Below are 49289 nucleotides of genomic sequence, written 5' to 3'. Positions count from 1 at the left end.
GGTCCGGGGCGCCGTTCGGGAAGTTCCTGCGCTGCTCTTCTTCGAAATCAGACCATGGATACCGCACACCCTCACCGGCAATCATCACGTTCTCAGCACCCATCAGTTCCTCAAACTGCGGAATATACGAGGTGGGAAGACCAACGCCATACCCCACCACTACAGGAAACTCTTCATAGATATTTCCACGTAGCCTGGAATAATGATGAACTATACGTTCGATTAGCTGAAGCATGAACTCAGCCCCATACCCCTGATGCAAATCCGGATGGGTAGAGAAGATATCTTCAAAATTCTTATAAAAAACAAAAAGGCCTTTGCGTATATTAATACCGTAGATATCAGTGATATTATCTTTGACCCCCATAGCATTAATATATCCATGCTCAGGAACTTTAAAGTTGAGTTCACGTAGAAGCCTTGTGCCGCAATCCTCAATATCCTCTACATTCGCACAGTCTACTTCAGCGATATACCACCCCTGGTCCTGCAAACGAGGCTTCATGATTTTCTCCCAGTACCCGCTCTCCTGAGTGAACACCGGAACAATGAACTCATCCTTATATTTTTTTTCGTAAGTCATCATGATCTCCTTTAGAAAATTCGCACAAAGGTCTTATAGTGATCAGGAGTGTAATACATACTCCCATCAGAACCGACAATCAAACGCTCTTCACCAGCAGCATTTATCTGGTTAGGAACACGTGACCGCCTCCTAACCTTGTACTTTGTATAATCTATCTCATTCCCAGCGTAATCATGCGTGGGAAGGATACGAGCTTCCTTATTATCAAAAGGCAGAGGATCCGGCACATTCCCAAAACCCTCAGGCTTATGATCCTTATTTTTCCAGTATACTTTCCCATCTTCATAAAGAGATTTAGCGGTTGGAACCACATCATCAGGGATTGTCCCAGTATACTCATCCAGATCAGTCACCATAAATTTATGAGAACCAACCTGAGCCTCAACCGTATTACCATGTCGGGTAACATTCCTAAAACCAGTCATCGCTGTATCTAGATTAGGCTCACTAACTTCAGGACGCCACAGGGCAAATTCAGGCCTACCTTTCGATAAGTCAGCAGAAGATCCTTGTCCTTTACGCGTTTTAAAGTACTCTTCTCGCAGCTCGCGAGCCTTATCAACCCCGTACACGTTGTACGTTCCAGGCTCTTCAGAAGGCACATACCGAGAGCTGTCCTTAGTATTCTTCACAAGAGTCTTTTTGAAGTCATCACCAGCGAGATATGTGGCCGTCTGATCACCATTTTGCAGCTTAGAACCCGGAGGATGCTCCACCCAAGATGCATGTTTACCATCTGTAGCAGGTTTCTCTAATGATGGAGAATCACTAGCCGCACCTTTCGCCGGAGGCAGGTTCTCAACCTTCGGTCCCTCCACAGGTTTCAGCTGCACATTGGGTTCGTGTACTGTTCCTGATGTCCTGTGGTCGAGAGATCCGGTATGGGTAGGTTTGGGTCCGTTGGGTATGTCTATCTGATGTGGGCTATTGTGCGGCGTGGGATGCACTTTGGGCACTACGTGCTCGATGCCCAGCAGGCTGGTGCGCGTCCATGTGGCAATGCGGTCTTGGATTCCGTTGATGCGGGTTTTGACGGCATTAACGGTGTTTTGGGTTTTAATGACAACAGGGGACGTCTTAACCCGATCAACCGTTCTGGAGATAACGGGGACTTTCATCGCCTGGTTGCCGGTGGCGCGTGCTACGGGCGGCCCGGCTTTGAAGAGCATCCCTATGAGTGCGGCTGTGAGTGCTTCTTTCCCGCCTTCCTGAAGGGCGTAAGCCTGCACTTTATCCCAGTCGATATTGCCGTCGGGGGTGTGGAAATCCATGCCATCAGCGGCACCGTTGGCGGCACCAGAAATAAAACCAACACCGCCGGCCAAGAGGATACTTGTCGGCGCTATGAACAGGGAACCAATAACACCTACAAGAGCCAGAAGGCGCAGACTCTGCTGCATGAAACGTTCGCCTTCTTGGCTCTGATACTTACGGTAATCTGCAACCGTCATGGGGCGCTCACCCCGAGGGTCCACATACTCCAGCGGATTATTGCCTGCATATGCGTAAACGTCAGCAAACCAGGATGAACCAGCTATTGCGGCCTTCGGGTCTGTTGAGAGGAAACGACGTGAAGGGCTGTCATAGACGCGAGCGCCTAGCATATCTAGACCGGCTACGCGTAGCGACCCTGCACCCGTGAACTCGAAACCGGTGGGCATCCCGGGCACCGGGGTAGCGCTTGCAGAGGGCACGCCCCAGTCTGTCGGCAGTCCGGGTGTGCTACCTAATGCCGAATCGAGGGCGTTGCCGGTCAATCCGGGGACGTTGAGGGTATGCCAAGGTGTCACTCCGCCGGGTATGCCCGCCTGTGAAAAGCCGCCGTCAGAGCTGGGCGCGCTCGTTGCCCCAGCACCCAGAAGATGCGGAATATCCGACCTGGCATCCCACATGAGAGGCACTGTAATGCCCTCACCATCAGAAACAGCGGATACCTCACCCACCGCGTCAGAAATCAGTGAAGTGCGTGAAATACCTACACGTGAGGAAACAGAGTCTGTTACCGATGTCAGGCCGCCGTAGGCACCCCAGCTATATTCGCGAGAGTATGAGGCACCGGTGAGCTTATCGGTCGTGACTTCACCACTACGTTCGCCTGCCAGATTGTAGGTGTATTCCGTGATGTTGTGAGCGGCAAGCTCCCCAGCGTCGCCTCGTGCACCTGCGTATGCGCGAGCTTCAACGGTGACTAACTGGTTCGCTTCGTTATGGGTGAAGATACGCTCACCCTCCAGAACACGAGAGTCTGCAGCCGAGCGTTCAGATCCGTTAGAAGTATCGAGAGCAAAGACGCGCTCGCGCATCATGACTCCGGCTTTGTACTCCCACTCCCACACGTGGGATGCTGAACGGGCGCCCACAAGCTGCCCGGCATCGTCATAGGAGTACAGCACAAGACCATCCTGTGAAGTATCAGATCCCGTTGAATCCAGCCCAATCACACGGCCGTTATGGTCACGGATCACTTGTGTGCGTTCAAGAACCTTTGATTCTTCAAGCCCTCGGACATCGGCGAGTACCTGTTCCCGCACATAGTCTGAGATTAGCCCGGTAGTGCGCTCGTGCGTCCAGGAAGACACCATATCTCCCACCCGAATCCGCGTGAGACGTCCCAGAGGATCGTAGGAGAATACTGAAGAGATAACGTCGTGAGCGGGCTGTCCCGTGGCGTGTGTTGTTACAGCTACCGTTCGACCGGCGCCATCTACGGTGCGTGTAGATTTTGCGTAAGGGGTTACTGACGTGATCAGATAACCATCGGCATCATACGAGTACGTCAGCGTATATGCGCCGGTTTTGATAAAGGCATTCAAAGCGTGAAGACGCTCGTGTATATCATCGTCTGCATGAGCGTTGCTTTGCTCGTCCGATCTTAGGAATCCTGAACGGCTGCGAGAAATCAGACGGTCGGAGGAATCATAGACAAAACGATGCTCAAGGTACGGCTTTTCGGTACCCGCAAAGGCGGAAGAATCGCGGTCCCTGAGTGCAGAAGCTGAGGCGTAGTCACGCACCGTCACGGTTCGATGACCAACAGATGATACTCCGGGGGAGTACGAATACTCCGCCGCGCACACACCATTGACGCTCAAAGACGCAAGCAGACCGCCACCCTGATAGTCGTAGGAGTATGCACGGGTTCGCTCACCATTATTTTCAGACAGCAGACGACCTGCGGCATCGTAGGTGTATGTAGATGTTATCTCTGCCGTAGAACCCGCGCCCTTAACGGTGCGGATAAGCTGACCTGCGGCGTCATAAATATACGTGGTGACCTGGCCGGTCGCATCCAGGGTGCGCACCATCTGCCCAGCAGCGTCATACTCGAAATGGGTGCGATACCCTAAGGCATCTACAGCAGTCACTAGCTGACCGGCTGCATCATAGATGAATCTGCGGTTACCAGCGCTGTTATCACTCATGCGGATCAGGCGTGAGCACCGGTTGTATGCATACGTTGCCGTGCGAGCCCCATGCTGCACCCGTACGATCCGGCCAAGGGCATCGTACGTCGTATGTTCAGTTGTGCCGTCAGGATAGGTTCGGGCAATAATTCGAGATGCGGCGTCGTAGGTTAGCGTTGTGTACGCCCAAGCGGTAGGTTCTTCCCACTCCACGTTCTCGCCCACCGTCGGCTTCTGCTTGGGCACGCTTAGCCCCACGCCCATGCGCCGCAGCCGCCCGGCTTGATCATAGTCGAATATTTGGGTGCGTCCCGCCGCAGATACCTCGCGTATCAGCCGGTTTGCCGCATCGTAGGTGCGGCGGGTGAGTCCGCCATGAGCATCAAGAGTTTCAACAGGATTGCCTGCGGCGTCATAGGTTGTAAACTCGGTAACAGTTTCGCTGTTTCTTGGGGACGCACTCGGTGACTTTGAGTTTTGAGATGCACGTCTAACCGGCTGCGAAGAGGCGAAATTTTGGGTATTGTTCTCGCCCTCAATAATCACCCGTCCCAGATAATCGACGTGACGGAATGAAGATCCGAGTATTCCGCCGGAGGACGTAGTTTCTTTGCCCGTTCTACGGTCTACAGTGCGGTGCGTAACAACACCGGTAGCATCCGTAATCTGGCTGATTTCGCCAGCCAAGTCGTAGTCAAACTCACTCCGGGCACCCAGAGGATCTGTCACCGCAATAAGTTGTGACAGGCCATCGTATTCATAGTTGGTTACGGCACCGAGGGCATTAATAGTCTTGACCATGTTGCCCCAGGCATCAAATACTGCGCGGTTGGTACGACCCAGTGGATCGGTGACAGCGGTGATTTGGTTGCCGTTATTGTACTCAAAGTGTGTGACATGACCGTAAGGATCTGTCAAAGAAACGGGCAGCTGACCTATAGGCCGCGATGTATCGCGTACACGGTGAGTGTCGCTTTGGCGTACAAAAGCAGGAACATCCAGCTCTTCGGGAGCAAGTTCAGGGTACGTGAGGGACCAGCGTGAACCGGCAGCATCCGTAACCGAGGCGAGTTGCCCGGCGGAGTTCCAATGCGTAGCGGTTACGTGACCTAGAGCATCCTTAACCTGCACTATTCGACCGTGTTTGTCGTACTCTAGATGGACTGTATCGCCAACGCCGTTTGTTATGCTGATCAGTTCTTGACGTGCGTTATAGGTGTATGTGGTACGTACACCGGTGGGGTCAGTAACGCTTAGAAGGTTGCCGTACTCATCCCAGCTATATTCTGTAGTATGCCCATTCCCATCGGTCATAGTGATGGGGTTTGGGTTTGCACCTGTTGATTCGTAGGTATATGACACTACCACGGGATCACCGGGGTTGAGCCGATCACGGAAATCACATACAGAGGTCGTGAGCAGGCGGTTATGTTCGTCCCAGGTGTACTTAGACAGTGCGCCCTCGGGGGTAAGTTGTTTCGCTAAACGACTGTGAGAGTCGTAGGAACGGCTTATCGTAGAACCATCGCGTTCAGTAACGCTGATGCGGTTGCCGAACTTATCGTAGCGCATGACTTGGCGGCTGCCATCAGCAGCCGTCATAGAGCTAAGACGTCCGTGTTCATCCGAGCGCCAAATATTAGAGCTGTCGCCGGTTATCGCGTCAGCAACAATCGTCATAATGCCCGGAGCATAGACGAAAGACACTTCACGGGAATGTTCAGTCAGCTGGTGGACCACACGTCCTTGGCCGTCATAGGTATTAGTGACTTCACGGTGGCCGTTCACGTCCCACACTTCTTCAATAAGGCGCTTAGCGTTATGGGTGTAACGACGAATACCGTCGGGACGGTTAACCGCTGCTAGCAGATCATCATCGTCATAAATGTAGGTGACGGTATCAAGTATCTGCACATCATGATCTATAAGGTAGGTGCTGGCAGATTCAGGGCGAATACGGTTATAACGGGGTGAGTTGCCGTAGCGTATCTGAAGACCTCGACCTGAGGCCGGGTGAACAATGTCAGTCAGCTCTAACGCACCCGTTGCGGAATCCGATGAGTAAAGAGGCAGTGTTAAGGTTGCATAATGCCCCTCCATCACGCCTGTCCAGGCACCAGAAGGATCGTAGAAGTATCGAACGTGCTTGGAGTTGTAAACAACCCAATAATATGCGGGTGCAGTAGGTGCGCTGACCTTGCGCCCAGCGTTCTCTGCCGTCTTGATTGCTTTTGTCGTCGCTGTGGAAACATAGCTGTAAAGCTCGTCGCCGGGAACAGTTTTGCTAAGCCAATATGATTCGGAAGGAACACGACCAAAACCGTCGCCCATACGAGGGAATGCAAGAGTCCGACCATCAGGCGTGTGCCATACAGCGCCCGTGTTACTCAACGTAAGTTGAGTATCAAGCGTAGAAGACCAACCGAGACCAAAGATGCCCGAAGGGGCTTCTTCGGGATAGGTAACGGCAACGCTGTTGTACATACGTTCAAGCTTGATGAGCGATGCCGCAGGAGCATGCTCGAAGGAGAGATCACACTCATGCTCAATGAAATTCCCTGTGGCAACATTTACGGGATCAAGCGCATATCCCGCTGAGTATACCGCGCCGGTTATTGTCGCACGAGAAACGTCAATACTCGGACGATCTGTAGAAATTTTCTGTTCCTTCAGATAATTCCGGATATACCCCGTATTAAGGTACTGCGGATAATCCAAAAAATCTGCTTCAGAATAAATAGGGCCTAACATTCCTTGAGAACCAGCCGTCGCGAAAGCTTCCGCAACAGTGAGAATCCAACGAACATCAGATTGGTTGGCATCAACCCATTTTGCGATCGAGTTAAAAAGGCTTACGGCATCAAAAACACCCCATGATGTATGCTCAGCGAAAGAGCTGTAGCATTTGGTGATATTGGAGTAAAGCTCAGCAATTCTTTGATCTGACTTAGAGTTCTTTTGCGCAAATGTCACGAGGTTGCCGGGAATAGCCGAGGTAGTCTCGGTAGCATCCTGGGCGGCGTCCCGAGCTCTCTTTTCGGCGCGATGCGTACGGTTGCGCCCAATAACCTCTGCATTTCTGCCCGTATTACGGGATTTGATAATCGGGGCGCGTTCGTCGAACTTGGGACCTTCGTTATCTAGATTAGGCTGTGGTTGGGGAGGGTAATGAGCAGCGGGATCTTTCTGAAAACTTATAAATGTATTTCGATTATCATTTTCAATGTTATCTCTGATCTTCCGTTTTTCTTCCTCCCAGTTTGCCATAGCCTCACGGAATTTTTTACGATTCTCATTTTCTTGGTGTGCAGCATCAATATACTTCTGCAGGTCGGTAGCGGCATCGCCCAGGGCTGTAATCAGGTTTTTACATTCAGAGATGGAATATTTACAGTTCTGATCAAAAACTCGTGCGAAATGTCCTTTAAACTCACGTTGGGCTATGCCAATATACCGCTGCCGTTCCGGAAGCTGTATTTCTAACTTCCTTTTTAAATATCTGAATATACTGAGCAGAATATCGGCATGATTAAAATCGAACTCAACATCACGCTCTAGAACGTGCATGTTGTCGTATTCGCCCATAGTTTATGTATCTTCCGTGATGCGTGGCTGGAAACTATGCTGAACCTAAGTGAAAGGTTGAAGCTCAACTTATGTTACCAGATGTGAACCCCCGATATGAGCACATCCTGTAGGGGTCTGAGGCGTTGCATGAGCCTGTCTAGTCATCTGGAATACTTGAGCCCCTCGAAAGTTTTCGAGGGGGCTCAAAACTCGCGCACTTCCATGCGCATGAACCGCGAAAGTTCTGGTGCTAATCAATAACCGGGCGGATGGTCTCAACCGAGACGATACCACCGTGCTCGGCGGTTGAGACCTGCAGGATTACCGCATCCCCTGGCTCCATATAGGGGTCTTCGGTGGGAAGAATTTTCGCCGAACCCTTCATGAGGTGGCCTTTAAGAGCTTTAAAAACCAGCGGAAAAACGGGGCGATGCGTGCATAGCAGCGAAGGAACTTCCTTTACGAACAGCGATTCGGTCACTTTTGCCGTGCGTTTAGGATGCCCTGCCGCGCCGCTCTCTGAGAGGGACTTCTTCTCTTTGATCGCGATTGCATGGTCGTTCGCATAGGGCGCCACGGTCTGCATGCACCGCAGCCATGGAGACGAAAGCAAACGGGTGGGGGAGTATGCCTCCAGAAGGTGGCTATGCGCAAGCGCCTGGCGTTTACCGGTTCCCGCGAGCGGACGCTCGTCGTCGGCGGCAGTCCAGTTAGACCGTGGTTTTGCCTTGGCGTGCCGCATAATGACGACCGGGCGAGTGTGCAGAGTACCGGCTTTATGGTGAGCAACGAGCGCATCCAAAGGCTCGTGATCGGTGCTGTTGCTCAAGAGCTTGCGTGCCTCTTTGGGGGTTACCCAGCGGATTTCATCAACTTCGCCTTCGTCAGCGCGGGGATGCTCACCCACAGGCAACTGTGCGGCCCAGTAGAACACATCCTTGGGGCGCCCCGAGACCATATAGTTGGTGACCGCCAGCGGCACGCCGAGGGTTATTCTGAGGGTGACTTCTTCGCCTACCTCACGAACGGCGGTTTCAACGAGCGATTCGCCCGCATCCTGTTTGCCTTTGGGCCAAGACCAGTCGTTATAGCGGGGCCGGTGAATCATGAGCACTTCAAGTTTTTCCCCGTGCAAGCGCCAGACGAGGGCACCTGCGGCAACGACAGGCGCTGTGTTTTCGCGGGTGCGGGTGATGGCGAGTGAATTATCGTATACGTGGGCGGAATAGTACGTTGATTCGGTGGTCACGGGATCCTCTACGAGCTGGTAGTGATGATGCGGTGTACTCCCATTCTAGGGGAAAAATCTTCAGAGGCGTCACCGTCCCGTAACCTTGTGTTCACCTTCGTAGTAAAAATCCGAATGTTACGTGGCTTGGCGCCCTGCGGAGCGCAATTATGGGCATATAGTGTGGCTTTCAGACCGAAAATTCACTATAGTGCTACTTTTCGGCCTGAAAGCCACCTGCATACAGAAGTTACGGAAGGGGAAAACCGCTAAATCTTGTCGTGGTTCTTCCGGGAGCGCGAGCGCAGGTAATAGGACTGCACATCGCGCAGCGGGTTGCCGTCGGCATCGGTATCGAAACGCTTCCACGTGCCGTCACCCGAGAGATGCCAGGTGCGGGATTCATCGCTCATGTAGACCGTGAACATGTCGAGCAGGTACTTGATATGGCGGGGGTCTTTGACCCTTACGAGCGCCTCGATGCGGCGGTCGAGGTTGCGGTGCATCATATCGGCAGACCCGATATAGACGATGGGCTCGCCCGCGTTCTCGAACGCGAAGATACGCGAGTGCTCTAGAAAGCGCCCAAGCACCGAACGCACCCGGATATTCTCGCTGAGGCCAGGCACACCGGGGCGCAGGGCGCAAATACCGCGCACGACCACATCGACGGGAACTCCCGCCTGCGAGGCACGGTAGAGGGAATCGATAATCGCCTCGTCCACCATGGAGTTGCACTTGATCTGGATGCGCGCTTCCTTACCAGCCTTATGGTTCTCAATTTCGCGGTTGATGCACTCGATGAGCCCGCTGCGCAGCGAACGCGGGGCGACGAGCAGCGATTTGTAGGTGGTTTTCGGTGCGTACCCGGAGAGCTGGTTGAACAGGCGCGAGACGTCCTCACAAATTTGCTCGTCACAGGTGATAATGCCGAGGTCTTCGTAGAACCGTGCGGTGGAGGGATGGTAGTTGCCGGTGCCGATGTGTGCGTAACGGCGCAGCTGGTTGCCTTCGCGGCGCACTACCAAGGAGAGCTTGCAGTGGGTTTTCAGTCCGACCAGACCGTAGACCACATGCACGCCTGCGCGTTCGAGTTTGCGCGCCCAGGAGATATTGGCTTCTTCGTCGAACCGGGCCTTAATTTCAACGAGGGCGACAACCTGTTTGCCTGCTTCGGCGGCTTCGATCAGCGCATCGACAATGGGGGAGTCGCCGCTGGTGCGGTAGAGGGTCTGCTTGATAGCCTGTACCTTCGGGTCGGCCGCCGCTTGCGCAAGAAACGCCTGCACACTGGTGGCGAAGGAATCGTAGGGGTGGTGCAAAAGTACATCGTGATCGCGGGTTGCGGCAAACACGTCCGCCTCTTTGGCGGTTTCGGCGGCGTTGAGCCAGCGGGAGGTATGCGCAATATGCTTGGGGTAGTGCAACGCGGGACGGTTGGCGCGCACGATCGCGCCCATACCACGCAAATCCAGAGGCGCGGGGAGCTTGTATACTTCGGAGTCGTCGATATTGAGCTCAGAAATGAGCAGGTCGAGGATCGTGGGGTTGATCGTATCTTCAACCTCAAGACGCACGGGCGGACCGAAACGGCGGCGCAGCAGCTCCTTTTCGAGGGCCTGCAGCAGGTTCTCGGCATCGTCCTCTTCAACCTCAAGGTCTTCGTTACGGGTTACGCGGAAGACATGGTGCTCAACAACCTCCATGCCGGGGAAGAGCGTGTCAAGGTGCTCGGCAATAATGACCTCTAGCGGAATATAGCGGGATTCCTTGCCGGTCGTGTTGGCGGCGCGGGGACCATCCACCGAAATCATGCGGTCAAGCTGATCGGGCACCTTCACACGCGCGAAAAGTTCCTTGCCGGTCTGCGGGTTACGCACCAGCACCGCAAGATTCAGTGAAAGCCCCGAAATATAGGGGAAGGGGTGCGCCGGGTCTACCGCGAGCGGGGTGAGAATCGGGAAAATATCGCGCAGGAATTCTTGGCGCAAACGGGTTTTAGCGTCTGCATCCAAGTCATCCCAGCCCACAATATGAATGTTCTGTTTTTTCAGCTCGGGAAGTATCTGCTCATGGAAAACCTGGGCGTGGCGTTTCTGCAGGCTGTGAGCGGCGGTCGAGATCGCCTCCATCTGTTCGTCAGGGCTCAACCCTGCGGCGGAAGGTACCGCGAGTCCGGTAGCGATGCGGCGTTTGAGCCCCGCCACGCGCACCATAAAGAACTCGTCAAGGTTCGAGGCCACGATAGACAGAAAATTCAGGCGCTCCAGCAGGTACAGATCAGGGTCTTCGGCAAGCTCCAGCACCCGGGAATTAAAATCGAGCCAGCTGCTTTCACGGTCGAGAAAACGCTCGGCACCAAAATCGCCTTCGATATTGGGTAGATCGAGTTTTTCTCCCGCCTCAATGCGGTCGGCACGGGTATCGGCACGCTCAATCTTCGAGATATCGTTTCCGATGTGAATCAACCCGGTCATCGGTGCCGGTTCGGTATTCTTTTTAGTATGCGGGTGGGGTGCCACAGGCTATTCCTTACTATGTTGAGGGACTAAGTTTACGATGCGCCGCTCGTCATCGAGCACAACGCAGAAAGAACGTTCGGTACGGGTATGAGCCGGTAAAGAACCCGCGCCCCACCCCGAATAAACGCTAGATGCTGCCGGTCGAGATAACCGCTGTGGTAACAGCGGAGAGCACGCTCGCATCCACACCGTTAGACGAACTCTTGCCGGACCCGCGTTCGGGGGCGTACATGCGATCCACGGTCGCAACTGCGAACCCTAACGATTCATAGAGCTTCAACGCAGGGGCGTTATCGGCGTCCACATACAGTTCGATCGCGTGCAGAGGCTCACCGTTTTCGTCGGATGCAAGCGCCAAATACGCCAGGGCACGCAGGGTCACGGTGCGCCCCAGACCGCTACCCTGGGCGTTTGGACTGACCCCCACCACATAAATCTCACCCGCAGGCACCAGATCATCGAGCGGCTGCCCCGGCTCGGTCTGAGCGGTGGGAATTTTTGTCCACGTAAACGCCGCAATATTATGCGGGTCTTCCCGCTCAGAGATGAGAAAGAACCCCTCCGGGCGGAACCAGTCGCTGCCGGTGCGCTCGCGTAAGTCCGCGAGAGTCAGGCGACCTTGTTCGGGGTGCTCGGCGAAGGCTTCCGCGTTAACGCGAAGCCAGGAGTTTTCGTCGGCGGGGGTGAAGGTGCGCAGCTCAAGCGAGTCGGGCAGGGCGCGCGCATCTGAGAGCTCGGCAAGATTCTCACGGGTTTGCTCGTCAAGCGGAAGTACCATTTTGTACAGCACGCGTACCGGGGTGAAACCTGCGGCTTCGGCGAGCTCATTGGTGGGACTCTCAATACCGGTGTCGGTTGCGCTTCCGTGTACCCAGAGATTGTAGTTGGCGGCCTCGCTTCCTAAATCCTCAATAACGCGAGTGAAGAAGGCAGAACCGAGCCCCTGCCCGCGCATCTGCGGGTGAACGGCTGCCTCAAGTACACCGGGCTCGTCGGAGTCTTCGGGGGAGGGAACGGCAACGAGTACAGCCTGTAACTCGCGATTATCAGCGGCCGGAGTGAATGCGAAAACTTGCGGTTTAACCAGACTCTCACCGCGCACCGCTTTCGAGAGCTCCACCAGAGTTTGCTCGGAGAAAGCCGGGGTGCCGTCGTGCTTCTGTACGGCGCGTGCGAACTGCGTGAAATGCTCTAGAAACTCAGCATTGAGGGGCATATTTTCGTAGTGCCCAGAGTCGAGGGTGAAGTTTTCGGGTGATGCCGCCATTCTCGCCTTCTTTCACATTGCCTACTGTTTAACTCTACCGGGTGAAAGCCTGCGTTTGAACCGGTTTGATGCAATAAGCACAATCTTCGAAGCACCAGAAAAAGAAAAGTATTTCGCCGCGCCGTTAGTCTTCTGCAGAAGGATCATGATGCGTATTCTGCGCGTGGAACGAATATCCCACGTTGCGCACCGTGGTAATCATCTGTTCGTGCTCAGAACCGAGCTTTGAACGCAGTCGGCGAACGTGTACATCGACCGTGCGCGTACCGCCATAGTACGAATCGTAGCCCCAGACCTCCGAGAGTAGCTGCGCCCGCGAAAATACTCGCCCGGGATGCTGAGCCACAAACTTCAAAAGCTCAAATTCCTTGAAGGTCAGGTTGAGTGCCGCTCCGTTCAGATGCGCCGAATAGGTTTGTGCATCAATGACCAGATTGCCGATGCGGATAATCTGCTGGCTGCGATCGTCCGTATCTTTGAGCTCGGGCGCCGTAACCAACAGGCGCAGGCGAGCATCCATTTCGGAGGGCGAAGCCTGGTCCAGCACAATATCGTCCACCTGCCACGAGGCGGAAACAGCCGCCATTCCGCCCTCGGTCAGGACAATCATGAGCGGGATAGTGATCCCCGCAGTCTTCAGAAGTTGGGCGGTATTGCGTGCTTTGAGCAGATTTTGGCGCGCATCCAGAATAACAATATCGTGTTCCGTGCCGATAGTACTCAGGGGCGAATCGAGGGGAAGCTCAATCACACGGTGGCTGAGCAGGCTGAGGGCAGGAATGAGTTCTTGCGCTCGTGGCGCATCGCTCAGTAACGCAATGCGGTACATACACCCTCCTGAATCTGCAATCCTTACTCGCACGGTTTTGTACTATTTTACTCATGCCTTTGTGTGCTCTTCGGGCACAGTACCTTCAACGGAGCTAAAACACGCAGCAGCGGTGCGCGTTAAAGTTATTTTTACCCAGGAGAAAGCGCCGTGATCCGTGCTTTAGTTCAGCTATCTATGGTATTTTTAAGGCATGGACAACATCTTGTACTTAGAGATCTTCTTCATCTGCTTGATGGCTCTCATCTCGGTATGCATCGCCGTTGGTGCATACGCAGTACTTAAGGGTCTCTTCGCAGGGCAGAAGTAGAGCGTAAAATTTTTTGAGCCGAGGAAGGCTCACGGTGCCCCCGGTTAACGCTGAGGCACCCCGGGCGGGGTGCGCAGACAGTGCCGGGGGCTTTTGTATACCCGGCTCTCGTGCATCCCAGCCTATAGCGAAATAGCCCACGTTTTGAACTGCTGGCCACACAAAACCCCTAGAATAGGGGAATGGCAATTGAAATTCCAACCAACCTAACCCCCGAGCTCGTTCCCTTTGCATGGCTTCTGGGTACCTGGGAAGGTACCGGAACCATGTGGTACGAAGGACAAGAGAATACCCCCTTCGGGCAGATTATTAACTTCACCCAAGACGGTCTGCCCTACCTTGAATACCGCGCCGAGTCTTTCCTGCTCGACGATAACGGGCAAAAGCTGCGTCCTATCACTATCGAGACCGGTTTTTGGCAGATCGACCGTCCCCTCACGGATGCCGACGGCGGGTTCGGGCTGGTACCCAAAGATATCGTCCCCGCTTTTGCCGATGCGGAATCGGTTGAAACTCTGCGCAACGAAGATGATGGGTTCAATCTGATCGCCACCATCGCGCACCCCGGCGGAATCAGTGAAAACTACGTAGGCATGATTAAGGGACCGGTTGTGCGCATGCAGACCGGTAACCTGCTGCGCGACGAAATATCGCACGACTACGCCGGATCCGTGCGTCTGTGGGGCCTTGTAAACGGCAACCTCATGTGGGACTGGGAGATCGCCGATCAGGAAGGCAACCTGCATAAGCACGCCTCGGCGGAACTGCGCAAGACCTCTTCCATGAGCGGTGATTCGCTGGGCACAGGCATGTTCGGTTCCCTTGATGACGGCGCAGAAGAAGGATCCGCCGAAAACTAGGACTACACAGCGCAAAATAAAGCCCGCATACCCGCCGTTCCGCTGCGGTGTGCGGGTTTTGCAGACCGTCTGGCCGCCACTCACGATAAAAACAGCACGAGAGGAACATCATGGGCACTACCGAAAATACCGCCGCCGATGCGCCCGAATACACCCCCACACTCAGCCCACTCATGCAGGTACACGGTGCCTTCGCCGCAGACGGCCCGGATGCGGGCATCGCGGCGCATTACGGCAATCCCCTCGCCGAACAGCGTGCTTTAGTCCGCGATCGTGGAGCCACAACGGGGGACCCCGTAGTTGTGGACCGTTCCTCTCTTGGTGTCGTGAGGGTCTCGGGGCCCGACCACGCCAGCTGGCTCACCTCCCTCGCATCCCAGATTTTGACCGACATGAACCCGGGGGACAGCCGAGAATTTTTACTACTCTCCCCGCAGGGACGCATCGAATATGCACCAGCCGCTGTCGAGGACGGGCAGGCGCTCTGGCTCATCGTCGAAGGTGCACAGGCGGAGCCGCTGACCGACTATCTGAACCGCATGAAGTTCATGCTTCGCGTTGATATTGAGAATATGAGCGGAGAGTACGCCGTTATCGAGACTGCCCGAAACCCGCGCGGGGAACAGGGCGCTATCCATCCGGTCTTTGCGGATGCGCTGATCTGGCGCGACCCGTGGACGGCACTCGTCGAAGGCGGCTACCATTACAGCGCAACGCCTGATGCGCATCCCGGCACCAACTACGAACGGTACCTGAGTATTATTCCCCGCGAAAAGCTCACCACCCTCACGGAAGGCGCCCAGCTGGCGGGCGTCTGGGCGGCGGAGGCGCTGCGCATCGAAGCCTGGCGCCCGCGCGCAGGCACCGAAATCGACAATAAAACCATTCCGCAAGAGCTGGACTACACCCGCACCGCCGTGCACTTCGAGAAGGGATGCTACAAGGGACAGGAAACCGTCGCGCGTGTGCACAACCTGGGACACCCGCCGCGCCGCCTCGTCTTTCTCGACCTTGACGGCTCTGAGCACACCCTGCCCGCAGCGGGCAGCGAACTCTTCGTAGAGGGCAAGCCCCGTGCGGTGGGGCGCATCACCTCGGTGGCGCTGCACCATGAGGCGGGTCCCATAGCGCTCGCCGTCATCAAGCGGGCCGTGGACCCTGCGGCACCTCTGCGTGCGGTAGATACCAGTGAGGCTTCAAGCGATGAATCCTCAACCACTGCGACCGAATATGCCGCAGCACAGACCCTCATCGTCTCTCCCGAGGCCGGCGAAATCGCCCGCAAATCCCTTGCGGGGCAAGACTTCCTCAAGCGCTAACGAACCTTCGAGCGTATAAAAACGCGGGTGCCCGGCCAGAAACACTCTGACCGGGCACCCGTTGCGTTCTGCCTGTGATAGGCGGACTGCCGCCGAACCCTTAGCGGCCGAAGAGAACCGCAGCCTCGTCCCAACGCTCTCGCGGTACCGACTTGAGACCGTCCAGAGCCTCCTCAAGGGGAACGTACTTGATTTCGGTGCCCTGAACCGAGACCATCATGCCCCACTTCTTTTCGTGCACCATATCGACGGCGCCCATACCCAGACGGGTTGCCAGCACGCGGTCGTAGCCGGTGGGTGCGCCGCCGCGCTGAATGTGGCCTAGAATAGTGTTGCGGGTTTCGATACCGGTGCGTTCCTCAATCTCCTGGGTGAGGTATTCACCGATACCGCCCAGGCGGGGGCGACCGTCCTTTTCCGTGCCCTTATTGGCTAGAACTTCGTCAAAGCCTTCGGGAATAAAGCCCTCGGCAACCACGACAAGCGGGGAACGGCCACGGTCGTGCACTTCTTTCACCCAGTGGCAGATCTCGTCCATTGAAACCTTGACTTCGGGAATCAGAATAGCGTGCGCGCCTGCAGCCATGCCGGAGTGCAGTGCGATCCAGCCTACGTGGCGGCCCATCACTTCGGCGACCATGCAGCGGTGATGTGATTCGCCGGTGGTACGAATGCGGTCCATAGCCTCGGTCGCAATAGAAACAGCGGTGTCAAAACCGAAAGTGTAGTCGGTGGCGCGCAGATCGTTATCAATGGTCTTGGGGACACCGATGACGGGCAGACCCGCATCCGCCAGACGCTTAGCACCGGCAAGAGTGCCTTCACCGCCGATAGCAATAATGGCGTCAATCCCGTGACGTTCCATCATAATTTCGATATTTTCGGGTCCGCCGTTAGGTCCATCAAAGGGGTTGGTGCGCGAGGTGCCGATAATAGTGCCGCCGCGGGACGCCAAACCGCGTACTTTCTGCCGCGGAAGGTCCATGAAGTCGCCTTCGACTACGCCACGCCACCCGTCACGAAAACCGACGAATTCGTAGCCGTACTTCTTGACACCGTTGAGAACTGCGCCGCGGATAACGGCGTTGAGACCGGGGCAGTCGCCTCCGGAGGTAAGCAGACCGATTTTCATGATGGCTCCTTATGTCTGCGCGTGTTGGGTGTTCTGCGCGTGGGTAAAAATATGGTCTCCGCCAGCGTCGTGCAATGGATGCGCGAGCTCGGGAGACCGTCCTCTTAGATACTATTTTAGCCGCGTTTGGGTTATGTGGGTAGCTGTGGAATTACTTGTGTTTTGCCACGAAACGGCATTAAAGTTCAGGTTTTAAATACTCAAAGCGCGGAAAAGCGTCTTATCGGGAGAGAACCATATGTGCGGTGGTAGCTCAATGCTGCCGAGAAAGTGTGTGGTATCTGGGGTGTAACCCAGAAAAGCAAGACATTAGGCAAGAAAGCCATTTCTCTGTTCGCTCCATGGGATAACCAAAGCTCGGGTAATAATCTCGATCATGAGAAAACGTTCAGTAAAAGCCTTGAGCTCCTCACCCCGAACCTACAATGCATATGCGAAGCACCCGTCGGACTTTGCGTACACGTCAGAACGGGTGCCTTATGCATGAGATGTATGCGGTGCGATCAGAAGTGCTTAACTACTCTCTTGAGGACCGCAAAAACGCCTAGGTTTAGCGTGCGGAACCGAGTAGCTTCTGCAGACGAGAGATACCCTCCATTAGGTCTTCATCGCTCAGCGCGTAGGAGAGGCGCAGATAACCGCTAGGGCCGAAGGCCTCACCGGGAACCACCGCAACCTCCGCCTCTTCAAGGATGAGCTCGGCGAGTTCGGCAGAGGTTTGGGGGTGTTTGCCCGCAATTTCTTTGCCGAGAAGCCCGCGCACATCCGGGTAGGCGTAGAAGGCGCCCTTGGGGCTAGGGCAGTGAACCCCATCGATCGCGTTTAGCCCGTCTACAATCTTGGTGCGGCGGCGGTTGAACGCGGCATGCATTTCCTCAACGTCATTCTGCGATCCGGTGAGAGCCTCCAGAGCCGCACGCTGTGCGATATTGTTCACGTTCGAGGTCAGGTGTGACTGAAGGTTAGAAGCCGCCTTAACCACATCTTCGGGCCCAATAAGCCAGCCCACGCGCCAGCCGGTCATAGCGTAGGTTTTCGCCACACCGTTGAGAATAACGCATGTATCGGCAAGTTCGGGAACAACCTTGAGTATAGAAACGGAATCAATGCCGTCGTAGGTCAGGTGTTCGTAAATTTCATCGGTCAGCACAAAAACGCCTTTTTCAAGCGCCCACTGACCGATCGCACGAGTCTCCTCCTCGGTGTACACCGCGCCGGTGGGGTTAGAAGGCGAGACAAAGATGAGCGCTTTCGTAGCTGGGGTGTATGCCGCCTCCAGCTGTTCGACGGTGACCTTATAGTCCTGGTCGCTTCCGGCAAAAACCTCGATCGGATTGCCGCCTGCCAAACGGATGCACTCGGGGTAGGTTGTCCAGTACGGGGCAGGGAGCAGAACATCGTCGCCGTCATCGATCACGGTAGCGAAGGCTTCATAGACCGCCTGCTTACCACCGTTTGTAATAAGTACCTGAGAAGGATCGACCTTAACGCCGGAATCACGCAGGGTTTTATCCGCGATAGCCTGTTTGAGCTCGGGCAGACCCGATGCGGGGGAGTAGCGGAAGTTTTTAGGATCATTGAGGGCTTCGCGGGCAGCATCAACAATATGTGCGGGCGTAGGAAAATCGGGTTCACCGGCACCGAAACCAATTACGGGACGTCCGGCTGCCTTGAGTGCTTTAGCTTTGGAATCGACGATAAGGGTTGCTGAGGGTGCAATTGCGCCGATACGGCTGGATATGCGCGCCATATGTGAATGTACTCGCTTTCATAGTTATTCCGCCGTGCGCCTTCGAGAGGGCTCTACGCGGCAGGCGGAATCGTGAAGTATCTCTCCTAAAGTGAAACTCGGCGGTGCGTGTGTGAGGCACGTCGAGCCCTTCTTATAAGCATAGAGAACATTGAGGGGGTGGAGAAAGTGTATATGCAAGATTTTTAAGTGCGAAGCCCGAAAAGCGCAAAATATTGCCTCCATTACTGTGTAGAAAGTTGCCAAAGACGCGAGGCTTAGGATAGAGTTATGTCAGCACCCCATGAGGGTGTTTTAGTTTGCCTCCTCGTGGGCCCACGGCTACGAGGCATTCGAGGATGTAAACAAGTGGAGTAATCCACGACCGACGAAGTTTATGCTTCGAAGGGCGGTGGCTCAATTGGTAGAGCAGCGGTCTCCAAAACCGCAGGTTGCAGGTTCGAGTCCTGTCCGCCCTGCTAGTGCCTCGATGAAGTGTTCTGGCATCGTATAGGATGCGCAACTAGACGTAGAAAGGGGCAGCGAAAATGGCTAAAACTGCCACTGTGAAGACCACAGATACAGATATTTCTGATGACGTTCAACCTGGCGTCTTTGGTCGTATGTTCCGTTTCCTCCGCGAAGTTATCTCGGAGTTGAAAAAGGTTACCACCCCCACTCGCAAAGAACTCGCCATTTACTTCTTTGGCGTTCTTTTCTTTGTTGTTTTTATGATTTTGTTCATTTCGGGGCTTGACTGGGTTTTCGGTCAGGGATCCTTCTGGGTGTTCGGTAACGGAACTCTGTCACCTAATCAAGGCGGGCGATAGTCTTCATAAGGCGCATCCGCGCTTATACCCGTACTATTTATTGAGCCCCCGGTGTGGGGTTAGATTCACGATGTAAAGAAAGTAGGAGCGACGTGTCCGAGCAGGAACAGGTACCCGAACTTGAAGAGACTGAGTCAGTCGAGGCTGCGGTTGATACCGAGTCTGTTGAGGCAGAAACCGCCGATGCGCCCGTCGCTGCCGAGAACGCACCCGATGAGAGCACTGTAAGCCCTCTCGAAGAGTTCAAAGCGAAGCTGCGCCGCCAGATTGGCGACTGGTACGTGGTGCACACCTACTCGGGTTACGAGAACAAGGTGAAAACCGGTATCGAGACCCGCATCCAGAACCTTGAGGCCGAGGACGAAATTTTCGAGGTTCAGGTTCCGATGGAGACCGTCGTCGAATACAAGAACACGGTCAAGAAGACTATTCGCCGTGTGCGTGTTCCCGGTTATGTGCTGGTGCGTATGGATCTGACCGACCACTCGTGGGGCGTGGTGCGCCACACTCCCGGCGTAACCGGTTTCGTAGGTCAGGATGCATACAACCCGGTGCCGCTGCGCATGGATGAAGTTTTCGACATGCTCCTGCCCGTGTTCGAGGAAGAGCAGCAGAGCAAGGGACTGCCGACCCCGCAGCCCGTAGTGGAATCCGATTACACGGTGGGCGAGAATGTGCGCGTGAAGTCCGGCCCGTTCGAGGGCATGGATGCTACTATCTCCGAGATCAAGCCGGAGTCGCAGCAGGTCGTAACCCTGATTTCGGTCTTCGAGCGCGATACTCCGGTAACCCTGGAATTCAACCAGATCGAAAAGATCTGATCTTTTGTTTTTCACTATATGAAAGGCTCTTTATATTGAATAAAGAGCCTTTCATTATGTTTAAGAGAACTCTAAAAATTTAGGATACTCACCGAATAAACGTTATATATTAGCATGATAAATTCCTTGCATCTGGAAGGGTGAAATGGCAGGGTGGGTAGTGTCTGCCATAGAGAATACTCCCGCCTTGAAAATCGCTTCGCCATGTGAGCGGACAGAGATAAGGAGAAATAGATGAGTTATGAGCTTTTGACGAACCGTAAAACCGAGAATCGTCATAAAAATTACCGCCAGGTCAACGATATTTTCTTCCTTGTTGTTCACTGGTGGGATGATAAAAAAGGATTGTCTTTTGATAGCAATGTGAATTTTTTGTGCAAAAATAACAACAAAGTTTCCGCACATTATGTTTCGGAGGGCGGTCGCGTAGCGCAGATCGCAGAAAACGAGGATGTAGCGCTTCATGCAGGTAACTGGAATATGAACGTTGCCTCAATCGGAGTCGAGAATCGCCCTGAGGCCGACTCCGATGACTTTGCAACCCTTGCCGAACTTATCGTAGATATTGAAACCAAGATTGGGCATACGCTCTATATCATCGGGCATCGGGATGTTGTCAGCAGGCTATGCCCCGGTGTGTACTATCCCCGCATTCCAGAGCTGATTAATCGTGTAAATACCATCAAATCTCAGCGCGGAAATGCTCCCGCTCCTTTGACCGAAGAACAACGTGCAGATATGCTTTCTCGACTGCAGAACATTAAAAATAACCCCGGGTAGCTGTTATCGTGAGCAGTAGTGGAAGCCCCATTTTTCCACGCTCACCGTGCTTTAGTCGTAACATCATGCTCATAGATACGAAGGTGTACCGTTGTCCGCAAAAACGGTACACCTTCGAGTTCTGTGATAACCAAGAGTTTTCCTGAACCTGCGTGCACTCCAAGCTAACCAGGTCAGGTGCGCACATCGCCTCTGCACCCTAGAGAGCGAGCCGTCGGCTAAAAGGGTCGTCGCAAGAAAATCCAGTGGATTAAAAGCGGCTTTAACGCTAGAATATTCGTTTGTGTATGCGCATGCTCACGCTTTCATGCGCCCGCACGGGTGACCGCGCCACGGTCACCGTCTGCTGGCGTACGCTCCTGTACGTCAGTTTCCCAGCTAAGAAAAGGACCTAACATTGGCTCCCAAGAAGAAGGTCACCGGCCTTATTAAGCTGCAGATCCAGGCAGGCGCCGCTAACCCGGCTCCGCCCGTCGGCCCGGCACTGGGCTCGCACGGCGTGAACATCATGGAGTTCTGCAAGGCATACAACGCTGCTACCGAATCGCAGCGCGGTAACGTGATCCCCGTTGAAATTACCGTATACGAGGATCGTTCCTTCACATTTATCACGAAGACCCCTCCGGCTGCTGAGCTTATCAAGAAGGCTGCTGGCGTTGCTAAGGGCTCGGCTGTTCCCCACACCACGAAGGTTGGTTCTATTACCGAGGCTCAGGCACGTGAAATTGCTGAGACCAAGATGCCCGACCTGAACGCGAACGACCTAGACGCCGCAACTAAGATCGTTGCCGGTACCGCTCGTTCCATGGGTATTACCGTCGAGTAATTAAGCCGTTTTCGGCACCGCGGTTTTCCGCATTTTAACTTGTAAATGCCCACGTTTGAGCGTGGGATGTGGCAGAGTCGAGCGCGGCTCACGAGACCACAACTGCATAAGGAGATAAGCAGATGGCAAAGCGCAGCAAGGCGTACAAGGCGGCTGAAGCCAAGATTGAAGAGGGTAAACTCTACACCCCCGCTGAGGCAGTAGCCTTGGCGAAGGAGACTTCCTCCGCTAAAACTGATGCAACCGTTGAGGTGGCTCTGCGCCTCTCGGTTGACCCCCGTAAAGCCGATCAGATGGTTCGCGGCACCGTGAACCTGCCCCATGGCACCGGTAAGACCGCTCGCGTGGTTGTTATCGCGGCTGGCGATAAGGCAGCCGCAGCTGAGGCAGCGGGTGCTGACTTCGTGGGTTCGGACGAACTGATCGCTAAGATCGCTGGCGGCTGGACCGACTTCGATGCGGCAGTTGCAACCCCCGATATGATGGGTAAAGTTGGTCGCCTGGGTAAGGTTCTGGGTCCCCGTAACCTCATGCCGAACCCCAAGACCGGCACCGTGACCATGGATGTTGCGAAGGCTGTTGCAGACATCAAGGGTGGCAAGATCGACTTCCGCGTTGACCGCAACTCGAACCTGCACTTCATCATCGGCAAGGCATCCTTCTCTGCTCAGCAGCTGGAAGAGAACTTCAACGCCGCTCTGGAAGAGATCAACCGTTTGAAGCCTTCCTCGGCTAAAGGACGCTACATCTCGAAGGCTACCGTTGCGACCACCTTCGGCCCCGGCATTCCGGTTGATCCCGCATCCGTAGTTTCGGCTGCAGCCTAAGGCTGGGATTCTAGGAAGCCTGCGGGTTTCTCAGACGTGAAAGACCCGCCACCCATGCGTACTGTATGCACGGGCGGCGGGTTTTCTTTATTCTGGCACCGTATCCCTCAAGATTTGTAGAAGAACCACCCAGCTTGAAGCAGGCTTAGAGCAACACGCTTCCGTTCCACATTTCCGCTCCCATGTTATTTCCCAGCGGTTCTGCCGACATATCTATTCTGCATAAAACCGTCGGGAATAAACGGAGCTTCTTTCCTCTTATGTTTCGTGGCGTTAAAACGCTGACACACGATCTTCGCATCGCTCTCGGAGGGGCGAGCGCCGCCGTATACTGTGCATATACCCCGGGAGGATTACATGAGTACCGCCGCCGCGCATCCCGTACCTTTGGGTACGCCTACCACCACAAAACCGTTCCCTATTCCGACGAGCTATTTTTCGGTAGCGCTGGGAACGAGTGCGCTGGGGCTGTCGTGGCGGTACGGTGCCACCGCAAATTTGGTACCGTCCTGGGTGGGGGAGAGTATACTGGCGCTCGCCTCGGCAACCTGGCTGGCACTGATCGCAGCATTTGCCATCAAACTTATAACCCGTCGCGATGCGCTCCAGAGCGAACTTCGCGACCTCGTGATGTGCTGCTTTTTGGCGCTGGTTCCGGTCACCACCATTGAGGTCGGGATATCCGCGTACCCCTATGCGGCACCGCTCGGGTATGCTTTGATTCTTATCGGTGTGCTGGGGCAGCTGGCATTTTCGATGTACCGCACCGCCGGACTCTGGCGTGGAACGCATACGGTTGCGGCGACAACTCCGGTCATTTACCTGCCAACGGTGGCCGCGAACTTTGCCTCCGCGTCCGGGTTAGGAGCGCTGGGGCACCGCGACTGGGCGATGCTGTTCTTCGGTATGGGTCTTCTCTCGTGGTTTAGCGTGGAGGCTGCAATCCTGAGCCGCCTGCGCACCGAACCTGCATTGGATCCTGCAGTACGCGGCATTATAGGGGTTCAGCTGGCCCCTCCGTTTGTGGGCGGTAATGCCTATCTGGCAGCTAATGGCGGGCACGTGGACTGGGTTTTCCTAGTGCTCACGGGTTACGGGGTGCTTCAGCTGCTGTTCCTGCTTCGCTTAGTGCCGTGGGTTCTCAAGGCCGGGTACACCATGAGCCTGTGGGGATTCTCCTTCGGATTGGGCGCTATGGCGGGCGCCGGAATGCATCTGGTCGCGGTTTCTCAGCTCGTGCAGCTTGGCTGGGCGCTGTGGATTCTTGGCACCGCACTGATCGCGGTGCTTTGGCTCGGGACGCTGATGCTGGCGATACGCGGCAGGCTTTTAGTGCGGTAGTTTCATCGAACACAGATCCTCAGGTCCTCAGGAACGTGCGGGCTGTAGCACTGCTTTTCGGGTAGAACGCCGGGAGGTCATAATAGAAGCATGACAACTCAAGGTTCAACACCTCAACCTTCCTCAACGACGACTCACGGCGGGCTTCAGATTCGTGGTGTCGCGAAGAGTTTTGGGACGGATACTCACGTTCTGCGTGAGATCGACCTTGAGGTGGAGCCGGGCGAGATGGTGTCGCTGGTGGGCGCATCCGGAACCGGTAAATCTACGCTTTTGCGCATTATTGCGGGGCTTGAGGAAGCCAACGCCGGGCGTATTACCTATGCGGGTCAGCCGTTGAGCGCCGGGCAGGTAGGGTTCGTTTTTCAGCACCCGATTCTGTACCCGCATCTGTCGGTTCGTAAGAATATTCTTTTTCCAACTACCCTGCGCGGCTACCGCCAAAAGGTCGATAAAAATTACTATACGGATCTTATGGATGCGCTCCAGATTGGCGAGCTTCAGCGCCGCAAACCCCAGGAACTCTCAGGCGGGCAGGCGCAGCGTGTGGGTATTGCGCGCGCCCTCATTCGCAAAGCACCTGTGGTTCTTTTCGATGAGCCGCTGGCGAGTGTTGATGAAGAACTGAGCGCAAGTATTCGGGCGGATATTGCGCGTCTGCACGCCGAATACAGGTTCACGGGGCTGTACGTGACGCATGATCAGAATGAGGCGCTGCAGTTTGGGCAGCGCGTGGCGGTCATGGATGCCGGGTACCTGGTGCAGGTCGATACCCCCGAGCATTTGCTGGCAAATCCGCACACGCTGCAGGCGGCGCGGTTGACAGCATCGCCAGCCCTGAACGAACTGACTCTCACGGAGGGGCAGCATCTTCCGGAAGGGGCTTCACTCTATGTGCGTGCAACCTCGCTGCGGCGCGTGGAGGTCAAAGCTGAGAATCCCGTGGAGAATACGATACCGGTGCAGGTTCAGGGGGTACTCCCGCAGGTGGGCGGTACACTCTACCGTGCTGTAACGCAGGCAGAGGTGACTTTATATGCCGCGTCGCATGACGGTTCAGCGCGAGTTCCTCTGCAGGTTTCCGGTGGGCAGCCCCTCGAATTTTTTGAGCCGGATGCGCTCGCCCTGCCCGTCCTTGCATCGGGGGAACGGGTACAGGTTCAGGTTCCTCCGCATCACTGTTTTATCTTTGCCGACGGCATGCGGCACTATCTGTAAAGCACAAGGTCCTAGAACTTCACCGGCCTCATGGACATAATGAGCTAAAGCGACCAGAACAGGCCTGGTCAGAAAATTGTTTTTATGGACGACAGTCCAAAGAATGATTTTTCGCATAGGTATGCTTTCTGGGAAGGAAGAACTTGCTTTTGCCGATTTAACCTGTCATGATGATTAGACCAAAGACCGCCGGTCTAGAGCTATGTGCTGTGCAAATTTCGGTATCTTGCCGTAAGAGAACACAGCCTAATCTCTGATAAGAGCAGATTTCCTGTCGGGAAATCGCCGCCCGCGCAGGTGCCCGATGTGACAGTTTCATCCTACGTGGATGCATTTTCATGCTGTCTGCCTCGTACGCCTGTGCGTCGGGGCATTTTTTATTGCCCCAAATACTGCACTTATTCGGCGACCTTACAAGAATCGGAAGAAGGAACTACCATGGCGACTCAGGAAAAGATCGCTGCAGTATCCGAGCTGAAGGAACTCTTCGAAGCCTCGAACGCAGTCATCCTGACCGAATACCGCGGTCTCACGGTGGCACAGCTCAAGGAGCTGCGCCGCGCACTCGGTGCTGAGACCGAATACGCCGTGGTGAAGAACACGCTTGCTGCTATTGCAGCAAAGGAAGTTGGCATCAACTCGTTTGAGGGCCAGCTTCAGGGTCCTTCCGCGCTGGCATTCATCAAGGGTGACCTCGTTGATGCCGCTAAGGGACTGCGTGACTTTGCCAAGGCAAACCCCCAGCTTATCGTGAAGACCGGTTACTACGAGGGTGAAACCCTGACCGAGGACGATGTGAAGCGCTACGCTGACCTCGAATCTCGCGAGGTTCTGCTGTCCAAGGTTGCCGGTGGTGCAAAGGCTGCTATTGCCCGCGTTGCCCAGGCTGTGGATGCACTGCGCGTCAAGCTGGAAGAGCAGGAAGGCGCAGCCCCCGCTGCAGCCGAGGAGGCTTCGGAGGAAGCATAAGCTCCCCGCACCTCATCGCGTGAAAACGTACCAAAACTTCAACCCGCCCGCCCGGGCAGGGTACTAATAAACCAGACCGCGGGCAAGACCCGCACCTGATAGTGAAGGAGCCACACATGGCTAAGCTGTCCATCGAAGAACTCATTGCAGCTTTCAAGGAACTGTCCCTCGTAGAGGTTTCTGAGTTCGTTAAGGCATTTGAGGAAGAGTTCGACGTTACCGCTGCAGCTCCCGTTGCAGTTGTAGCAGGCGGCGCTGGCGGCGGCGACGCTGCTGAAGAGAAGTCCGAATTCGACGTTATCCTCGAATCCGCTGGCGACAAGAAGATTGCCGTGATTAAGGAAGTTCGTGCCCTGACCTCCCTCGGACTGAAGGAAGCAAAGGACCTCGTTGACGGCGCACCCAAGCCCATCCTCGAAGGCGCTTCCAAGGAAGACGCTGAGAAGGCTAAGGAGCAGCTTGAGGGCGCAGGCGCAACCGTTACCCTCAAGTAATCGATTTCTTCTCGATTCTTATTACGCTGGGCGGCGCATCCACTACGGATGCGCCGCCCAGCGGCTTTTAATCCTTAAACACGAAACGTGTTGTTCTTACAATATGCAGGAAGGAATCTAACCCCGGAAAACCTTTAAGCTGTACGCCAGCTGTGGCGATGCTGAGTCTGCCTGTACATCAGACGATAAAAGGCACATGACCCTAGGGAGGGCGCTCATGGGCTGGTATGATAACGCTTGAACCCCCACTCAGAGGTATATTGCCAACAGTCGGGGGAGCAGAGCACAGATATCTGAGAGTTGGAAAGATCGAGACCATGAGCCCGAAGAAAACCAAGACCTCAAAGAAGGCATCGAAAGCGCGCCCCGAACGAGACCTAGCCCTTGAGGCACAAGACGTTCTGGATACCTTCGGCGCTGCTGTTCGATCTGACCGCGACTATCCGGCGCTGCATTTAGCGCCTCCGGTAGGAAGACTGAATGACCCCAACGGACTGGTCTATGACGGGCATAATTACCACGCCTTCTACCAGTACTCGCCGCTTCACCCTGAACGCAAAGTGTACTGGCGCCACGCCGTGAGCACCAACCTCGTAGACTGGAAAGACGTAGGGACCGCGCTGGTTCCGAATACCCGCTACGACTCCCACGGATGCTACTCGGGTTCGGGTATTCGCGTGAAGGGCGGTTTCGAGTTCTTCTACACGGGCAACGTCAAAGACTCCAAGAATAAGCGTGAAGCCTACCAGATTCTTGCCACCGCGGGTAAAGATGCGAGCCCCGTTCGCCAGCTTCCGCCGCTTATTTCTGGTCCTCACGATGGTTACACTGCTCATTATCGTGACCCTCACGTATTTGAGCGCGACGGAAAATGGTGGATGGTCATCGGCGCGCAGCGCAAAGATAAGACCGGTGCCGTGGTTGTGTACGCCTCGAAAGATCGCCGCGACTGGAAATTCAAGGGCGAGCTGGGCATCAAGGCTAAAGAGCTTGAGAAATGCTACATGTTCGAGTGTCCCTCTCTGCTGCAGCTGCGTGACGAAGTCACCGGCGAGATACGGGATGTGCTCATCTTCAGCCCGCAGGGTTTAAAACCGATGGGGGAGAAGTACCTCAACATCTACCAGAGCGGTTATATTGTGGGTAAGTTCAACCCGAAAACCCTCAAATTCAAGGTAGAAACCCCCTTTACCGAGCTGGATGCGGGCTTCGAATTCTACGCCCCGCAGACTATCTCGGGCACCGGAATCTCAGCGGCTCAGGACGCGCCCCACGACGAAACTGTGATGATCGCCTGGTTCGGCAATGCCGAGCAGGACGACCAGCCGTCCTGGTCGAAACGCTGGGTGCATATGATGACCTTCCCCCGCGAACTGCATCTGCGCGACGGTAAGCTCTATCAGCATCCTGTGCCCCAGCTTGACGACGCCATGCCGCTTCAGCCAATCGAGCCAGACGAGAAAGGCAAGCTCAAAGAACTTAAGGATGCGCGCGTCTTCCGTCTGCGCGGCCGCCTGAACGTTGCCGATGAGCGCGTGAAAATTAAGATTAAGGATACGCACGGCGTGGCGCTGAGTATCGTACTGGATCAGGATTTCGTGCAGATGGATCGTGGCGGAACCCGCTACACCGAGGGAGGCAGCCTGCGCCGCCGTACCCTCAAACGCGCTAAGACCCGCCAGTTCGAGCTGCTCGTCGATGGCTCGGCCGCCGAACTCTTCGTGGGCGGTAAGCTTGCGGCTTCGCTGGGTGCAGAGGTATTTAGCGCCCGCACCTTCTTCAAGGGTGAGAAACGCCGTGTTCGTCTGACCGGCGGGAAGGTTCTTTCGCTGGAGTATGCTCGGAAAAACTAGCCCCATTAGGGAGTTTCATAAGTAAAAAAATATATTGTGCAGGAGCCTGGGATTTCATGGTCCCAGGCTCCTATCTTTGGGTATACTGCATGCTAACATGTCAAGCGATTGACATATCACGAAACGGTGATTTTTCACCGCCTTTAACACAGACAGCACCTCGGGGTGCCAATCCAAAGGAGAGTAGCGTGGACCACAAATCAGTGGCAGAGCGCGTGCTGCAGGATGTCGGAGGCGTGGACAACATCCGCGCGGCGGCTCCTTTTGGACTGCTAGCACTTTATCCCTAAGGTTGCTAAGGGTGATACCGTCAAACGCGGCGATGTTCTCGCCGAGTTCGATATTCCCGCCATCAAGGATGCCGGGTATGTGCTGGTGACCCCGCTGGTCATCACCAACGCGAAGAAACTCACCACCGCCGTACGTGATGCACAGACTTCGGGTGCCTCGGTTGCTGCCGGTGAAAACCTGCTTCAAGTTGGCCTCAAAGAGAAAACTTCGGCATAGATTTCACTGAGCGAGACATAAATTTACGCTTAGAGGTGCATAAAGTGCGTGGCACCCCATCACGAAAATCTCTGATGGGGTGCCACGTTTTTCGTTGTGGTGACAATGGTTTCGCAGAATTCCGCGTTACATTGAATGGGGTGTGACGCTGTAGGGAAATGTGTCGTACCTCCTTGTTCGTTTCTGGTGAGTTAGATAACGTTATATATGTCAGTTTTTTCTGCATAAAAATGCAGAGATTGAGAGGGGATTGAGAACCCATCCCAGCCGATAGCCAGTACCCAACCACATGAAAGGTGATCATCATGAATACCACCCCGTACACCGTCCGCCAAGCTCGTCCAGAAGAAATATCGCAGGTTCTTGACACGCTCACCGAGGCGTTCCTGAACGACCCCTATATGTACAAGGTCTTGGGCGAAAAACCGCAGGAAGATAAACTGCGCGCACGTTTTGAAGTCCAGCTCGAAGGCACTTATCTGCCTCGCGGATGTGTAGACGTCGCCGTTGATCTCGACGGAAAGATTATGGGTACTGCCCTGTGGCTTTCCCCCGAAAATCAGCAGACCGATGTCAAACAAGAGCTTCGAGATAACGCGAAGTTCATGAGGATCTTGGGACCACGTACTATGCGGCATGTGATGGCTGAGAATCGTGAACTGCACAAGTACCGTCCGAAGTTTAAGCACTGGTATCTGCACACGATTGCGGTACGAAAGGCAGCTCAGGGTCTTGGGGTTGGAACGGAGCTCCTGCGCCACGCGATTGACCGTTTTGACGGTACCGCCGCATATTTGGAGGCATCCACCCCACGCAGTGCCGCTCTGTACGAGCGTCTTGGGTTCATTCCTATGGGCACCTTCGCCTCGGGAGACCCCTATATGGGCATGCTGTACCCCATGAATCTTGAAACCGCTCAGGATGACGAGCACAGCGTATCTGTCCGTGAAGAAGACTCTCACGACGAGGGACATTTCATGATGCGGGAGCTCGCCGGCTCCTCCTCATAGAACGTACCCAATTCATCGCCGCGTGTCTTGAGCACTCGCAATTCTGACGTTGCGAGGGTTCAAGACACGTATTTTTATCTGAAATATTTGAGAGGAAATACCTTAAAGCTTGAGCGGTCGTTTGGGCATATTAGACACGTGATACGGCGTATGCACAACGCTCAATCTCGTGCAGGTCGCACCGTGCCGCCCAACCGCAGGGTTACCGGCAGAATATCCTCACCGCCCCTAGCATCTGCGGGTTCTGCATCTTCCTCGGTCTCGGCTGCGATCGCCTCCGTTAAACGCCGAACGGCACGCTCGGCAAGAGCATCAATCGGCTGCACCACGCTCGCAAGTTCGGGCAGAAGCGTGTGAACCGTATCCGTGCCGTCAAAACCTATAACCTGAAATTCCTCGGGCACTTGCACCCGGCGGCTCTGAGCCCAAGCCAAGGTGAGCGACGCATAGGTATCATTCGATGCGAAAACCGCCTCAACGGGTTGGGCGCCGCGATGCGCATCAAGGTATTCGTACAGCATTTTGCGCTGATGCTCCGCTGACTCGTGAAATCCAAGCTCCAGAAAATCCGGTGATAGCCCGGCGGCGGTGAGTGCATCCGCATAACCTCTCTGCCGCAAATTCTGTTCACTTAGGGTCGAGGTAATGTGCAGTATACGCCGCGCCCCAGTGCCGATCAGATGCTCGGTCGCTTGCCGTGCGCCCGCATAATTATCGGAACGAATATTGGGGTAAGGACCGGTTTCGGGGCGATCAATAGCCACCAGCGGCGCCTGTACCTGAGGAAGCTGCGCGACGGCCTGCGAATGAGAGCCGGTAATAATTCCGTCCACCTGATGGGCAAAAAGCATATCTAAATAACGGTGCTCAAGCTCTGGCTGCTCATCGCTATTGCACAGAATCACCCGGTAACCCGCGTTCGCCAAACGCGACTCCAAACGGTACACCATTTCCCCATAAAAAGGATGCGCCACGGTCGGAAAAATAAGCCCGATAATATGCGAACGCCGTTCCTGAAGCGAACGGGCAATGGCATTAGGGCGATAACCTAGCTCGCGGATAGCCGTAAAAACCTTATCACGAGTCTTCTGGCTCAAATAGCCGCGGTTATTCAACACTCGCGAGACTGTCGTGGGCGAAACCCCGGCACGGGCGGCAACATCGCCGAGTTTGGGCTGTGCCATAGCGCGTCCTTTCGCGTGTCAGATAATCTCCCAACACTATACAGCCTCCCGGATGCACCGAGAACCCTGTGCGAGCACGTGTTTACAGTACGGAATATCTTCCCTCGTGCGGCAAGTTTTTTACTGAGCGGGGATCGGGGTACTGAGGTAACGCGGCCCGTACAGCAGAACGATGTGCGGGCTAGAAAACAGGCACGAGAATTGCGTGCGTGCCCGCCCGCTGGCCGGTCGCATCCACGAGAGCGAAGTGGGTCGCCTGAGCCAGCCCTGAAAGCATATGAGAGGCTAGAGCGTCCAGAGGATACGCCTTACCCTCAGAAACCCGCACCGGCATGAGACGATGCTGAGAACGTTTGCGCAGAGGCGGAATATCTGTAGCGAGTTCGGCCCGATCAAGCGCCGGAATCGGCAGACCGCGCAGCCCCGCCAGGATTATGGGAAGATACGAATATAACGCCGTATACGCCGCTAACGGGTTACCGGGAAGACCCAGCACCAAACGCTCTTGTCCCGCATTCATACCCTCAGCGGGCGCGGGAATCTTTGCCGCCAACGCTGGATGCCCCGGTCGCACCTGCACCGACTCGAAAATATACTCGGCACCAATATCGGTAAGCGTCTGCCGCACCATGTCTACCCCGGACGTGCTCGACCCGCCCGTAAAAATCAGGATGCGCGCGGTCGAAGTCGTCACAAAGGTGTGGAATTCTTCGGCAATATCCGCAAGTCGTGCGGAAGGACGCACCTCGCACCCGGCGGCGGCGAGAGAGACTTCCAGAAAACCTCCGAACGCATCCCGAACCTGGCCAGGAGAGGGCATACCAAAGGTAATAACCTCGTTCCCCGTGAAGGCACACCGAACCGGAACGTTCTTAAGCACGGGAAGCTCGTCAAAACCATTGACTCCCAAGAATGCCGCGCGCTGCGCCGTCATAAGATCGCCGCGAGAGCTTAGAATCGCTCCGGGAGAAAGCTCCGCGCCCGCATACCGGATATCTGTTCCGGGCTTCGGGGCAGTGTAACCCTCCGCCATGTCAAGATAGTGAATTCCCGAACCGAGTGCACCAGCACCCTCGTACCGGTGGGAATGCTCCTCACGCACAATCGCCTCGGTCCCCTCGGGCAGAAGCCCACCCGTGAGAATCGGGGTTGCCTCCCCAGCGGTAATGGGCACCGCCAGACGGTGAACGTTTGTGCGCGCATCCTCGGGGTAATCCGGCGATACGAGACGCCAAGGCGGTGCACCGGCGACCGCATACCCGTCCATCGCCGAAGAACTATAGTGCGGCACAGGCATACGCGCCGTCAGGTCTTCCGCTACATACCTGCCGATGGTCGCCTGCAGGGGGAGAGCCTCGGTGCTCAGCGTTGGGGTGAGCGCGCTCGCGGCGGCGTGAAGCAGTTCGCGTGCTTCATGCCAGGAAACGGCGGGTGGATGGTGGTGAGACATGGAATCCTCTGCTGAAGTTGATGGGTTATTAGTAGTCGAGCCAGCGCGGAGTGCTGTAGCCGAGTTCGTGTGCCTGTTCCCAGGTATCGACGTCGGCAGTATGCGCGGGATCGAGCTCGACGGCGACCGGGGCAAGGCGCTTCACGAAAGAGCGCACGGAGGCGTTTGTGCTGCCCTCTGCAAAGACTTCGCGTAGGGGTGCGAACCGGTAGATGCCAACGAGCGGTTGGAAGACTCCCTCCGCTACACCCCAGTACCCTAGAGTTTCGGTTGATGCATCTACTGTGTGCGCGAGAAGTTTCTTCACTGCGGGCGCTATCTGCGGGGTATCTACCCCCAAAATAAGGCACCACGCGGGAGGGGCCTTCTCGCGCGCCGCATAGGCTGCCGCGAGTTTTTCGAGTCCGGCATGAAGCGCCGCCGCAGGACCGGAATAGGGAGGGTCTTCGCGCGTATGCAGTGCATCCGATGGCACCGGCAAGGTTTCGGGGCCTACGACTACGCGCAGCTGTGCCCGCCCGGCGGCATCAAGCGCGCGTTCCAAAAGAGTGTGGGAACCATTGGAAAGTCCGGCCTTCGGGGTGTGATTGAGACGCGAAGATTTACCGCCCGCCACAATAATGGCGCAGAACGCGGGAATCTGGGCGGCGCGGGTCACCGAATGCTGGGTTCGTGTACCGTTATCCGGCGCACGTAATGGGTCATGCGGTGTGTGCACAGAGGTGAGACCTTCCGGGATGATGGCAGCAAGGGTAGCGTGGTGCGCATCCTGGCGGAAAACATGAAGCAACCATCAAAAGCGAACGACAGCCCATAAGTCTGAGTTTACCCGCCAGCAAAGGGCGGCAGAACGTCTACGCGCGCATTATCGGTGAGCACGGTATCGAGCTCGGAACGGGTACCGTCGATCAGGAACGAGCACTGGTGCATAACCTGCGCGAGGGTCATGCCGGAGGCAGTTTTCCCGGTAAACGCCTCACCCAATTTTTCGACGAGCGCACGCAGGGTCGGCTCGACCAAATCTGTAAGGCTCACCTGTGTCTCGGCAACGCCGGATGCGGCACGTGCGGCAGCGAAGAAATGTATCTGCACGTTTTAACCTCCGATAGCGCTCATGGAGCGGCTTGCTTGAGCGAACTCTTCAATATCGAAATCAGCGTCTTCTTTGCCGTGAGCGCGCGGCTTGAACCACATACCTTCGCGCCACCGCAAGGCAATATCGCGGTCGCTGGCACCCGAACGCAGCAGGTCGAGCAGGTCGGTTTCGGAATCCGAGAAGAGGCAGGAACGGATTTTGCCGTCGGCGGTCAGGCGAGTGCGGGTGCACGCTCCGCAGAATGATTCGGTGACCGAGGCGATAATGCCCACGCGCCCGAGCGAAGCGGTATCTTCGCGCGGGAACCCGGCACTGTCGAGGGCGGTACCCAGCGGGTAGACCTCCCAAAGCTGGGCGGGGGAGTCGCCGCGTTTTTCGGCGACCGTGCCCAGAACGAAGTGTTCGGAGAGCATCGTGCGAATCTGTGCCGCCGTAATCGTTCCTTCACGCGTCCATTTGTGATCGGCATCTAGCGGCATCTGCTCGATAAACCGCAGCTGATAGCCGCCGTCAAGTGCCCATTGCAGAAGTTCGGGGGCCTGAGCGTCGTTGATACCGGGCATGAGCACAGCGTTAATTTTGATGGGTTTTAGACCCGCTGCTGCCGCGCCGTCAATACCTTTAAGAACCGACCCCAGCTTATCGCGGCGGGTCAACTCGGCGAAGGTTTCGGGGCAGATGGTATCGAGCGAGACGTTAATACGGCTCAACCCGGCATCGGCGAGCGCCTGCGCACGTTTTTCAAGTCCTATGCCGTTGGTGGTGATCGCCAGCGGAATCGTGGGGTGTTCGCGGTGAATTCGCCCGATAATATCGACGAGGTCTGCGCGCACCAAGGGCTCCCCGCCGGTAAAACGAATTTCTTCGACTCCAAGTTCACGAATGGCGATGTCGGCAAGGCGTGCAATTTCAGCGGATGTCAGCAGATTATTTTTAGGCAGCCACTCCAAACCTTCGGCAGGCATGCAATAAATGCAACGAAGATTACATTTATCAATCAGTGAAATCCGCAAATCGGTGGCGATGCGCCCCCACCTATCTAAGAGCGGACCGCGGTTTGTAATATATGGGGTCTTACGTGCGGGTTTATGTAAGGGCTTTTGGGCGTCACCAGAATTTTCGGGCGTAACAAAAGCCGTGTTCGCATCCTGCTCAGAAGCTAAGGTGCGTAACACGGGACCCGCAATAAGCTGTGTCCGGCCTGAACCGGCGGTGTATGCCATGGAATGACCTCAAAGAAAATTCGTATATTAGAGGTGACAATTAGATTATTCCATGTCTGCGGGTATGGGTGATAGTGTGCGTACCTTAAGTTACATCGAGCGCAAACGTACGGCACATTATTATCGCGGCGGGAATGCACGTTATCGTGCGTCATCACACCACAGAAAAGAGACATACACTATGAAAACTTCGGTGAAGGTTGCCAGTGCCAGCGCGGCACTTTTTGCCTCTGTCGCCATGACCGGATGCGGTTCCAACTCCTCTAACACCGATGCGTCTGCCTCTGCTTCTTCGGCAGCATCTGGATCCGTGTCTGGCAAGGTTGAGGTCTATGCGGCTGCTTCCTTGCGCAATGCGGGTATTGAGCTGAAGGAAGCATTCGAGAAGGAAAACCCCGGCGTTGAGATCACCTACTCCTTCGAAGGTTCCTCCAAGCTGGTGCAGAAAATCGAGCAGGGCGCAAGCCCGGATCTCCTGATTACCGCCGACACCCAGAATATGGATAAGGCGGCTAAACTCGACGAATTCAAGGACGCCAAGCGCGAGGTTATCGCCACCAACAAGTTGGTGCTGGTCACCGCCGAGGGTAACCCCGGCAAGATCAATTTGTTGGACGACTTGAAGAACAGCGAAGGCGTTGTCGCCGTATGCAAGGTGAACGTACCCTGCGGTACCCTGGCGGACGAAGAGCTCAAGAAACACCATATTGAGCTTAAGAACGCGACCACCGAAGGCAACGTGAGCGAGGTGACCACCAAGGTCACTACTGGTAACGCGGATGCTGGCTTCATCTATACGACCGACCTTGCCGCCGCTAAGAAAGACGGCAAAAACCTGGGCTCGGTAGACCTGCCGGATGTTCCCAGGAACGAGTACCCCGCAGCACTGACCACCAAGGGTTCTTCCTCCGATGCTGCGAAGAAGTTTAACGAATGGCTCTCTTCGGATGAAGCCCAGAAGATTCTGGCGAAGTACGACTTCGAGTCTCCTCAGACAAACTAGAATCTTCAGCGCACAACAGCTGTCACGTAACGGTCGTCTCCTGAAAGAACCATGCGAGATTCTTACAGGAGGCGGCTGCGTCGCCGCAGATTCCGAAAGACGTACCCGTGAAAAAACATACCGCTTTCACCGCCGTTCCCCGCTACTTTGTCGTTCCCGCGCTCCTGGGTTTCCTGCTCATTCTGGGTCCGCTTGTGGGTTTGCTGTACAACATCCCCTGGATGCGCCTGCACGACATTATCGACAAAGAAGTTCTCGACGCCGCGCGTCTCTCGCTCACCACTGCCAGTATTTCGACGCTGATTTGCGGGCTTTTAGGCGCCCCCCTAGCGCTGGTGCTCTCTAAAGTTCTCAGCCGCTCTCGCCTGAAAAAATTTGGGGGAGTACTGTACGCGATTATTTATACGCCCGTGATCCTCTCCCCGGTGGTTTCGGGTTTGGGACTGCTCTTCTTCTGGGGACGTAAGGGCATGATCGGTGAACATCTGTACCACTTGGGCATCATAATTCCTTTTACACCCACCGCAGTTATTCTTGCCCAAACTTTCGTGGCTCTGCCTTTCTTCGTGGCGACCGCCGTAACAACCCTGCAGGCTATTCCTGAAGAATATGAGCAGATAGCTCGGGTGGAAGGGGCAAAATCCTCCGAAATCACCTATAGGGTGCTCCTTCCCTTAGCAGCACCGGGAATTGCCACCGCTTTCCTACTTTCCTTCGCACGTGCGCTCGGCGAATTCGGTGCCACCGTCACCTTCGCGGGTAATGTGCAGGGCAAAACTGAAACTATTCCGCTCGGTATCGAATTGGCGATTGCCAGCGGAAGCATGAGCTCCGCATTGGGTAACGCCCTCATGCTCATAAGCCTGTACGTGTGCATCTTTGGGCTGCTTGGCCTATTTTCCGTGGTGAAGAAACTGCGTGCCAAAGCCTCTTACAATAGCTAGTAGATAATTCATCACCATTTGGGAGTACAGATGCACAAGCCCCAGTTCGATGGCACCCCCACCACCGAAGAGTATCGCGCCTATCTGGCGCTTTTACTGCGTGATACTTTTATTGGTCGCGCCGAAAACCTGCCGCTGGCGCGTGCTACCGACCGTATCCTTGCGCAGGATGTGCTGGCCAGGCTTGATGTACCGAGTTTCGATAACTCCCAGATGGATGGTTACGCCCTAACCGCCGAGGGCGCCAGCCGTGAGAACCGCATCTTTACGGTGGGGCGTGAAATTCCGGCGGGGCGGCCGCTGCAGCGTTCGCGCGCATCCGACGATTTAACCTATCCGATTATGACTGGTGCCCCCATTCCTAAGGGATATGTTGCGGTGGTGCCGGTTGAGCATTCTGAGCGCATCGAATACCCAGACTTACCCGAATCCTTCGGGCGTCCCAGCGAAAAAATTAGGCTCCCTCAGGCGCCCAAAGGGCAGTTTATACGTCGCCGTGGCGAAGACGTGGTAGCTGGGCAAATCATGGCGCGCTCTGGCGAGCGCGTGACCCCCGCACTGCTGGGTACACTCGCCGCGCAGGGGTATACCCGCGTGACGGTTGCCTGCGGACCGCGCGTGCTGGTGTGCACCGGCGGCGACGAGATTCGCCCCACCCTCACCGAAGACGGTGACGATACGGCCACAGAGCTCGCCTACGGCCAGATTTATGATGCTAACGGTCCCATGCTCACCTCAATGTTGGTCGAGGACGGCGCCGTGGTGCGGCGCATCTCGATCGGAGACGATCCGGAGCTTCTGATCGAGCACTTGCGGGAAGAATATGAGACTTTCGCACCGGATATTATTATCACCTCCGGCGGGATCAGCCACGGCAAATACGAGGTTGTGCGTAATGCCATCGCTATGGCACCGTCTTTGGGGCTGCCAATTCCGCTTAGTTGGTTCGGACATGTGAGCCAGCAGCCCGGCGGACCGCAGGGCGTGAACGTGCTGGATTTCAACGGGCATCGCCTGCCCATGATTTCTTTCCCCGGCAACCCCGTCAGTACCCTTATTTCCTATGTGCTGATGCTTCGCCCCTACCTGCGTGCGGGCGGACCTTACGGCACCCCGCACGAGGTGGCCTCGCGCATGGCGACTCTCGAAAATGCCCCGCGCGGCGTGCTCGTCATTGATAAACCGCTGACGGCACCGGCCAATAAACGCCAATTTTTGCGCGGTAACCTGGCGATGGTTGAATCCGAACCGGGAACCTATCGGGTGGAGCTATACCCCGATGTTTTGCCCGGATCGCATTTGCTGCATCACGCTGCGACCGCCGATGTGCTCATCGAGCTGGCGCCGGGCACCACGTACACTGGGGGAGAAGCGGTGCGGTACCACCGCATCCGGCTTACGGATAACTGAACGTGGCTGAACCCTCACCCCAACACAGATCTTAAGGACATATCGTGACTGAGAAGAATCTTCACCCCGATGCGGCACAGCCAGCCCAAGACTTGACTCATGTGCGCGCCGATGGGTCGGCCCATATGGTTGATGTGACCTTGAAAGACGTCACCACACGCACGGCGCTCGCTGAGGGAACCGTGCACACTCGCGCCGATGTGATCGCCAAGATTTTTGATGCCGATTTGCCTAAGGGTGATGCCCTGCCGGTTGCACGTGTAGCGGGTATTATGGGCGCTAAACGCACCCCGGATATTATTCCGCTGTGCCACCCGCTGCCGCTGGGTAAAATTACCCTGGATTTTGAGCGTGGCGAGGATTTTGTACGCATTGTGGCGTCGGTGAAAACCCGGGGCGTTACCGGGGTTGAGATGGAGGCGCTGACCGCGGTCTCGACCGCAGCGTTGACGATTTTCGACATGATTAAGGCGGTCGATAAATACGCCGTGATCAGCACTATTCGGGTACTAGAGAAATCCGGCGGAAAATCCGGTGACTGGGCTGTTTAGCGTTCCCCACTTTGCTATTTTGTGAAGCCCAGAAGGAAAACCTATGAACAACAGCACGAGAGGGAGCACATCGTGAGTGCAGAAGAAATCCAGCTTCCCGAGAATCTGACCGGGCTTGTTATCGTGGCGTCTACTCGCGCCGCCCGCGGTATCTATGAGGATAAATCGGGGCCTATCGCAGTTGAATGGCTGCGTTCACGCGGGTTTAAGACCCCGGACGCCGTCGTGATCGAAGACCGGCAGATTATCGACTACTTCAACTCCCTCATTGCCGATGGGAAGAAGAATAATAACCTGCCCACGTTTATTCTCACCAGCGGCGGTACTGGGCTGAACACGGACGATCAGACCGTAGAGGCGGTGCGCCCGCATCTGGATAAGGAAATCCCCGGAATCATGCACGCTTTCTGGGCGAACGGCCTGCAGAACGTATCTTCCGCCGTGCTCTCACGTGGGGTTGCGGGTGTGATCGATAAAACCTTCGTGATGACTCTGCCCGGGTCGCGCGGCGGGGTTAAAGATGGAGTGAAAACCCTGGACCCACTCGTGGAACATATTTGCCGCCAGATGGAGGACTATCATGACCACTAAGCCGCAGGGTCTCGACCACAGCGGGGCGCACGGCGCTGAGCCCACCGGTTCGGTTGTCATTTTCACCGATATTACCGAGGAAGCCTTAGAACCACTTGCCGCCGCCGTGAAGGCTCAGGTCATGACAGAGGCCATGGGCGCCCTTGTTGTATTCGACGGCATTGTACGCAACCATGATCACGGCAGTGCGGTGCGCGGGCTTTCCTATAGTGCGCATCCGCAGGCAAAAGAATATATCGCGCGTGTTGTGCAGTCTGTAGCGGATGAACTGGAGGGGGTTCGTCTGTGGGCAGTTCACCGCGTCGGTCCTATCGCTATAGGAGAGTCCGCGCTGACCGTGCTTGCCGCTGCGGCACATCGTGGGCGGGCCTTCGAAGCCTGCGAGGCGGTGGCCGACCGTGTGAAAGCCCAGGTTCCCATTTGGAAAGAACAGGAGCTGACAGACGGCAGCACCGAATGGGTAGGCATAGACACCTAGAGATTCAACATATATTCCCGCGAAAGATACCATCAGGATGAGCTTTATCCCAGACCCCGAAACCGCGCCGGATCCCGTAACTCAGTTGAGCGCGGCCGAACGTGCCTTCTATACACGTCAGCTGATTCTGCCCGAGATCGGCATGGCGGGGCAGCTGAAGCTGAAGGTAGCACGGGTTGCGGTGCTCGGTGCCGGTGGGCTCGGTGCCCCCGCCCTGCTCTATCTTGCGGGAGCCGGGGTAGGCGAGATTATCATCATCGACGATGATTCCATTGAGGTCTCAAACCTGCACCGGCAGGTCATTCACAGCTACGCACGGGCGGGAAACTCGAAGGCAGAGTCGGCTGCCGAAACGATGCGCGCGCTCAACCCTTTCATCACGGTGACCGTTATCCGAGAACGCCTCACCGACAGTAACGCTTTGACTCTCCTCACTGGCACGGATGCGGTGCTTGACGGCAGCGATAACTTTGAGGCCCGCTACGCGGTTTCGGCTGCGGCACAACAGTTGGGCATCCCACATATTTGGGCGGCAATCCTGGGTTTCGACGCACAGCTCAGCGTATTCTGGGCAGGTCACGGGCCGGTCTATGAGGACCTCTACCCGCAGGCTCCCGCACCGGGAAGCGTTCCTTCGTGCAGTACCGCCGGGATTATTGGGGCGCTCGCCGGTGTAGTCGGCTCAGCGATGGCAATGGAGGCTATTAAGGTCATCACGGGTTCCGGAAAGCCGCTGCTAGGTGAGGTTGGGCTATACTCCGCGTTAACAGGAAAATGGGAATATATACCTCTCTTAGCTTCGATGCAAGCAAAACCTAAGAAATCGGTAGAAACTCACCCTCAAGAGAGTCAAGACACTAAAAATCACTTAATATTTCGTCATAATTCAGGAAAATTGACGGGTAACCATCACACGCAAAAGTTAGAAGACATAACCCCTGTTCAAGCCCAGCAGCTTTTACAGCACGAAAAAATGACCCTTATAGATGTTCGTGAAGCTATCGAGTTTTCTTCTTTTGCGATTGATGGGGCAATTAATCTGCCGCTGACAGAAATCTTGGAAGCTGCCCGCGAAGGTCGTCTTGCCGCGAAAATCCGCGAAAAAATTGACCCCGCATCGAAATATCTTGTGGTCTACTGCACGGGATATACACGGGCGTTGGAGGCAGCACGGGATATTGCTGCCGCTACAGATACTCCCGTGCGTGTTTTAGTAGGTGGAATTTCCGGATGGCTTACAGTCTGAATAACCCTATGAATTTCCTGGATTAGAGAATATTTTTATATCGTATTTGGCATACCAATTTTTGCGATATATTGGCTGTATGGAACAAGCATCACAGACCAAAGGTCCGGATGGACCCCTTACCGATCAGCTGATCAAATTCGGTAAGTTCTTCTCTCGCTGGGACGAGACTGATGACGGTCGTGCGGTTTTCCGTGAAGGCGGTCGCAAAGGCGATACCTTCTACCGCGACCGCTGGAGCCATGATAAAGAAGTTCGCTCAACCCACGGTGTGAACTGTACCGGCTCCTGCTCATGGAAGGTGTATGTCAAAGACGGCATTATCACCTGGGAAGCACAGCAGACCGACTATCCCACAGTCGGTCCCGACCGCCCCGAATACGAACCGCGCGGATGCCCCCGTGGCGCTGCATTCTCGTGGTACACCTACTCGCCGACCCGCGTGAAATACCCTTATGTACGCGGTCTGCTCCTCGAAATGTACCGCGAAGCAAAAGCCCTGCACAGCGACCCGGTTGAAGCATTCCACTCCATCGTCTCCGACCCCGTCAAACGCAACCGCTACATCAGCGCGCGCGGTAAAGGCGGATTGGTGCGCTCCACCTGGGCGGAAGCGCTCGAAATCGTAGCCGCCGCCCACGTGCACACCATTAAGTACTACGGACCCGACCGCTGCACCGGCTTCACTCCGATTCCCGCAATGTCGATGGTCTCCTTCAGTGCCGGTGTGCGTTTTATCCAGCTCATCGGCGGTGTGATGACCAGCTTCTACGACTGGTACGCCGACCTTCCCGTGGCCTCCCCGCAGGTCTTCGGCGATCAGACCGACGTACCCGAATCCGGTGACTGGTGGGATGCTTCCTATCTGATCATGTGGGGTTCGAACATTCCCGTGACCCGTACCCCGGATGCCCACTGGGTTGCCGAGGTACGTTACCGCGGCACCAAGGTTGTCTCGGTCAGCCCTGACTATGCCGACAACACCAAATTCGCCGACGAATGGTTGCCCGCACAGGCAGGTACCGATGCTGCGCTCGCAATGGCTATGGGTCACGTGATTCTCAAGGAAAATTACGTGGATCAGCGCGTGGAGTTCTTCGAAGACTTTGCCCTGACTTACACCGACCTGCCCTTCTTGGTTACCCTCGAAACTCGTGAAGACGGCACGAAGGTTCCCTCGAAGTTCCTGACCGCCGCATACCTGGCGGGGGAGCAGCACCAGGAAAACGCCGATTTCAAGACCGCCATGATGGATCGCGAAACCGGCGAGGTCTTTGTTCCCAACGGTACGATGGGTCACCGCTACTCCGAATCCGATCAGGGTAAATGGAACCTTGAATTGGACGGGCGCAAACCCATTCTCTCGATTCGCGATCTGCCGCAGGGCGAGTCCGCCGCTGTCGAGATCAAGATGCCGACCTTCGATAACCCCAAGGGCCACGGCGACATCATGACCCGCGGCGTGCCCGTCACCTATGTTGAGGGTCAGGAAGTTACCACCGTCTTCGACTTGATGCTTGCTACCTACGGTATCGGTCGCCCCGGACTGCCCGGCGACTGGGCCAAGGATTACGAAGACTGGTCGATTCAGAACACCCCGGCATGGCAGGAGCAGATTACTTCGGTTCCGCCGGAGGCTGTTATTCGCGTGGCGCGCGAATTTGCGCAGAACGCTATTGACTCTCACGGTCGTTCTATGATTATCTTCGGTGCCGGTATTTGTCAGTGGTACCATGCGGATACAACCTACCGCGCTATCTTGGCTCTGCTGAACCTGACCGGTTGCCAGGGCCGCAACGGCGGCGGCTGGGCTCACTACGTGGGTCAGGAGAAGGCACGTCCGCTCACCGGTTTGACCAATATGGCAAACGCTTTGGACTGGAGCCGCCCGCCGCGTCATATGATCGGCACCGGTTTCTGGTACATGCATACCGACCAGTTCCGCCAGGACGGTTACTCCACCGATTACCTGCAGTCCCCGCTGGGCACTGGCGAGCTCAAAGGCGTACACACTGCGGATGTTGTCGCGCGATCCACCCGTATGGGCTGGATGCCGTTCTACCCGCAGTTCCCCGAGAACTCGCTCGACCTCGCCGATAAGGCAGAGGCGGCGGTAGCACGCGGAGAAGCTAAGGATAATGCCGATTATGTGGCACAGCGCCTGAACTCCGGCGACCTTGAATTCTCTGTCGAAGACGTCGATAACCCCGTGAACTGGCCGCGTACCCTGATGCTGTGGCGCTCGAACCTCTTTGGCTCCTCCGCTAAGGGTGAGAGCTACTTCCTCAAGCACCTTGTCGGCAGCATGGACAACGTGCAGGGCGCCGATCACGAGGAATCCATTCCGCGTGAGGTCACCTGGTACCAGGAAGCACCGCAAGGCAAGCTCGATCTGCTGGTCACCTCGGACTTCCGTATGACCACCACGACCCTGCTTTCGGATGTTGTGCTCCCCACCGCTACCTGGTATGAGAAGCACGATATTTCCTCGACCGATATGCACCCCTTCCTGCACGCGTTCTCGCCTGCTATCGACCCGCCGTGGGAAGCACGAACCGATCACGATACCTTCAAGGCTCTCTCATACGAGTTCACACGCCAGGCCAAGAAGCACCTGGGCACCCGCAAGGATATTGTTTCGGTTCCGCTCCTGCACGATACCCCCGGTCAAATCAAGCAGCCCGGCGGTCATGCACCCGACTGGAAGAGCACTCCCGGCATGTCAGGTGTTCCCGGTAAGAACATGCCGAACTTCATGACTGTCGAACGCGACTACAGCGCGATGTACGATATGTACACCTCTGTAGGCCCGCTTTTCGACAAGGTTGGTGCCACCACCAAATACGTGACGTACGATCTGAAGGACGAAGTCGCTCAGATGGCGAAGGAATTTGGTGTGATGGACTCCGGTAAGGGCGCGGGTCGTCCTGCACTGGATACCGACACCAAGCTCGCCGAGTCGATTCTGCGCATCTCTGGTACTTCCAACGGTGAGGTGGCCCTTAAGGGCTTCAAGGAACTTGAGAAGCAGACCGGTCTGCACCTGATGGATCTTGCCGAGGGTAACGAGGAACGTAAGATTACCTTCCCCATGACCCAGGCAGCCCCACAGCCCGTGATAACCTCTCCCGAGTGGTCCGGTTCGGAAACCGGCGGTCGCCGTTACGCGCCGTTCACCGTGAACATTGAAAAGAAGAAGCCGTTCCATACCCTAACCGGTCGTATGCACTTCTTCTTGGATCACGACTGGATGCACGAAATGGGCGAGGCACTGCCGATTTACCGTCCCCCGCTGGATATGACCGGGCTCTTCAAGGAACCCGAAATCGGTACTACCGACGGCGTTTCGGTTGCAGTGCGTTACCTAACCCCGCACAACAAGTGGGCTATCCACTCCCAGTACTTCGACAACCAGCATATGCTGACCCTCTTCCGCGGTGGTCAGACTGCCTGGATGAGCCCCCAGGATGCCGAGAAGATCGGCGTCAAGGACGGCGAATGGATCGAATGTGTGAACACCAATGGTGTGTTCGTGGGTCGTGCGGTTGTTTCGCACCGTATGCCTGAGGGCGTGTGCTACGTGCACCACGCTCAGGAGCGTATGATGACGCCGAAGACCGAAACCACCGGCAAACGCGGCGGTATTCACAACTCGATGACCCGCATCCTACTCAAGCCGACCCATATGATTGGCGGCTACGCACACCAGGCATTCGCCTTCAACTATCTCGGACCGACCGGCAACCAGCGTGACATTGTCTCGTACATTCGCCGTCGCAAGTCGCAGGAGGTTACATTCTAATGCGTGTTATGGCACAAGTTGCAATGGTGATGGCGCTTGATAAGTGCATTGGCTGCCACACCTGCTCCGTGACCTGTAAACAGGCATGGACAAACCGTTCCGGTACCGAGTATGTGTGGTTCAACAACGTTGAGACCCGCCCCGGTCAGGGCTACCCGCGCCGCTACGAGGACCAAGAAAAGTGGAAGGGCGGCTGGGTGCTGAACAAGCGCGGTCGTCTGGAGCTCAAGAGCGGTAACCGCTTCCAGAAGCTCTTCTCCATTTTCGCCTCGCCGATTCAGCCCGAGCTCAGCGACTACTATGAGCCCTGGACTTACGACTACCAGAATCTCACCACCGCACCTCTAGGCGATGACTTCCCTGCGGCTAAGCCGGTATCGATGATTACCGGTCAGGACGCCAAGATTCAATGGGGCCTGAACTGGGACGATAACCTGGGCGGCGCCCCCGAGCACGGTCACCTTGACCCGCTTGTGGAGAAGGTGCGCAAGAAGGCTGAGGACAAGATTAAATTCGAGTTCGAGCAGACCTTCATGTTCTACCTGCCGCGTATTTGTGAGCACTGCCTGAACCCGTCCTGTATGGCGGCATGCCCCTCCGGCGCTATCTACAAGCGAGCCGAGGACGGCATCGTGCTGGTCGATCAGGATCGCTGCCGTGGCTGGCGTCAGTGCATCACCGGCTGCCCCTACAAGAAGGTGTACTTCAACCACAAGACGGGTAAGGCAGAGAAATGTACGTTCTGCTACCCCCGTATCGAGGCCGGTATTCCGACCGTATGTGCCGAGACCTGCGTGGGTCGTATGCGCTACATCGGTATCTTCCTCTACGATGCAGACCGCGTGACTGAAGCAGCATCCGTTGCCGATGAGAAGGATCTGTACGAGTCGCAGCTTTCGCTTATGCTCGATCCTTCGGATCCCGAGATTATTCGTTTGGCACGCGAGAACGATATTCCCGAGGCGTGGATTACCGCAGCCCAGAAGTCGCCCGTGTACAAGCTGGCGAAGGAATGGAAGGTTGCGCTTCCACTGCACCCCGAATACCGCACCATGCCGATGGTCTGGTACGTTCCGCCGCTGTCGCCGATTGTGGATCTGCTCAAGGACCAGGGACACGATGCTGAGAACAGCCAGAACCTGTTCGGCGCGATCGAGGCGCTGCGCATCCCCGTTGAATACCTTGCTGAGCTGTTTACCGCTGGCGATACCGAGGTCGTGACCTTTGTTCTCAAGCGCCTAGCCGCAATGCGCGCCTACATGCGTGACATTAATTTGGGCGGCGAAGGCAATGAGGAGATCGCAAACTCGGTAGGTATGACCGGTGCACAGATGTACGAAATGTACCGTCTGATGGCGATTGCTAAGTACAACGAGCGTTATGTGATTCCTCCGGCTCATATGGAAGATGCGCACAACCTCGAAGAGATGGGATGCTCGCTGAGCGTTGATGGTGGCCCCGGCATGTACGGTGACGCATTCAATGACATGGAAGGTCGCCCGACCCCCGTTTCGACTGGCGTATATGAGAGCTCTAACAAGGTGAGCCTCTTTAGCTGGGATGGGAACTCGCGTCCGGATGGTCTGTTCCCGAATACCACCGGAAAGAAGTAAGTAGTGGCTGGATTCTTTTCCAAGCTTATGGGCAAAGCCGATTCCGGGAATACCCCGGAATCGGCGCAAGCCGCGCGCGATGACATTGATCCGTTTGATCGTGACTATGGTGCAGGTGAAGACCGAGACTCGGTGATTTACCAGGTCAGCGGCATGCTGTTGAGCTATCCGACGGAAGAAACTCTTGATCTTCTGCCGGAGTTTACGCGGTTGGCGCAGGCAACTGAGAATCCCGATTTCGTGCAGGCCGTGCAAACCGTTGCGGATTGGCTTACGGCTCGCGAGCTTGAAGAAGTTCAGAGCGACTACGTGCAGGAATACGACCTCTCCCGCAGGCACGCTCTGCACCTTTCTTACTGGACGGATGGCGATACTCGCCGTCGCGGCGAAACCCTTCTTCGATTTAAGAAAATGTATCGCGATTCGGGGATGCTCACCCGCCTTAACGGGGAACTTCCCGACTATTTACCTCTCGTCTTGGAGTTTGCGGCGCTGGTGGATCGTCGCCAGGGTCGCGCAGCGCTTCAAGCATACCGTCCCTCATTGGAGCTGCTTCGTTTAGCGCTTCGGGACGGAAACCTCCCACACTACGGGTTATTACAGAGTATCTGCAATACCCTCCCCGGTGTCTCTCCCGAGACTCAGGAACAGGTGCAGCAGATGGCGGGTTATGGCCCGCCCGTTGAGACCGTTGGTCTGAGCGGGTATGCCGATCCGCGGCTGACCCAAGTTAACCCTAATAATATTTAGACCCCTCAAATTAGGAGTACATCGTGTACGCACTCGCATCCGAGCACGCAGCACATGCGGTGCCTGTCGGCGAGCCGGGGATTGTAGACACCCTCCTGTGGGGCGTGCTTCCCTATGTCACTATTCTTGTTCTGATCGGCGGCACTATTTGGCGTTACCGTACCGATCAGTTTAGCTGGACCACTCGATCATCACAGATTTATGAATCCAAGATGCTGCGTCTGGGATCGCCTCTATTCCACTATGGTCTAGCCGCCGTGTTTATGGGACACGTGGGCGGCCTAGTGGTACCTAAGATGCTCACAGACCTCGTGGTGGACGACCACACTTATCACATTGTCGCTTTGTTGGGCGGTTCCGCAGCCGCTGCAGCAACTATTCTTGGTTTGTTCCTGCTTCTGTGGCGTCGTCGTCGTAACGCACAGGTTTTCTCTGCAACGACGATGAACGATAAGTTTATGTACTTTGTGCTGGTCGCCGTCATTCTGGCGGGTACCGCCGCAACTTTGATTTCCGCTTTTGACCCCTCAGGCGGTCTGCCCCCGGTTAACGGGCATGAGGTGGAGTTCAACTACCGCACCTCCATTGCGGTGTGGTTCCGTTCTATCTTCTACTTCCACCCGGAGGTAGCGCTGATGGTGAATGTGCCTGTCGCCTTCAAGATTCACATCATTGTGGCTATGGTGCTGTTCATTATCTGGCCTTTCACTCGTTTGGTGCATGCACTGACTGTGCCGCTGCACTACCTGTTCCGTCCCTACACCATCTACCGTTCTCGCGGCAATGAGCGCGTGGGCGCACGTCGTGGTTGGGACAACCCGCAAGAGGCGCTCCCACGTGAGCGCGTCAATCGCTAACAATATACACACAACACATAACACAAAGAGGAATCATGAGTGCTCCCACTGCTGAGAGTTACGACCTAAAAAAGGGGCAGCTTTTTAACCTGCTGCTGGTTACCTTCGCCTCGACCGTTGGGTTCTGGGCGTGGACGATTGTCGGTCCGCTTGCGAAGTACTACGCCAAGCCGGATCAGATGCATTTGAACCCGGGAACCACGAGTTTGCTGGTTGCTATGCCTATCTTTATTGGTGCGATTGGGCGTATTCCGGTTGGTGGTCTAACCGATAAGTACGGTGGGCGCATCATGATGAGCCTGGTACTTGCCGTCAGCGCTCCGCTGGTGCTCTTGGTCGGTGTTGCCGGTTCGATGAAGTCGTTCCCCCTGATGTTGGTCTTCTCATTCCTGCTGGGTATCGCCGGTACCGTGTTCGCGGTGGGTATTCCGTTCAGCTCCGCTTGGTACCCGCCCGCTCGTAAGGGCTTTGCAACCGGTGTTTTCGGTGCTGGTATGGTCGGTACCGCTCTGTCGGCGTTCTTTACCCCGCGCCTGATGAACCTCGTGGGTTATATGAATACCCACTACATCATTGCGGCTCTGTGCGCGGTAACCGCCGTCATCTCGTTCTTGTTCCTGCGTGATTCACCGGCTACCGCTAACCGCGAGGTTACCCCGCTGATGCCGAAGATCATTCGGGCGTTCAAGGTGAAGTCAACCTGGCAGCTGTGCTTCCTGTACTCGGTAGTATTCGGTGGCTTCGTGGCGTTCTCGAACTATCTGCCCACCTACCTGAACAATATCTACAGTTTCAACCCTGAAGATGCTGGTGCTCGTGCCGCAGGCTTCGCGGCGGCTGCCGTGATCGCTCGTCCCTTCGG

The 49289-nt window shown here is 55.7% G+C and carries 39 protein-coding genes, 1 tRNA gene and 1 pseudogene (1 of these 41 cut by a window edge); 28 read left to right on the top strand and 13 right to left on the bottom strand.

The genetic code is table 11. The features are described from left to right. From HMPREF2981_RS03885 to HMPREF2981_RS03860, 6 genes are all read right to left on the bottom strand, one after another. Positions 1–583: hypothetical protein (locus HMPREF2981_RS03885; protein ID WP_070660896.1), on the bottom strand; the 583-nt coding region annotated here is incomplete at its 3' end. 11 nt (positions 584–594) lie between these two features. Beyond that, positions 595–7575 (bottom strand): DUF6531 domain-containing protein, encoded by a 6981-nt coding sequence (locus tag HMPREF2981_RS03880; RefSeq protein WP_070660894.1) that lies wholly within the window; start codon positions 7573–7575, stop codon positions 595–597. Positions 7576–7807: 232 nt separating this feature from the next. Next, on the bottom strand, positions 7808–8806 hold the full coding sequence (locus tag HMPREF2981_RS03875) for an NUDIX hydrolase (protein WP_004005347.1): 999 nt from the start codon (positions 8804–8806) through the stop codon (positions 7808–7810). 248 nt (positions 8807–9054) lie between these two features. Continuing rightward, entirely contained in the window at positions 9055–11307 is a 2253-nt protein-coding gene (locus tag HMPREF2981_RS03870; RefSeq protein WP_048779607.1) for an RNA degradosome polyphosphate kinase, read from the bottom strand. A 127-nt stretch (positions 11308–11434) separates the two neighbouring features. After that, a complete protein-coding gene (mshD, locus tag HMPREF2981_RS03865) occupies positions 11435–12574 on the bottom strand; it encodes a mycothiol synthase (RefSeq protein WP_070660891.1) in 1140 nt (379 codons plus the stop codon). A gap of 124 nt (positions 12575–12698) precedes the next feature. Beyond that, positions 12699–13403 carry a winged helix-turn-helix transcriptional regulator gene (locus tag HMPREF2981_RS03860; protein ID WP_004005341.1) on the bottom strand — a complete coding sequence of 235 codons (705 nt, stop codon included), beginning with the start codon at positions 13401–13403 and terminating at the stop codon, positions 12699–12701. Between the two features lie 492 nt (positions 13404–13895). On the opposite strand from HMPREF2981_RS03860, the gene HMPREF2981_RS03850 reads away from it, so the two are divergent. Next, on the top strand, positions 13896–14573 hold the full coding sequence (locus HMPREF2981_RS03850; RefSeq protein ID WP_004005340.1) for a heme-binding beta-barrel domain-containing protein: 678 nt from the start codon (positions 13896–13898) through the stop codon (positions 14571–14573). A 110-nt stretch (positions 14574–14683) separates the two neighbouring features. Beyond that, the gene (locus HMPREF2981_RS03845) at positions 14684–15892 is read left to right on the top strand and encodes a CAF17-like 4Fe-4S cluster assembly/insertion protein YgfZ (protein ID WP_070660889.1); all 1209 of its coding nucleotides are present in this window, start codon (positions 14684–14686) and stop codon (positions 15890–15892) included. A gap of 100 nt (positions 15893–15992) precedes the next feature. Here HMPREF2981_RS03845 and HMPREF2981_RS03840 read toward each other — a convergent pair whose 3' ends face one another. Both HMPREF2981_RS03840 and HMPREF2981_RS03835 read right to left on the bottom strand, forming a co-directional pair. Then, entirely contained in the window at positions 15993–17024 is a 1032-nt protein-coding gene (locus HMPREF2981_RS03840) for a 6-phosphofructokinase (RefSeq protein ID WP_070660887.1), read from the bottom strand. A 550-nt stretch (positions 17025–17574) separates the two neighbouring features. Continuing rightward, a complete protein-coding gene (locus tag HMPREF2981_RS03835; protein ID WP_048779615.1) occupies positions 17575–18774 on the bottom strand; it encodes a pyridoxal phosphate-dependent aminotransferase in 1200 nt (399 codons plus the stop codon). Between the two features lie 385 nt (positions 18775–19159). Between HMPREF2981_RS03835 and HMPREF2981_RS03830 the strand changes: the two genes are divergently transcribed. The 14 genes and pseudogenes from HMPREF2981_RS03830 (at position 19160) to HMPREF2981_RS03775 (ending at position 30229) form a co-directional block, all read left to right on the top strand. Next, positions 19160–19232 (top strand) — tRNA-Trp (locus tag HMPREF2981_RS03830). 69 nt (positions 19233–19301) lie between these two features. Next, positions 19302–19583, top strand: coding sequence for a preprotein translocase subunit SecE (secE, locus tag HMPREF2981_RS03825; RefSeq protein ID WP_004005336.1), 282 nt, complete (start codon positions 19302–19304; stop codon positions 19581–19583). A gap of 92 nt (positions 19584–19675) precedes the next feature. Then, a complete protein-coding gene (gene nusG, locus HMPREF2981_RS03820) occupies positions 19676–20404 on the top strand; it encodes a transcription termination/antitermination protein NusG (protein ID WP_048779616.1) in 729 nt (242 codons plus the stop codon). 234 nt (positions 20405–20638) lie between these two features. Then, positions 20639–21184: a peptidoglycan recognition protein family protein gene (locus tag HMPREF2981_RS03815; RefSeq protein ID WP_004005334.1), complete on the top strand. Its 546-nt coding sequence runs from the start codon at positions 20639–20641 to the stop codon at positions 21182–21184. 397 nt (positions 21185–21581) lie between these two features. Continuing rightward, positions 21582–22010 (top strand): 50S ribosomal protein L11, encoded by a 429-nt coding sequence (gene rplK / locus HMPREF2981_RS03810; RefSeq protein ID WP_004005333.1) that lies wholly within the window; start codon positions 21582–21584, stop codon positions 22008–22010. Positions 22011–22132: 122 nt separating this feature from the next. Beyond that, positions 22133–22837 (top strand): 50S ribosomal protein L1, encoded by a 705-nt coding sequence (rplA, locus tag HMPREF2981_RS03805; protein ID WP_048779618.1) that lies wholly within the window; start codon positions 22133–22135, stop codon positions 22835–22837. Between the two features lie 357 nt (positions 22838–23194). Next, on the top strand, positions 23195–24178 hold the full coding sequence (gene tehA / locus HMPREF2981_RS03800; protein WP_070660885.1) for a dicarboxylate transporter/tellurite-resistance protein TehA: 984 nt from the start codon (positions 23195–23197) through the stop codon (positions 24176–24178). A 90-nt stretch (positions 24179–24268) separates the two neighbouring features. After that, a complete protein-coding gene (locus HMPREF2981_RS03795; protein ID WP_070660882.1) occupies positions 24269–25396 on the top strand; it encodes an ABC transporter ATP-binding protein in 1128 nt (375 codons plus the stop codon). Positions 25397–25834: 438 nt separating this feature from the next. Next, complete coding sequence (gene rplJ, locus HMPREF2981_RS03790) at positions 25835–26365, top strand: 50S ribosomal protein L10 (protein ID WP_004005327.1); 531 nt, start codon at positions 25835–25837, stop codon at positions 26363–26365. A gap of 116 nt (positions 26366–26481) precedes the next feature. Further along, the gene (gene rplL / locus HMPREF2981_RS03785) at positions 26482–26859 is read left to right on the top strand and encodes a 50S ribosomal protein L7/L12 (RefSeq protein ID WP_004005325.1); all 378 of its coding nucleotides are present in this window, start codon (positions 26482–26484) and stop codon (positions 26857–26859) included. Positions 26860–27176: 317 nt separating this feature from the next. Continuing rightward, on the top strand, positions 27177–28712 hold the full coding sequence (locus HMPREF2981_RS03780; RefSeq protein WP_070660879.1) for a glycoside hydrolase family 32 protein: 1536 nt from the start codon (positions 27177–27179) through the stop codon (positions 28710–28712). A 282-nt stretch (positions 28713–28994) separates the two neighbouring features. Then, positions 28995–29060, top strand: a pseudogene (locus tag HMPREF2981_RS11205) (hypothetical protein); the annotation flags it as partial. Positions 29061–29081: 21 nt separating this feature from the next. Continuing rightward, positions 29082–29219: a hypothetical protein gene (locus tag HMPREF2981_RS11200; RefSeq protein ID WP_239668192.1), complete on the top strand. Its 138-nt coding sequence runs from the start codon at positions 29082–29084 to the stop codon at positions 29217–29219. 305 nt (positions 29220–29524) lie between these two features. After that, on the top strand, positions 29525–30229 hold the full coding sequence (locus HMPREF2981_RS03775; protein WP_048779626.1) for a GNAT family N-acetyltransferase: 705 nt from the start codon (positions 29525–29527) through the stop codon (positions 30227–30229). Positions 30230–30390: 161 nt separating this feature from the next. Here HMPREF2981_RS03775 and HMPREF2981_RS03770 read toward each other — a convergent pair whose 3' ends face one another. The 5 genes from HMPREF2981_RS03770 to moaA form a co-directional block, all read right to left on the bottom strand. After that, positions 30391–31413, bottom strand: coding sequence for a LacI family DNA-binding transcriptional regulator (locus HMPREF2981_RS03770; protein WP_070660876.1), 1023 nt, complete (start codon positions 31411–31413; stop codon positions 30391–30393). 181 nt (positions 31414–31594) lie between these two features. Beyond that, positions 31595–32863 carry a molybdopterin molybdotransferase MoeA gene (locus HMPREF2981_RS03765; RefSeq protein WP_070660873.1) on the bottom strand — a complete coding sequence of 423 codons (1269 nt, stop codon included), beginning with the start codon at positions 32861–32863 and terminating at the stop codon, positions 31595–31597. A 28-nt stretch (positions 32864–32891) separates the two neighbouring features. Then, entirely contained in the window at positions 32892–33581 is a 690-nt protein-coding gene (locus HMPREF2981_RS03760) for a molybdenum cofactor guanylyltransferase (RefSeq protein ID WP_246825242.1), read from the bottom strand. 107 nt (positions 33582–33688) lie between these two features. Then, positions 33689–33955, bottom strand: a complete 267-nt coding sequence (locus tag HMPREF2981_RS03755; RefSeq protein ID WP_004005316.1) for a MoaD/ThiS family protein — start codon at positions 33953–33955, stop codon at positions 33689–33691. Between the two features lie 3 nt (positions 33956–33958). Continuing rightward, on the bottom strand, positions 33959–35182 hold the full coding sequence (gene moaA / locus HMPREF2981_RS03750) for a GTP 3',8-cyclase MoaA (protein WP_070554008.1): 1224 nt from the start codon (positions 35180–35182) through the stop codon (positions 33959–33961). 181 nt (positions 35183–35363) lie between these two features. Here moaA and modA point away from each other — a divergent pair, with 181 nt between their 5' ends. From modA to HMPREF2981_RS03690, 12 genes are all read left to right on the top strand, one after another. Then, on the top strand, positions 35364–36185 hold the full coding sequence (gene modA / locus HMPREF2981_RS03745) for a molybdate ABC transporter substrate-binding protein (RefSeq protein ID WP_070660871.1): 822 nt from the start codon (positions 35364–35366) through the stop codon (positions 36183–36185). A 107-nt stretch (positions 36186–36292) separates the two neighbouring features. Next, positions 36293–37129 carry a molybdate ABC transporter permease subunit gene (locus tag HMPREF2981_RS03740; RefSeq protein ID WP_083313849.1) on the top strand — a complete coding sequence of 279 codons (837 nt, stop codon included), beginning with the start codon at positions 36293–36295 and terminating at the stop codon, positions 37127–37129. A gap of 30 nt (positions 37130–37159) precedes the next feature. Then, entirely contained in the window at positions 37160–38539 is a 1380-nt protein-coding gene (locus HMPREF2981_RS03735) for a molybdopterin molybdotransferase MoeA (RefSeq protein WP_070554012.1), read from the top strand. A gap of 44 nt (positions 38540–38583) precedes the next feature. Then, positions 38584–39090: a cyclic pyranopterin monophosphate synthase MoaC gene (gene moaC / locus HMPREF2981_RS03730; protein ID WP_048779642.1), complete on the top strand. Its 507-nt coding sequence runs from the start codon at positions 38584–38586 to the stop codon at positions 39088–39090. 72 nt (positions 39091–39162) lie between these two features. After that, complete coding sequence (locus HMPREF2981_RS03725; RefSeq protein WP_037231153.1) at positions 39163–39681, top strand: MogA/MoaB family molybdenum cofactor biosynthesis protein; 519 nt, start codon at positions 39163–39165, stop codon at positions 39679–39681. After that, complete coding sequence (locus HMPREF2981_RS03720; protein ID WP_048779644.1) at positions 39671–40159, top strand: molybdenum cofactor biosynthesis protein MoaE; 489 nt, start codon at positions 39671–39673, stop codon at positions 40157–40159. Before HMPREF2981_RS03725 ends, HMPREF2981_RS03720 begins: the two co-directional genes overlap by 11 nt. A 37-nt stretch (positions 40160–40196) precedes the next feature. Then, the gene (locus tag HMPREF2981_RS03715) at positions 40197–41405 is read left to right on the top strand and encodes a ThiF family adenylyltransferase (protein WP_048779645.1); all 1209 of its coding nucleotides are present in this window, start codon (positions 40197–40199) and stop codon (positions 41403–41405) included. A gap of 79 nt (positions 41406–41484) precedes the next feature. Further along, positions 41485–45207, top strand: coding sequence for a nitrate reductase subunit alpha (locus HMPREF2981_RS03710; protein WP_048779647.1), 3723 nt, complete (start codon positions 41485–41487; stop codon positions 45205–45207). Continuing rightward, on the top strand, positions 45207–46820 hold the full coding sequence (gene narH / locus HMPREF2981_RS03705; RefSeq protein WP_048779649.1) for a nitrate reductase subunit beta: 1614 nt from the start codon (positions 45207–45209) through the stop codon (positions 46818–46820). The genes HMPREF2981_RS03710 and narH overlap by 1 nt, the downstream gene beginning before the upstream one ends. 3 nt (positions 46821–46823) lie before the next feature. Next, entirely contained in the window at positions 46824–47570 is a 747-nt protein-coding gene (narJ, locus tag HMPREF2981_RS03700; protein WP_070660863.1) for a nitrate reductase molybdenum cofactor assembly chaperone, read from the top strand. A 23-nt stretch (positions 47571–47593) separates the two neighbouring features. Then, positions 47594–48427, top strand: coding sequence for a respiratory nitrate reductase subunit gamma (narI, locus tag HMPREF2981_RS03695; RefSeq protein WP_070554026.1), 834 nt, complete (start codon positions 47594–47596; stop codon positions 48425–48427). A 35-nt stretch (positions 48428–48462) separates the two neighbouring features. Next, a protein-coding gene (locus HMPREF2981_RS03690) for an MFS transporter (RefSeq protein WP_070660861.1) crosses the window boundary here: on the top strand, positions 48463–49289 show its 5' portion. It continues 418 nt past the right edge of the window; the window shows 827 of its 1245 coding nt (coding positions 1–827); it begins with the start codon at positions 48463–48465; its stop codon lies beyond the right edge, outside the window.

Origin of the sequence: Rothia sp. HMSC069C01 (genome assembly GCF_001814655.1) — a bacterium.
Taxonomy (GTDB): domain Bacteria; phylum Actinomycetota; class Actinomycetes; order Actinomycetales; family Micrococcaceae; genus Rothia; species Rothia dentocariosa.
Note: the sequence above shows the minus strand (reverse complement) of the source record. Positions and strands in the feature narration are given on the sequence as shown.

What these genes read in the sequence shown, in the direction of transcription:
- rplJ (WP_004005327.1), top strand. Translation starts at nt 25,835, where the DNA reads ATGGCGACTCAGGAAAAGATCGCTGCAGTATCCGAGCTGAAGGAACTC.
- rplL (WP_004005325.1), top strand. Translation starts at nt 26,482, where the DNA reads ATGGCTAAGCTGTCCATCGAAGAACTCATTGCAGCTTTCAAGGAACTG.
- HMPREF2981_RS03780 (WP_070660879.1), top strand. Translation starts at nt 27,177, where the DNA reads ATGAGCCCGAAGAAAACCAAGACCTCAAAGAAGGCATCGAAAGCGCGC.
- HMPREF2981_RS03715 (WP_048779645.1), top strand. Translation starts at nt 40,197, where the DNA reads ATGAGCTTTATCCCAGACCCCGAAACCGCGCCGGATCCCGTAACTCAG.
- moaA (WP_070554008.1), bottom strand. Translation starts at nt 35,182, where the DNA reads ATGGCATACACCGCCGGTTCAGGCCGGACACAGCTTATTGCGGGTCCC.
- HMPREF2981_RS03775 (WP_048779626.1), top strand. Translation starts at nt 29,525, where the DNA reads ATGAATACCACCCCGTACACCGTCCGCCAAGCTCGTCCAGAAGAAATA.
- HMPREF2981_RS03835 (WP_048779615.1), bottom strand. Translation starts at nt 18,774, where the DNA reads ATGGCGCGCATATCCAGCCGTATCGGCGCAATTGCACCCTCAGCAACC.
- mshD (WP_070660891.1), bottom strand. Translation starts at nt 12,574, where the DNA reads ATGGCGGCATCACCCGAAAACTTCACCCTCGACTCTGGGCACTACGAA.
- HMPREF2981_RS03815 (WP_004005334.1), top strand. Translation starts at nt 20,639, where the DNA reads ATGAGTTATGAGCTTTTGACGAACCGTAAAACCGAGAATCGTCATAAA.
- modA (WP_070660871.1), top strand. Translation starts at nt 35,364, where the DNA reads ATGAAAACTTCGGTGAAGGTTGCCAGTGCCAGCGCGGCACTTTTTGCC.
- tehA (WP_070660885.1), top strand. Translation starts at nt 23,195, where the DNA reads ATGAGTACCGCCGCCGCGCATCCCGTACCTTTGGGTACGCCTACCACC.
- HMPREF2981_RS03840 (WP_070660887.1), bottom strand. Translation starts at nt 17,024, where the DNA reads ATGAAAATCGGTCTGCTTACCTCCGGAGGCGACTGCCCCGGTCTCAAC.
- HMPREF2981_RS03880 (WP_070660894.1), bottom strand. Translation starts at nt 7,575, where the DNA reads ATGGGCGAATACGACAACATGCACGTTCTAGAGCGTGATGTTGAGTTC.
- rplA (WP_048779618.1), top strand. Translation starts at nt 22,133, where the DNA reads ATGGCAAAGCGCAGCAAGGCGTACAAGGCGGCTGAAGCCAAGATTGAA.
- HMPREF2981_RS03795 (WP_070660882.1), top strand. Translation starts at nt 24,269, where the DNA reads ATGACAACTCAAGGTTCAACACCTCAACCTTCCTCAACGACGACTCAC.
- secE (WP_004005336.1), top strand. Translation starts at nt 19,302, where the DNA reads ATGGCTAAAACTGCCACTGTGAAGACCACAGATACAGATATTTCTGAT.
- HMPREF2981_RS03720 (WP_048779644.1), top strand. Translation starts at nt 39,671, where the DNA reads ATGACCACTAAGCCGCAGGGTCTCGACCACAGCGGGGCGCACGGCGCT.
- HMPREF2981_RS03860 (WP_004005341.1), bottom strand. Translation starts at nt 13,403, where the DNA reads ATGTACCGCATTGCGTTACTGAGCGATGCGCCACGAGCGCAAGAACTC.
- HMPREF2981_RS03850 (WP_004005340.1), top strand. Translation starts at nt 13,896, where the DNA reads ATGGCAATTGAAATTCCAACCAACCTAACCCCCGAGCTCGTTCCCTTT.
- HMPREF2981_RS03710 (WP_048779647.1), top strand. Translation starts at nt 41,485, where the DNA reads ATGGAACAAGCATCACAGACCAAAGGTCCGGATGGACCCCTTACCGAT.
- HMPREF2981_RS03735 (WP_070554012.1), top strand. Translation starts at nt 37,160, where the DNA reads ATGCACAAGCCCCAGTTCGATGGCACCCCCACCACCGAAGAGTATCGC.
- HMPREF2981_RS03765 (WP_070660873.1), bottom strand. Translation starts at nt 32,863, where the DNA reads ATGTCTCACCACCATCCACCCGCCGTTTCCTGGCATGAAGCACGCGAA.
- narH (WP_048779649.1), top strand. Translation starts at nt 45,207, where the DNA reads ATGCGTGTTATGGCACAAGTTGCAATGGTGATGGCGCTTGATAAGTGC.
- HMPREF2981_RS03770 (WP_070660876.1), bottom strand. Translation starts at nt 31,413, where the DNA reads ATGGCACAGCCCAAACTCGGCGATGTTGCCGCCCGTGCCGGGGTTTCG.
- HMPREF2981_RS03845 (WP_070660889.1), top strand. Translation starts at nt 14,684, where the DNA reads ATGGGCACTACCGAAAATACCGCCGCCGATGCGCCCGAATACACCCCC.